The organism is Leptospira wolffii serovar Khorat str. Khorat-H2, from assembly GCF_000306115.2.
Lineage (GTDB): Bacteria > Spirochaetota > Leptospiria > Leptospirales > Leptospiraceae > Leptospira_B > Leptospira_B wolffii.
Map to the genome: position 1 here is coordinate 57,194 of NZ_AKWX02000013.1, position 56,410 is coordinate 113,603.

The window sequence follows — 56,410 nt, forward strand, 5'->3', positions numbered from 1 at the left end:
TCTTCGACTACAGTAACCGGATCGAAGATTTCCTCCATCTCCTCCGAATTTTGGGAGTCCTTCTTCTCCAATTGAAGAAGATTATCGATTAGAAAATTCAGACGGCGCACATTCTTACGAATCACGTCCGCCATTTCCTTTTGCTCGTTGTTCAGGGTCAGAATCGGATCCGCAAGCAGAAGATCGAAATACCCCTGGATATTGGTCATAGGAGAACGAAGCTCATGGGAAATATTCGAAATGAATTCGTGTTTGATCTTTTCCGATTCCAATATCAAAGCGTTGTCGCTGACTTGGATCTGATAAAATCGTTTGGTTTCGGCGCTGAACCCGGTAACGCTCAAGCCCACGGAAAAGCGGGTCCCGTCTTTCAAGATCAGAGACGCTTCCGGAATGAAGGTCATATTCTCATCCTTTCCTCCGGGAGATTTGAGTTCGGTTTGCTCCAATATATCCGGAAGAACCCGAGCCAAACGGATATTCTTGATTTCGGAAGTCTGGTATCCCGAGACCTCCCTGAATCTACGATTGGCATCGACAATCATACGAGTATCCGAATTCACTATGATCATTGCGTCTGTGGCGAATTCGAACATGTATCTGTAGCGTTCTTCCGTGGTCTGTCGCTTGAGATCGCTGATATCCAACCGGGTTTCGAGTAGATAATTATCTTCGGAGAGTCGTTTATTCTTCTCTTCAATATCTCTCATTTCTTGATTTAAATAATCTAATATTCCGTTTACCGTGGATCGGATGAATAGATACGGACTCTTGGGCAATTGAGTATCCAAGGTCACTTCTCTTCTGCCCGAAAAAAGTCCGAGGGCGAGTTCCTTCAGATCCGTTACGAGGCTACGTAGAGGAGCCGCATCCTTAACGTTTCCACTGAGCAGGGAGTTAGGCTTGGAATAGTAAGTTCTATAGCTCTTATCATTGGCTTGGGGAATGGACTGCGGAAACTTCGGAAAAGGATTGTCCGCGACGGAATGAGCCAGATTTTCTAGGATCTTATTTCCACCTTCCTTTCCCGGAAATGTTTTACCGTATATTTCCATGACGAAGCGGACGTCGTCCAGAGAAGGCATGCCCGAAAGAATCCTTCCCAATTCCGAAACGGGACGACGATAGAATCCGTCCAGTTCGCTAGGTCTCCAAGGACAGGGCCCGACCCAATCCGCGACGTAGGAGTCTCCTTCGTAGGCGACATGATTGGCGAGATCCTCCATGGCTTTTTTTAAGGCACGGGAAACCCGATTGGCTTCTTCGGGATATCTGGAAGCGAAACGTCCGGTGAAGACCAACATATTCGTAGGAAGATAAAACGGAGGAATCTCATTCTCGACGGTGAGGCAGTAACCCTTCTCCCCGAAGAATGGGAACTCTTGTAGGGAAGCCGCGACGCCTAGACATTCGGCGCGAATGAATTCATGAGTTAATAATGTAGGACGAGTCGTAAGATACGGGACAGGTTTGCGACGATGGTAATTCTCGGAACGGAAAAATTCCTCGGCCACGAATCGATCCAAGGAATAAGGATGAAGAACCGGAAGAAAACTATGATAGGAATCGCGAATCGATTCAGCTTCCATATAGGAAGCGGAATAAAACCCGTGAACTAAACAGGATAAGATGGTTCCTCGATAAAAAGTCCAGTGAGGAGAGGTCTTCCGAAGCTGTTGATCCACCCAGGCAGTAAAAGGAATCTCTCCCGCTTCCGCTCTTCCTTCCCGAAGATGAGCGAGCACAGCTTCATAACTCTTTAATACGCGGACTCTGACGAGCACGCCCTCTTCCTCGAAATAACCTCTACTGAATGCGAGGAATACCGGGAAAGCGGTGAGCCTAGGTGTTGTGACTATTTCTATTTCGATCACGGCACCCATCGTTCTCGAGATAGGGCCTTTTTTCAAGAAACCCTTTAAATCCGGTCGGAAAAGCTCGAAAAAAGACTTCAGGAGAAGCGAGCTCTTTCCGAGAGACATAATAGAGGAATTAATACTTTCGGTTTAGGAAGGAACTCCTCCGAGGAAAGATGAAGCTATCGGATCTGGACGCATTCCAAAGAATCAGTATGAGAATCGAGGAAATCCAAGGTATTACGGACAGGTTCGAGCCCAGAAATAAGGGAATTTCTGAGGTAGCCAAGAATGAGAATTCTAAGGAACTTCCGAATTTCAAAGATCAGTTGGATGCGAAATTCCAGGAGCTAACCATGGAGGAGAATATTCCGAACTCCCAGGCTCTCTCCGAAATCATACGTAAAGAATCCTCCAAAAACCATTTAGACCCGAATCTAGTAAAATCGGTCATCCGCGCGGAATCCGGCTTTAAACCCTCCGCCGTTTCCTCCAAGGGAGCAATGGGGCTTATGCAATTGATGCCGGGGACGGCCGATCTTTTAGGAGTCGATAATCCTTTCGATCCGGAGGAGAATATCGCAGGAGGAACCAAATTTTTGGGAGACCTGATGAAAAAATTCGGAGATACGAATCTTGCCCTCGCCGCCTATAATGCAGGCCCCGGAGCGGTTCAAAAATATGACGGGATCCCACCGTATAAAGAAACGCAAGATTACGTGAAAAAAGTGAACAGATTCTGGAAAGAGAATAAATGAATATTATAAATCAATAATATTTCTTTAGTTCGCCGAAAAGGCAGGACGTAAGTTCGGAACAACTGGCCATTTTCTCAGGCTGTAAGCAGACCTGCATTTTATCGAAATGCTTTCTACATCCTCTTAAACAGGCGTTTTCTATCTTATATAATTGGTCTTCCGAGGTGGAAGGTAGATCCTTCTTCGTGCATTTCGCAAGGTTATCGCAATAATCTAAACAGATTTCCTTACCTTCCCATTCCATTCCGGAACTTTCCTGAATGGAACCGCGAGAATATTTAAAAGCGATAAATGTACCAACCGCCAGTCCTAGAAGAAAGATAGGCAGATAAGGAAACAATGATTTCCAGGAAATTAACTTCATGGTTGCTCCGGAGCTCCGGAATCGAAATTCCTAATCGGCTCATAAAAATAAATCTGATCTTTACCTTTCGAAGGGCTGAGGAGTTCCTTCCCATTCAGGTTCCTCTTCCAAACAAATTGCGTTTGTATGAGACGGTATTCCTCTTTACGGGTAAAATTCGGATCGAAGACGATCAGATGCCTTCTTCCGTCTATACAATTCCGTTCCGCACCAGGAATGGAATGGGCAATATCGATTCCGGGAAGGGCATTCCGGAAAGTCCATGCTGTCCAGGGGTTCTCGGAGACCACGCAGATTTGCTTTGCGGAAAGAATAGGTCCGTGGTCTGGAACTTCGCTTAGACTCAAGCGAGGGAGAACGGAAAATTGCAAATAAACAAGAAGGAATACCGCGATCCATAAATTCCCTGAATAGATGATGGTAGGAACTCCATCCTCTTTTCGCATCCTGGAGCGGACGAAAAAGACCAGGATTACCAAAAGCAGCAAGAATACCGGTTCCATCCACGATAGTCGATCAAGGAATAGTCCAAAAGCGAACATTCCGATGCAAAGAATGAGAGCGATTGTAAAAGAAAAGATAAAATTCCAGGACAACCAATTGCGAATGCGAATTCCATCCGAAGTATTCTTCTTACCTGAAAAAGAAAGGCCGATAGCCAGGAAGGAAACTGGAATCAATGGGAGAAGATAATAGAAATCCTTTCTATTCGGAGAAATATGCACAATTGCAATCGATACAATGGCCCAGAGGAAGGAACTCCCCATCGTCGATCTGAAATTCCTAGATTTACGAAACAGGCCGGATAAAAAAGCAAAGGCCAGGGCCAAAGAAAATGGAAAACTATAAAGTAGAAATCCTACGGGAATGATCCACTCCGCTTGGTTAGCCGTTGCGGAGGAGAATTTTCCCAGGTTTTCCGTGAAGAAAAATATTCGTAGGAATTCTTTCCCCAAATTCGAAAAGGAAAGTAAAACTAGAATCCAAATTCCCGGAATGATAAGAGAGGAAATATGGAAGAGCAAATGATGCTGGAGTTCCTTCCAGATTCTCCTTCTACCTGTCCAAATACCCGATTTGGAAATCAAGAAAATGCTAAAACAGGAAAAAGAGACTAATAAGGCTCCGCTATATATCTGAAATAATGGCCCTTTAATGAGAATGGCGATTCCGGATAAAAGCCCTCCTAATCCTAACCAAACTTTTCTTCCCGATAATCTGAATTCCAAAATCAAGACGGAGATCGCGGTAATGAAGAATGCCAGCAAAGATTCCATCATCGCTAATCTCGCAAACTTAAAGACACCCAGAGTTAAGGTATAAGCCAGAGCTAATCCGAAGGCGTAAATCGGGGGCGTTTTTGCCCTCCTCAAGCCAAGATAGATTAGGAGAGAGACGCCTAGAAACAATAGAAAAGAAGGGAATCTTTCTCCGAAGAATCCGATTCCGAAAATCGAATCGGAAAGCATGCCCAGCCAAAATAATGCGGGTGGCTTATATAAATTCAAAACGCCTTCAAATTTCGGAAAAAGATAAGAAGAAGACGCAAGGCTTTCCCGAATCGTAGCGATATGCATCGTTTCGTCTCCTTGAGGGAGAAGCGCCTCATCCCCTATTCCGGGGAGAAGGAAGACTGCGTTTAACAAAATCAGTACAAAAACAAATATTCTATCGCCTTCTCTTCGAATTACAAATTGAGAAAAGCGGTTCAAAAAATTGGAAAAAGGTTCCCTTTTTTTTGGAAGAGAATCAGATGAAACGGATCCGAACGAGGTCATAAAATAAGAAAGTATAAGTAATTATTTACTTACTTATTTACCTTTTCCCGTAAACCCCATAATGGGGCAACAGGAAAGAAGTTTCTTAAAAATAAAAATCCGCTTGGCTGATTAGTCGTCGGTCGGGATACATCCAATATAGGCCAAAGGATGAGCAAAACTCCGAAAAAGAAGATCAGGAAACAGAAGACCCAAAAACGGACGACTTCTGGAACCTCCTCTAAAGATCCAAAAAAGAGGGACCGGGCGGCCACCGAACGAGCTCTAATGAAAGCCGGGATCCAGGTCTTTGCCAAAAAGGGATACGACGCCGCTACCACAAAGGATATCGCCAAGTCCGCCGGAGCAAATGAAGCCTTGATCATGAGATATTTCGGAGGGAAAAAAGGACTCTTAGAAGCTATCCTAACTCGAACCGATGACTTGGGCAAGACATCTGAAGAATCTTTGGAGAAGGAAACAAAAGATTATTCCCACCTAGACGAAGCTCTCACACAATCCATTTCCGATAAATGCTCCGATTTTAAACATTACTCAGACTTTATGAAGGTTGCGGTCAGTAGAATCATCTTAGATCCGGATGTTAGTCGGATTATCCAGACTAGAATTTACGCTAAGGCTATCCCGGAAATGATTCAGGAGTTGGAGAAATTTAAAAAGGCGGGGGAAATCGATTCGAAAGCGGATTTAAAATCCGTGGCCTTCGGAATTTCTTCTCTCACATTCGCCCTTGGATTTATGGCTCAGGTCGTTTATAAGATCCCGGAACCGGAGATAAAAGCGACCATTCGAGAAATGGTTCGACTACTTCATAAAGGCCTGAAACCGGAATCTAAGTAAGTTAGATAGCTCGGCAGAAGTCTCCTTCTACCGAGCAAATACTGTCTACTTTCTGCTTCCGATCAGATTTAAAGCGCTTCCGGCCTTAAACCATTCAATCTGCTGAGCATTATAGGTGTGATTTACCTTGAATTCGTCCTTACTTCCGTCCTTATGATTCAGGACTAAAGTCAGAGGAGTTCCTTCTTGGAAACCAGTAAGACCCAGAATATCGATTTTGTCGTCTTCTTGGATCTTATCATAATCCGCCTTATCGGAGAATGTGAGGGCAAGCATACCTTGTTTCTTCAGGTTCGTTTCGTGGATACGAGCGAAAGATTTTACGAGAACCGCTCTCACACCTAGATGTCTAGGCTCCATAGCGGCATGTTCCCGGGAAGATCCTTCTCCGTAGTTTTCATCACCCACGACTATGGACCCGATTCCTTTGGCCTTATAAGCTCGCTGGACCTTAGGCACCTCATCATAAGAAGCGTCCAGCTGATTTTTCACACTATTCGTCTTAGAGTTAAATGCATTGGTGGCTCCGATGAGGAGATTGTTAGAGATATTGTCCAAATGTCCCCGGAACTTCAACCAAGGACCAGCCATAGATATATGGTCTGTAGTACATTTTCCCTTCGCTTTGATCAGAAGGTTCAAACCTTTTAAGTCGGTTCCTTCCCATTTTGCAAATGGAGCAAGTAACTGAAGACGGTTGGAAGTCGGATTCACGACCACCTGGACTCCTGATCCATCGGCAGCCGGAGCCTGATAGCCCGGGTCTTCCACATCGAATCCTTTCTTAGGCAATTCATCTCCGTTCGGAGGATCCAATTTCACCTTCTCTCCCTTATCGTTGATCAGGGTATCGGAGTTCGGATCGAAGGTTAAGTCCCCGGCAATCGCTAAAGCGGTTACTAGTTCTGGAGATCCTACGAAAGCGTATGTATTCGGGTTTCCGTCATTTCGCGACTGGAAGTTTCGGTTGAAAGAATGGACGATCGTATTCTTCTCCTTCTTCTCTGCCCCTACCCTGGACCACATTCCGATACAAGGACCGCAAGCATTCGCGAATACCTTGGCTCCGATCTTTTCAAAAACTTTAATATATCCGTCTCTTTCGATCGTGAATCTTACCAGTTCCGATCCGGGAGTAATCGTAAATTCGGCTTTAGGAGTTAGGGATTTTTCCGCTGCTTGATTGGCCAGAGAGGCCGCGCGAGCGATGTCTTCATAAGAAGAATTTGTGCAGGATCCGATGAGCCCCACTTCTACTTTCGTAGGCCATCCATTCTTCTTAGCCTCTTCCTTCATTTTAGACAAAGGAGTCGCTAAGTCGGGAGTAAAAGGTCCGTTTAAGTGAGGCTCCAACTCCGAAAGGTTGATTTCAATGACTTGGTCGAAAAATTTATCCGGATTTGCATAGACTTCCGGATCCGCATTCAGATGCTCCTTGATTCCATTAGCCAAATCAGCGACATCCGCACGTCCGGTGGATTTCAGATATCTTTCCATCGATTCATCATAACCGAATGTGGAAGTAGTAGCTCCGATCTCCGCACCCATATTGCAGATCGTTCCTTTTCCCGTACAGGAGAGAGAGGACGCTCCCTCTCCGAAATATTCTACGATGGCTCCGGTTCCTCCCTTAACGGTCAGGATCCCGGCAACTTTAAGGATTACGTCTTTTGCAGAAGTCCAACCGTTTAATTTTCCGGTTAATTTGACTCCGATCAGTTTGGGCCATTTCAATTCCCAGGGGAGTCCGGCCATCACGTCACAGGCGTCTGCTCCGCCCACTCCGATTGCCACCATTCCTAATCCACCCGCATTTACCGTGTGAGAATCGGTTCCGATCATCATTCCACCTGGGAACGCATAATTCTCTAAAACTACTTGGTGAATGATTCCGGCCCCAGGTTTCCAAAATCCGATTCCGTATTTATTGGATACGGAGGAAAGAAAATCATAGACTTCTTTGTTTTCGCTAGATGCGGTATTTAAGTCCTTGCTGGATCCCTCTTTTGCAGTAATCAAATGGTCGCAGTGAACTGTGGAAGGAACTGCAACTTTACTTCTTCCTGCGGACATGAATTGAAGCAAGGCCATTTGGGCTGTTGCATCCTGCATCGCCACTCTATCCGGTGCAAAGTCTACGTAAGATTTTCCCCTATCGTAATTCTCCGTAGGAACTCCCTGCCATAAGTGAGAATAGAGAATTTTTTCGGTCAAGGTGAGAGGTCGGCCTACCGTCTCTCTAGCCTTCTTAACCAAGGACCCGAGTTTTTCATACCGGGCACGAATCATATCTATATCAAATGCCATCTGTGTCATCTCCGATGATGATTTCATCGTCCCCGGACCTAGGGCCTTTGTATAGGATTTTTCCGCCAAAAGGACATTTTTAGAAATACGGAATATTTGTTTACCAATTCATCCGCTTGGAAAGTTGGTAGGAAGACCATCCGACTTAGTCGAAGTAATAGGTATAGACCAAAGTGGAAAATTCCGGAATGGAATTTTCGGATTCACTTAACGATTCGGATATTAACTCTTCGATTTTTGCCGTCTTTGGAGGCCTCCGCCCCCAGCTCGGAAGAACCTTTGGCTTCCAAAACCAAGCGGTTAGGCTCGATCCCATTTCCTAGGAGATAATCTCGAACCATTTCCGCTCTTAGCTGTGAGACCCGTAGGTTCACCGGCTCGGTTCCTTCCAAAGATGCATGACCTGTCAAAACGGCCTTAAGATCCGGATGCCGTTTGAGTAAAGATGACAATTGATCCAGGACTTTTCTGGAATCGGAATGGACTGTTATATCATTCTTCGCAAAAATTAGATCCGATTGCTGGACTCTTTTTGCAATTTCCTCGTCCCTTCCGAAAAGGACGGCAGGCTCATATTTCTTCGAAAAAAGCCCGAAGATTCCTCCCTCATCCGTATCTTCCTTTTTCTTTTCGGATACGGAACTTTCTTCCTTCTTAATAGAAGGCTCCTTCTTCTCGCTTTCTCTTTGGGAATTTTCCGGTTGTTTTAGAGCTTCGTTACTTTGGGATTCCGTAACACTCCTCTTGAAGGCATAATAGATTCCTACTCCAAAACCCACCAGGATCACTAAGGAAAGGATCAACACAGGAATCGCACTATTCTTCTTAGATTTTCCCGCTGAAGGTGTAGGAATATAGCCTGAATAGCTTTTCTCACTTAAATCGGAATCGTGTGGAACTACCAAGCTGATAGCCTCGTCCTGGGTGGTATATTCTTCACTGGCACTCTTGTTTGAATGAGAAGATTTCTCTGCGGCCCATTTTCTAATTTCCGTCCGGAACCATTCATCTGCCTTATCCGTGAATTTATAATTCTCACGGATATACTCCATGGTTTTCTTTTCAATATCCGTATATGTATTGTTATCTTTAACGGCGTTTAACAGCTTTTTAGCGTCGCTAACAGAAATTCTTCCGTCTCTCTTACCGGAAGTAGAACTCTCCGCAAGTTCGATCAGGCCTCGATCGAACTTTTTCCCCTTAATAGTGACGTAATATGTCTGTTTTTTGGCCATTCTTTCCGCCCGTTATTCTAAGGTTAACTTTCTCGCCCGAACCGTCGGATGCCCGTTTTTGGTCGACAGGTCCGTAATATAAATCCGTCAACATTACATGCAACCAAAAGTTTAGCACCTTCCTTAATTATCGAACGCTGATAGATGGATTCTTAATTCAAGCCTCTCGAAAAATCTTACGATTTTTAAATCTGATTCCAATACGGACTTACTTCTTCCAGTGAATTTAAGCCTAAAATCACCATAAAGAGTCGATCCAATCCGATCGACACCCCCGTGCATTCGGGAATGCCCCTTTCCAGGGCGAACAAAAACTCCTTGTTCATGGGAAAGACTTCCTTCCCCAATTTTTGCCTTAGACGCTGCTCTTCCGAGAATCTCTTTCGCTGCTCCTCTACATCCTGCAACTCATAGAATGAATTCGAGAGTTCTATATTTCCGAAGTACAATTCAAAGCGTTTTGCACATCCATCTTCGATTTTAGACAACGCGGCCATCTCCGGTGGATAATCATATATGAAAGTAAACTCGGAAGGGAGTTTCGGTTCCACTAAGTTCAAAAAAACGAGATAAAAACAATCCTCATAAGTAAGTTCATTTAAATCCAACCCCGTCAATTTTAACTCCCTAATTTTCTTCTCTAGGGAATTTCGATTCCAATCGTCTAACCGGGCAAATTGGGTAAGGAGTTCCTTCACCTTCCAGCGGTTGATCTTAGGTTGAATAATCGGTTTACCGATCTCATATGAGACATCGGAAATGAGCTCAAATATGAGATCCATCGCACCTTCCAACCTGACATTAGATTGATAAAACTCCAGCATCAGGAATTCGGCAGTATGGTAGGAACTCCCTCTTTCTCCTGACCGGAAAGTATGAGCTATTTCATATACCTTTTTAACTCCAAGTGAGAGCGCCTGTTTTAAAGAATATTCCGGCGACGTTATCAAATATCCTTTTTCCTCCATACTAGGTGATAAGACGCCGAAGGGATCCAAATATGGCTCCATCCCACCAACTCTCTTTAAAGCAGGTGTATCTATTTCCAGGAATTCCCTTTCCGTAAAAAATTTGCGAACAGATTGGAGAAATTTCGATCGTAAGATTAGAGTTTGCAGGTTTATTAGATTCATATTTAGATTTAAAAATTATTGTCGCACTTATTTTAAACGGAATGAAAATTCAGGGGAAGGAACTCCTAATGGAACAAGTTCGCAAATACCGCCACTTTGAAATACGAAAAAAAGCAAAAGTAGTAGAAATTGAACCTACCGAAGCAGGCATAAATGATGAAATTTTAAGCGAGCTACGATCTGTCCTTGCTATGGCATTCTATGAAACGAACAGACATGTAAAATTGGAGATGGGAAAATTCGAAACTCTTCCCTTCTCGGTCATTGAAAAGTTGATGAAATTTGCATTGGATCTTCGGGAAAAGAATCGAGTTTTTATTCTGTCCAAACCATCTCTTCCGATTAGGAAATATATTCAAACTTTTTCGCTAAACGAATTAATCCTTATCCTCTAATCTGCGACCTTTCTCTGGAATCCTCCAAGCGTGAAAGCTCAAAGTAAGCCCGAGGTTCCCGATCAGTAATAAAGTCCTAGGACTCAAGGAAGTTTCCTCTAAACCACCATTATTATATTCTACTGAACAGTATAAAACGACTGAATATTTTTCGCAAATGGTTTGGAATTCCTTACGTCGAGGTGAAATTCTTTCCAGTAATTCCCAGATATGATCCTCCAAGGGCGCATTCGCTTCTTTTTTGGAATATATTTGCCATACCGGAGCAGAGATCGAAGAACCAGAAATAGAAGGAACTCCTTTACCTACCGAAAGATCCGGTCGGATACCTAATTCTCGAGTTAAAGTCTGAGTATCTAAATTCGGATGAGATATGGATATAAGGGCCCAGCATTTCGGATAAGACGACTGACTTGTTTTCATAAATTGTTGGGACCCTTCTATTGAGGTCATAAAAATACCCCTATAGGGCAAAAATACTAGAAATACAATTATTCTCGTCCAATAAAAATTTGAGGAGAAACAATAAGGGCTCCATGTTTTTTTAAGGACCTTTACATTCCTCAACCGATCAAAAATTCATTTTTTGCTATGTAATATTTTTATTACGAATAATGTGTTGTAATGAGGTTAAATTTCCCATCCAATACTCCTGAGGCACCTATGAAGAATATTCTCGTAATCGAAGACGATCCGGATATCGGCAATCTCATCCGAAAGTCCCTGGATTCGGCTCATTATAGGACGACAATTCAGACCTCAGGAGAAGAAGGCCTAAAATATTATAAGGCAAACCACCCGGATTTACTGATTTTAGACCTCTCCTTACCGGATATTGATGGAATGGATGTTTGTAGAACGGTCCGTCGATCCGATGAAAATACACCAATTTTTATCGTTACTGCAAGAAATGAAGAAATCGATCGAATCATGGGATTGGAACTCGGAGCCGACGACTATATTACCAAGCCCTTCTCCGTGAGAGAACTGAAAACGAGAGTGGACGTATTCTTTCGACGCTGGGACAAAAAGGCGGGAATTAAACCTAATATTGGAAGCGGGGGAGAAATCATCAGAGGGTCGCTAAAAATTGATCCAATCCGCAGGCGTGTAACGCTTAAAGACCAAGTAATTAATATATCCAGAAAAGAATTTGATATCCTCCAACTAATGGCTACATCTCCAGGAAAAGTATTTTCACGAGAAATGATTCTCGAGTCAGTCTGGGGAATGGAATGGGACGGATTCGAAAGAATGATAGATTCCCATATTAAGAGAATTCGCTCCAAACTTGAAAAGAATTCCGCTCAACCGGAATGGATTGAAACCATTTGGGGAATCGGCTACCGTTTTACTGATAATTTCGAAAGTATCGTTATTCCAGATTAATCTGGAATAACGATTCCTTTTCTTTTCTACAAACATAATTGTTTACGGTGCTTAGGAGTTCCTTCCTTTTCTAAAAAAGTTAAATCTCTCCAAAAAATACCCGCACAATTAGCTTTGCAGGACCCGTATACTGCATGACGAAGCTAAACTATCATAAATCTAGTTCCGATGAGATCTCCCTAAAAAGCAAATACACAAAAGATCGTAAAGTATCGACCTTAATTATTCCTCCGCGGTATCTGAAGGAGGTTCGGAAAAAGGGAGTAACCCGACTCCTCGAAAAAGCTCTAACCACTCAAAGTCACATTCTAAAAACAAGACTGCGAATTAACAAATCCTCACCGAATATAAAATACCAAACCTCTTTAGGAACAAAGACTCGAAAATACTATACTAAAATTAACTTTAGACCGAAGCCTGAGCATTGGGCGCAATTAAGAAGTTTAGCACTTTCCCACGGGGTATCCATGTGCTACTTATTCATTTTTCTATTAGAAGCTCTTTTGCTGAATTCCTCTCTTAATAAAGTAAGTACCGTTTGGCAATTAAAAGCAACATTACGGTACGGCCTGCAAAGGAACACACTCGTTCGAGACCTTTGGATAACGGAGTTTGTTAAGGAGGATGTTTATGAAAACAGGCGGCGAGAATCTTCCGACCCTAAAATCGCCTAAATTTCTTCGAAGCAGTGATTATTCTTTTAAGTGAATTTTCTCTGCTGCAATCGCAAACTGCAGGTCAAGTGCGGATATACCTTCTATAGTGTGGGTATATATTTCCACCTTAACAACTCGATACCCTAATAGAATATCGGGATGATGATCCATGGTGTCCGCTAAGCCGGCCAGTTTGATAACTAGATCTATACCAGAGGAATACTTTGTTAATTCGTACGTTTTTCTCAGTTTTTTAATGCCGGACACCTCCGCTACCTCCCATCCGAGGGGGAGTTCCTTCCTTAATTCATCATCGGTGACGGGACGCGGAGAATTGTTCATACGAAGTCAAAGTCCGGTAAAATTGCCTACAGCACCTTTTTCAAAGCCTGTTTAATTTTTTCGGCATCGTCGATCGCACCATTTGAAAGGGAACCGGCCCGAGCCATCAGGTTCACGGCGCCATCCATTCTAGCTTTCAGCTCTTCGATTTTATGTAGTTGGTCGTTCAGAAAGGCTAATTTGGATTCAATTTCCAATTCCTTTCGTTCCAAAAGAAGTTTATAATTTTCTAACTCTTGAATCTTCTTTCGAGTCTTCTTCGCCTCGGTATCAACATCTTTTCGATAATATTTCTCAAGTTCTTTCTCGGCCTGGACATGCCTGTCAGCTTCGGCCTTGAATTCCTTTTTCATATGCTTCAGAGCCTGGCGATAGGCCCTATTATAAATGCGCTGTTTTTGAGTTCTTCGTATTCTTGCAATTTTAGAGAAAAAATTCATGCCATCCCCCTGGGGAACTTAGAAATGGAAATGACTTTCGCATAGGAGAGAATAGATACGCTTTTCATAAGCAAAACGTATCTATATGCCGATTTCACCATTATTACGTTTAGACCTTTCTAAGCGACCTATTTCTCCCTTGGAGCAAAGCAAAGGAACAGCAATTTTCGATAATCCAAAGATTTTGCTTAGAAAATTCTTGAAATTGGCTGGGGTTCCTACCATAAAAGTCATTGGAGGAAACTCTTATGTCTAAAGCAGATAATTTAAGCGAAGAACTCCAAATACTAAAAGATAAGGCCAAGAAAATAACTGGCAAGGCTCGGGAGGAATACTTGGAACACGTATCAGATCTTAAAGAGAAGCTAAAACAAGTCACCGGAGAAACTAGCGAAAAAGCGAAGCAAATTATCGATCAAACCGGTACGTATATCAAGGAAAATCCTCAAAAAGCGACTCTGATTGGCTTGGGTGTTGGCGTTGGAATTGGATTAGTAATCGGCCTATTATTACGTAGAAAATAAACGGCGGACTTTTAGTGGCGAGAGACAACCATTCTCAAGAATCCTTTCAAGAGGCGAAAGAATCTCAATCTGGTTCCTCCTTCTTGAACTTCGAGCTAAAGGAGCAACTTCTCGCCTTCATCAATTCGTTTATCGAGTATTTTGAAACTCTATTCCTCTATTTTCAGAGAATAGCGGTAGAGAAAGCCATTGCAGGCGTCCAGGCTTATATATTCCTAAAAGTCGGTCTCTTTTTCATAGGGCTGAGCAGCCTATTGTTCTTAAGCGCTTTTTTTATCTATATCCAAAGGCTTTTTGGCGGAGATCCTCTACCTGCGGCCTTATCAACGGGCGCCCTATGCCTAATCCTCTCTCTCTTTTCCCTACTCCTTTCCTTCAAGAAGATACAGTCTTAAGGTTTTTTAGAAGGAACTCCTCACCATGTCCAAGGAAAAGAAACAGGGGCCCAAAGGCGTTTTCACCCTAAACCCTCTTTCCGGCGAAGATTACACGCCCTGGAAACCTATTTCCGAGATGAGCAAAGAAGAATTACTTCTTCATCTACAGATTAAAAAGCTACAAGTACGCTTAAACTTCGAAAAATTGCAATCCTCGATCAGCTATACGGGAATGCTAATAGAGGCATTTCAAAGCCTCGGCTTGAAAGAATGGCTTTTAGGACTCTTAGAGCAACAGGCTTTCCAGGACCCGGACTCCGAGTCCTAAATAGTTGCTGGAGTTCCTTCCAAAAATTGAAACCCTGACTTATTTAACTTCCCGGATTTGGATCGTCTCCACCCGGTCCGCCCCCGCAATAATATCGGACAGAATCACCACCTGATCCCCATCCTTCACTCTACCGCTCGCCTTCAAAGTCTCAATCGCCAACTTAATCGTCTTCTCCGGATCACTCGAAAAATCGATGCGATACGGAATAACGCTTCGAGTCAGCCAAAGCTTTCTTCGAACCGTTGTCATATTCGTAAAAGCGTAAATCAAAGGGTGTCTAGGATGGAAAGAAGCCACATTCAAAGCTGTCGTCCCTCTTCGAGTAATCACTATGATAGCGGGACATTTAATGGAATCCGAAAGCATGGCAGCTGATTTCGCCATTTCCTCTTTCTTATTAGAAGGAATTCTCTCCTGCACATAACCTAGACCGGGAGCATTCTCAACTCTCTCGGCGATCTTATGAAGCATATCCACGCAACGAACCGGAAATTTACCGGCAGCAGTCTCTCCGGAAAGCATGATTGCATCCGCCTCTTCGAAGACCGCGTTCGCGACATCCGTAACCTCGGCTCTAGTGGGAGAAGGATTATTGATCATCGATTCCAATAAGTGAGTGGCCACAATCACTCTCTTACCTTTGATCGCGCACTCTCTGACGATAGAGCGCTGTATGATAGGCAGTTCTTCGATAGGCAACTCAACCCCTAAATCTCCCCTAGCCACCATCACTCCATCGGAAGCTTCCACGATCTCGACCATATTTCTGACCGCTTCCTGATCCTCGATTTTCGCTACGATCGCAGAATGTCCGTTATTCTCTTCGATAATTTTCCGGAGCTGGTGAATATCTTCGGCCGAACGAACGAACGAAAGGGCGATAAAATCCACATCCTCTTCCAAACCGAAGAGAATATCCTTATGATCCTTTTGAGTAATGGAAGGAAGATTGACTCGAATACCGGGCAAGTTGATATGTTTTCTTGAACCTAACTTACCTCCATCCACGACCTTGCATTTCAAAGCCGTCTCCTGAATCTCTTCCACGACGAGATTGATAAGGCCGTTATCGACGGTTACCCGGTCTCCGATTTTTAAATCCTTAACTATATCCCTATAATTTACGAATACGGATTGTTCTTCCGATTCTTCTCCGGGAATAATATGAAAGGTAAAAGACTCTCCCACTTTCAGGTCCAGGTGGTCCACTTGCAGGTCCCCCGTCCTAATTTCAGGACCTTGGGTATCCAGAAGAATGGCGATCGGATGCTTGAGAACGTCTTTATTCAAAGATTTAATCGCTCGAATCACGGAGCGATGAAATTCATGATTTCCGTGCGACATGTTCAATCTGGCGATATTCATTCCTGCTTCCGCCAAAGCCTGAATCATTTTTTTGTCCGCAGTCGCGGGCCCGATCGTACAAATGATTTTAGTTTTTCTGAAATTAACTAACTCGTTCTTCATCAATGTCGTTCTTCTGTATCGAGTCCGACCTGAGAGATCGAACTTATATTTTAGGAAGGGTTCTGTTCAAAAAATCTTCAAAGGAGATATAAAAGTCGAACTTGTCCTGTTCGGGCATATCCGCCGCCTTCTGATCGTCCACGATCCTTTTCGCCTTTTCCTGCAAGGCCCGACCGTTCTTTTTCAGAAACCTTCTGGTGACCAATACCGGAAAAGAATATTGCTCTTCCTGATTTCTTACCATAAAGGAATGGATTTCCTTTTTTGCATTCTTTTTCAGAAAGTTGATCAGGGTATTTTCGTCGATGTCCCCTCCCAGCGCCTGAAGAAGATAGTTTCTATCCGGAAATTCGTCCCTCGACCAGGCATGATCCAAAATTTCCAGAACGCTCGAAAGCATCTTCTTAACTTCGGCATCGTGTTCCGGATTGGCAGCCGTACCAGGGGCCTTATCGTCGCTCGAGGCCGCAACGGCCGCAGCAGCTCGAGCCTTAACGGTGGCTTCCACATTCTCCCGGTCCTTGATCCTTTTCTCGGCAATTCGGACCTTTTCCTCCTGGGCGGCTCTCGTTTTAGCCTCCAGGACTTTTTTATTCTGCTCCGCCGCCAAACGAGCTCGAATCTCTTCGGCCTCGAAGCGGTGTACAGCCATATTTCCGAAAATCGAGCGAAAGAACCGCGTAATAAACGGCAAATACTTAAAAAGAGAAGAATATTCTAATTTTTCAAATTGGCTGGAAGCCTCTCTGGTTTCCAGAAAATCCCGGATATTCATCTTACCCAAAACCCGGATTTCGCTATCGTTGCCCGTTGCGTTGAATACTCTCTTGGCGGTTTCCACCGCACCTGCGATACATTCCTTATGAAGGACGAAGTTGTATAAATTCTTCTTATCCGCGAACTCCGAATGCAGAATCTGATCGTGATTCATGATCAGATTCCGAATTTCCTCTTCTATCGGCTCCCCTCGAAAGCGCAGATAATTCAAATCGACCAAACGATTCGCGGATCTTACATAGTCGAGAAGCTCGGAAAGCTTCGCTTTCTTTTCTTCCTTGTCCTTCTTCTCTTTTTCTTCTTCTTCGAAATGGATCAAAGAAAGTAGCTCTTCGACTGCGGTTTTCTGGTCTCCGTAGGCGGGGCTCAAAAATGGAAGCACTTGAGAAGCAATAGATCTAGTATTTTCCAGATCCTTATCGGAGAAGTTCCCGAGTACTCCGATCCTTTGTAGTTCGGGTATGATTCGCTCGATTAAATATCTTTTATAAGCATCTAACCTGGCTATGATCTCGTCGTGAACGTTGAAGTAGAATACCGAACGGTTTCCGGGACTCAATGCGTTCTCGTTCCTGTAAAAATACAAGGTTTTGGCTTCAACGAGCTTCTTCAATACCGGCTTCAGATGAATATTGATGGTAGTCTGTTTTAACGTAGGAGTGACGTCGAAAGTATCCTGGAATAAATTCCCTATTTCAGAGGAAGCGTATGTCTCGCTCAACTTATTCGCATCGATAGAATCGAAAATCCACTTCTGGAAACTCTCTTTTCCCGGAAACTGGCGCTTCTCCTTGACCCATCTTTGGATGGAGCTGAACGAAGTCTGATTGACCCCGTCGACATAACGATGACTGGATCCTGCATCCGTCTGCGAGGGTCTTGCAAAAACGGTGATCAAACGCAGGAAAGAAGTAATCCTACCGTCGGAGGAGTCCCCGGTAGGATTATAATCCACCATACAGATCTTCTTTACCAATGGGGGATTATGGCGAGCCGTCATCTCTTTCAGATACGCGGCTACCCTTTCCTTATCCAAGGTTAACTCGCGAGAAAGCTGCTCCACGCTTGGAAGGATTTTGTTAGCGATATATTTTTCGGTCCAATCTCCTATGATCAGAACGAGTTTGTGAACCCCTTTGTATTGAAAATCCCCACGAGCTTCCAAGGCCTGGGTCAACTGTAAAGTCGAGTTATAATCCGCGACCTTAAGCTCCGGTGATTGGGGATCCAGCATTCATCATCCTCTCTTAGAGAAGGTTTTTCCGATACATCAACTCGGCGTTCAGCAGGGCGGCTCCGGCCGCTCCACGGACCGTATTATGACTTAGCACTACGTACTTCCAATCCAAAATCGGATCCGGCCGAAGGCGTCCGATTACGGTTGTCATACTTTTTCCGGTTTCCAAGTCCAGTCTAGGCTGAGGCCGATCTTCTTCCTTGCGATACAAGATCGTAGGATTCGGAGCCGAAGGCAATTGTAGATCCTGAGGCTCTCCTTTAAAAGACGACCAAGCATCCAAAATTTCCGACTCGGAAGCCTTCTTTTTGAATTTTATGGAAACACAAACCGTATGTCCGTCGAAAACCGGAACCCGGTTACAATGCGCGGAAATAGGGAAATCCGCATGGACGATTTTGCCGCCCTCTACCTTACCCAGGCATTTCAGAGGTTCGATTTCAGCCTTCTCCTCTTCTCCGCCTATGAAAGGGACTACGTTGCCTATGATATCCATGCTAGGAACCCCTGGATACCCGGCACCGGATATCGCCTGCATGGAGAATAGCATGACCGAATCGATTCCGAATCTGTCGAAGAGAGGTTTCAGTGAGATCGTCACTCCCATAATAGTGCAATTCGAATTAGTCACGATCTTGCCCGGAGTCTTTTGAGAAGAAAGAACCTCCAAGTGGGAAGAATTGACTTCGGCGGAAAGCAAAGGAACATTTTCCTCCATTCTATGGTTCTTAGAATTGGAGATGATATGTATTCCCGCATTCGCGTAGGCGAGTTCCACATCTCCGGCAATCGAAGCGTCCAATCCGGAGAATGCCAACTTAACTCCCGTTGTCTTTTGCGGATCCGGCAAGCTCACGATTATGTCTCGGGCATAAGAAGGTATATCCGAAGAAATCTTCCATCTCTTCTTCATCACTTCCGCATATGTTTTGCCCGCGCTATTCTCCGAAGCACAAAGATGAGTGACCTGAAAATACGGATGGTTTTCCAAAAGTTGGATGAATCTTTGCCCGACCGAGCCGGTGGCTCCCAAAACTGCGACGTTAATTTTGCTCATAGAACTTATTCGACCGTTGCGAACTCTTTGGAAGGAGTCCGTTTTTTCTCGTTTTTTTTCTATCTTTTTCCGCGACCGGGGGCTGTCATTCGACAAATTTCAGAATAGCATTCGCGTAAGTAGAATTCATTTTTTCCATCGCTTGATAAGTGAAATGGTGGTAATCCCAAAAATCGTTGGGGCGAAGAGAATCCTTAAGATCCAGGAAACATTCTTCGCGAATGGAAATCTCTCTCAAGTAACGTAAGTGTTCCCTATACCAATCGGATTCTTGGTACCAGGAAAGACTGATCGGATTCTCCGGATTATTGACCAAAAGAACCGGCACTCGATTGCTATTCATGAAGGTTAAAAGCTCCTTCATATAACGGAAATGCAGCACAGGACGAAACTTTTCTTCGGCGATCCTACGCTTAGAATCGGCCAGCACCCTTAAATATTGTATGCCCGGTCTCTTCCCGGGCTCGGAGAGAAGACGAAAATTGAAATATTCCTCGTATTCCTCTTTAGACATCCCCTCGTAACGAAGATCTTCCGTTCGTTCTTCCCGGATCAAAAATCGATCCCTTCTAGGAATCTCGTTCCCGAAAGTCTGCTGTAGCCTGACGCCCAGAAGATCCCTGGACCAATCCTTATTCTCCCCGGACGCCTCATAAGGAACCCAAGTCGCGGACAATTCCGCTCGAATCGGATTGTTTTCTCCCTTGTTTAAAAATTCCGGTCGAAGTTTCACATTCTTCCAACCGGGAGAATCGAAATAGAGAACTTGAATCCGCCCGAAAGAATCGCTCATCTCTAAGCGCAAGGGTCCGGGTCTCAGAATCTCTTCCACAACCTGAATATAAAATCCGGAGCGAACCATGTATTCCCTGGGAGCGAAGGAAAAGCTCTTTCCGGTCCAACCTCTGGAAGTCACTCTCTCCGGGATCTGAACTCCGTTGTATTCTTGGTAACTAGTGTTTCTTCCGAAACGATGCTCGTAGAAGGTTTTGATTTGTTTCCAATAAATATCCTTATAGCGATAAAAGGAGAATAGTCCCGCCGCCGAATATTCAGCCGCTTTCTCGGGACCAATAATATTCCAGAACTCGGAGAAGGTTTCCCAAGGGAAAATATATTTGGATTGGGGAGCATCCTGAAAATCTAATGCATCTAAGAGAAGGCGATCCTCGGAAATCGTTTCGTTTTTTCCAGTCTTGGGTTCCAATACATAGGCTCTATGCAATCTCCAGTCGATGAAATTCACCGGATAGACGATCAGATCCGGCCGCAAAGAAAGGATTTTATCCTTAAGCAGATACGCATCCAGGGGAGCCATGCCCGCGTAGGTGAGAAATTCCACCTCCACCTGTTTACCCGATTTTCTTAGAATTTCCTCCTCCAATAATCTTCTGTCCAGGGAGTAATGCGCGATGCTCGATCCCAAGAGAAGAATACGAAATCCCTTCTTGGGTTTGGAATCCAAGGATCGAAACTCGTAAATGAAATTGTAAAAATAATTAGATCCCCATGAGGATTCGTTAGGCAAAATCCAAAGACCGATTCGAAAAAAAAGAAAATCCGCGAGAAAGATCAGGACTAAACCGGAAACAATGATTCGAATTTTGGATACCGAGATTGAGGGGGTCCGCATTTGGCTTATTTCTCTCCAGAATGGGATAGAAAGAGCCTTTGTCCAGAATTAGTTTCCATTTTCTTCTTTACCCTAGATGGGGCCTTGGCCAGGATTCCAAGAGTGATTTGGCTCTGGGCGTCTTTCGTAATTTTTCTGATCTCCCTAGCCGTTTCCCTGATAGGAGCTCCTAAGGAAATTTTCTGGAGTTCCGAAGCCCTTTATCTTCCTTCCATTCTGATCGACATAGTGAGAGAAGGCGGCTCTCTTCGAGGTTGGTCGTTTGCTCCTACTCCTTATTTTTTTCCGGATCTTCCTCTCGTCTTTCTATTCGGATCCGTCACCGGAAACGCGTTCGGAGCGATCTTAACATATGCGATCTTTCAATCTCTCGTATTTGGCGGACTTTTAGGAAGATTCATCCATAGTATAGAGCCGAAAATGCGTAGATCCGGCTCGTATTCTCTCGGGTTACTATCCGCCTCCTTCCTATTCGTTCTCGCCGAAAAATTTCCGACTCTCTATTATCTATATCTGCCTTCCTCACATACTAGCGCCTTTCTAATCACCCTTTGGATCTGGCCCTACTTGCGAAAAGAAAGGGTCCAAAAATATCTGATGTTCCCGATACTCATACTCTCCGTATTCTCGGATAGGATCCTAGTATTTACATTATTCTTACCAGCAGGACTCGCCTGGGCGAGAAGATACGGTCGCTGGGGAGTGTCATTTCCTTTGATTTCCGTCCGGTTTTTCGCCTCCGGAGCCTTGGGATTCGGACTCTATTCTCTCTCACGTGTCATCCTGACCATCCAGAGTCCGAATAAGATCGCAACGGGAGAATCCTTCACTCTCTGGTGGAGTGATTGGATCGATTCCATCTTAAATCTGGAATTACAAGGAATCTTCCTAATTTTAGCTTTGGTAACCGCATTCTGGAGCCTGGCTAAAAGCAGAGAATGGGGGCATAGTCTTGCCTTCGCAGGATACTTTCAGATCATTCTGATCTTTTTACCTCCGTTAGCAGGGTTGTATTCCGGACCGAGCGGAATCAAACTGAGCCTTCCTGCCTTCGCGCTTGTGCCCGTGCTTTTCGGAGTTTTGGTCTCGCTACCTCGTCCGGAATTCGGAACGAACGCAAGAAATATCGCGTTACTGGGAGCGATCCTTGGGCTTGCATTCTTCTCCGTATTCCATAGAAATCCGGACACTCTTTGGGGCCTCCAGGGTTTTCCGAAACCGAACGAGGCCTCCTGCATAGACGATCTGAAGGAAGCCGATTCCTTCGTATTCGTCATTTCCGAACCCCAGAAGGCGCGGAGAATATACGCATATTCCGACAAAAGGGCCCTGGCATATCCGGTCGATTTTAGTACATTAGAAGGTCTGCATGCGATTTCCAACCGGGAATGGTTCCTCTTTCCGCCGGAAGGCCCCATCGGAGTCATACCCGAAGGATTGGGAGAACATAGGATCCGATCCTTTTACGGAGAACCGTCCAGAATCCTGACCTGTCCCAAAGGAAAAGATTCCCTTTGGATCTACGAGAATACGGACAAGATACGGGAGTTCCTACAAAGACCGTTTCAAAAAACGAAATAGAGAAACGGTTGAGAATCCGCCGAAAAAAGCACCGCTATCAGTAAGCCCGAGCTAACAAGGATCCCAAAAAGAACGGGATTCAGTCCTAAATACCAGTTCTTAAATCGCCCTTTAGATTCTTCTCTACTTCCTATCCAAGTGGAAAGGGAGAAAATAAAAAAGACCGATACGAATATTCTCGTCCAAAATGGGTTAGGTTCCAAGCCCTGAGACCAAAGGAATAATTTGGAAAAGACCCGAATGGTAATCTCCCAATTGGGGGAGCGAAAAAAAATCCAAACCAGAACGATCGAAAGAATGACGAACACCCGGTATACGATTGATAAAAAAACCTCGAGCCTTTCTCGTTCCCCTTTCTTTCTCGGTTTTAAAAATGAAAAATCGAAAAAACGCTCCATTGCAAGCAAGGCACCATGGATTCCCCCCCAGACGACAAAATTCCAACTCGCGCCATGCCAAAGCCCTCCTAGGAGCATCGTTATCATCAGATTCGAATATGTGCGGAGATCTCCCTTCCGACTCCCCCCCAGCGGAATATACAAATAATTACGTAGCCAGGACGAAAGTGAGATATGCCAGCGCCTCCAAAAATCCGAGAAACTCGAAGCCAAATAAGGCATTCTGAAATTCTCCACTAGCCGGAAACCCAAAAGGAGGGCCGAACCTAGAGCAATATCCGTGTACCCGCTGAAATCGAAATAGATCTGCAAGGCGTATGCAAAAACACCCATCCAAGCATGAAAAGAAGATACTGAATCGGGAGCTCGAAAGACAAGATCGGAGATCTCTGCAATCGTATCCGCAAGCACCGCTTTTTTCCAAACTCCGATTAAGATCAAAACGAGACCCTCTCGAATATCCAAGCTCGCCCAATTCTTCCATTCGGCTAATTGAGGCAAAAACGCTCGAGCAGGAACAATCGGTCCGGCAACCAGCTGAGGAAAGAAGGAAAGAAAAAGCGCGTAATTCCAGAAATTTTTTTCCGGCGGAATTTCTCCTCGGTAGACATCAATGGTGTAACTAAGGGACTGAAATGTATAAAAAGAGATCCCTACGGGCAATACAATATGCCATACAGGAAAAGGCAAAAATAGCCCAAATGCCGAAAAAAGGGCACTTCCACTCTCTATAAAGAAATTGAAATATTTAAAGAAGGCCAAAGCCGAAAGATTTGCCCCTACGGATAAAGCGAGTAGAAGTCGATTGTGCTTCGCTCCCGCAGGGCCCATATTCTTCCCGATACAAAAATCCAAAAGGGAGGTAGCAAAAAGAAGAAATCCGAATTTGGGATTCCAAGAAAGATAAAAGCAATAACTACCTATAAGCAAGAAGGGCTTAGGGATCCAAGCTGGGAAAAACCGGAAAAACGGTAAAATCCAGCGGAGCAAAAAAATTAGAAGGAAAAAAAAGAAGTATAGAGGGGTAGTAAAATTCAATTTGCTTATTTTTAATCAATATAGAGATTAAATAAAATCATTTTTCAGGTCAAAATAAATCAGAGCATAATAAATCCAATAACTGCTCATTTTTAATCATACAGTCCATTTACATTTTACCCCACAATTCGGGCAAATGGCTGTGATCTCCGCCTTTACCCGCCTTCCCTTCGGCGTGTCCACCTTTCCAATAGCTACAAATTCGAAATCTACCCCCTCCGGGACGTAATGACCCGCTCCATACCGAGCAGATCCTTCGATTAAATTTGAGCAGGCGTGGCATTTTACTCTTAATTTGATGACTTCGGCCATACCGAAAGGCTCCTAAATTCTCCGGATTTGGCAAGAATAAAGCCTCCTTCCTTCTGACAATTTCGCATACGGGTGTTTTTCGGATACACATGACATATTGGCATTATTATTCGAGGATCAGGACTCCCCCGGCCTCTTCCCAATAGGTAGATTCCCCCGTCTTCTCCGGCTTAAGGATGCAGTCCATATTTACTCCAAAAGCCCACTCAAGGGCATTCGGACGGAATATCTGATGATCCCGTGTATTTCATTAGTGGACTTGTCCTGCAGGAAGAAGCCTGAGAAACTTCCCCTTCTCGCCCCATCCTCCTGGCCGATTTGCCTCAATGAGGCTCTTGCCCTAATTCTTGGGCGGATAGCGCCCCCCTACAAATGCAGAAAATAGGCCACTCTGCGGTTGCCTATTTTTAGGCAGAGTATTATTTCCTGACGGTATCCTATCGCCATCAGTTCCGAGCGCTTACCAAGTTCTCCGTGAAACAGAATACCTGGCCCCTCATGGCGGATGATTTCACTGAGCAGAGGCTTCTTTCGAGACAATCGGCCGGGAGGCATAGATTGGCAGATGCATTCTCTCCGAGGCGAACAGACGGCGCTTATCTATTTGCCCACCACAGGACGCTCATTGCCCAAAATTAGTCAGCCCTTGCCCTTTTGGTCGCCTATCTGTCCACGAGCGGGCACTTAGTGGAGGCTTTTGCCGATTTTTGGTTTTTGAGAAATCCCCCTGTGGGCAGCACAGGAAGATTTGATAGATTTAGGCTCTTTTGCGAGCGGGGGCTGTTTTCTTAGGAGAGGCGCTCTTCTTAGGGGCGGTAGATTTCTTTTTTTCTTTCTTTGAGTCCATTCCGGACGAATCGAAGCTAATATCCAACCCCATCTTCTTATTCCTCTTTACCATATATACGAAATGTCGGACGTATTGCGCATATGGTTCCGGAACGGATTTTGGATCGAAATCCAACGGATTCTCAAGAAGAGATCTTACGACTGCTTGGTTGAGATCCTCTTTGCTCGTGGCCATCAGAGTTTCCAATCTCCTCAGGATTTCATGGTCGTTTACTTCGCTGATGAGTTTTTTCATCGCGTTTAAGAGCCTCTGGAATGAGGTTCGTTTCGTTTTTGCAGCCATAGATGGATTAGAATTTAGAAGCTCGGAGAAAGCACAAGAAAATATATTACGTGAGGAAGGATCTGCTCGCTGCCTCTTCTACCGCCTGCCATGAGATTGAAACCCCTCGGAACACCTGACCTTCGTATTGAGAACGAGATCGGCCTTGGCTCTTTTGGCCGGAAGAAGGAACTCCTCCTAACACCGGCAGGCAGAATCGCAACTCCCCCGTTCCCCAGGGAAAAGACGGCTTACTGGAAACCGGCCCCCAACCCTTGGCCCGGATTTCTTGCGTTTCCGTAGCGCCCGCATAGAACCCCAAAGCACCGCTCAGGCCAACGTCGGGATGTCCAGCAAGGTGCTTCAGGTGAGGACTTCCTACCAGATTGAGCCCCTCGCCCACCGTCGAAATAGAGCCTGAAAGGAGATCGCTACAACTTAGGCCATTCTTCCCAAGAGCAAGCCAGCCAGAATTGCAAGAGTTCTCGGCCGGAGCAGAACCTCCCAGGCCGAAATATTGGTTCGATAATAGAATCCCCGAGATTAGGCCGGCCCTATCCAAAGATAATAAGCCGATTGATCCTATAACCGGAAGAGACCCTCGTTCGGGAAAGCCCGCCGGCTTACTCGAAAATTCGAGTAAAATAGATCCGCAAGAATCTATCCCAAAATTTTGGAAGAAAGGGAACTCCTTCGAGGTTGTTCCCGGACGGGAGGCGAGGGACAGGTGCGAATCGTTTCCTGAATTTTTAAAATGCTCTTTCGACTTTGCTTCCGCCTCTTTAGATCCAAGGCCGGAAATTTCTTTCTTCGAAGATTTTGTTTCCGCAAGTAAGGAATCCAATTCGGGAAAATCCGAAGACCTTTCTTCGGAAGAATATTCCACCCCTTCGGATAAGACGATTTCCACTTCGTCCTGATGAACCGATTGCAATTCTTGAGACAAAGATTTTTCGACAGAGAAAAGCTCCTCCGGATCCGAAATTGACTCGGAGGCAAAAACGGAAGCACTGCTAATCGCCACCCCGGCAATAAGCAAGAACCGTGCCAAAAAATTATGTCTCCTTGAGAAAAACATGCGATTATAAGCAGTTTTAGCCGGATTTTGAGGAAAAAGGAAGCTTTTTTTCGGAGCTTTCCGGGTTTTTAGGCAATTTTCCTGAGGAGGCGCTTTGCCCTGAGCTTCCATTCCCAGAGCACAATTTCTTGTTCTTTGGAACTTGCTCGGTCCTGCTCCTTTTCCAGAAGAGCGTAAACCATGCTAGCAATCTCCTTGGAAAAACCCTTGTCCAGTTCTGCCTCGAACTCTTCTTCTTTGTGTTCCAAGATCAGGCCCGCCAGACGAAATCCTTCATCTAGATTTTTTAATTTACTAGTCCAAGATTTCAGTTCTTCCTTATCGTCCTCGTTTCGGATCATCACATCCAGAAAAGTCCGGATAAAGGAAACCTCCTCCGCCTTCAAAACGAACTCGAGCAAGAGCTGCTTTACCTTTTCCAACTCCATTTTCCTAAGGTGGACCCTAGCTAAGAAAACTGGATTTTTGGAATGCATATTGAGGTTGCCCTTCTCCAATAAATCCGTAGCCCGGACCTTGTTGAAATCAACAATGCTCGCATCCGCTCTTAGGCTTTTTTCAAGCTCCTCTTTAGGAGGAGAAGTCGCCGGCCCCCCGATTTTTTGGGCGACCTTTCTCTTGATAATCAGCATGTTTAAGGAAGGGAATCGGATCTTCAGGGCGACTAAATCCTGGCGAGGAAATTCCTCATCCAGGACCAGGTGATGCATCTCCACCCCCTCTTCCCTTGCTCCCAGGAGATCTTCTACTTTGGAATAATGATAGATCATGACGGGCAGAATATCGCATTCGCTCCCGCTGTTTAAAAAAATTGTACGTACCTCGTTTCCGGAACTGGAATGTTGGTAAGGAATGACTAGCTTCCCTTGTTTTACGTTTACGAAGCTAAGCTCCCCCAGCCTAAAATGGGATAGGTCGAATTCTTCACCCAAAAACACGATCCTCGGGACTGGAACCACAATGGATTGGTTCCTGGCCCCCTTAGGGACTTCGGGTCCCTTAGAGGTAAAAACCACATAGGTCATTTTGGCCAAACGGACTTTTACTAGATAGCCGTTCGGCGTTTTTCTTTCTTCGTATAAGGAATCTAATTCCAAAATTTTAACCCAACCCCAGGTTTCTCAATTTATACTGCAAAGATCCCCTGGAAATTCCCAGAGCCTTTGCCATCCGGATTTGATTGCCGCCAAATAATTTATCGGCCAATAAGATCTTTTGCCTCTCCATTGCTTCCACAGCTTTTCTCAAGTCCAGATCCTCCGGATCCGGAAGGGAAACGCCAAGAGGGCCCTCTTTTTTCAACTCAGAAGTATGGATCTCTCCCGTTCCGGAATTTAGGACCGCTTCTTCGATTGCGTTCCGAACATCTTCCAGATTTCGGTAGGAACTCCCTCCACTCAGGGACTCGATCGCCTCGGACGAAAGTCTCAAATCCGGTCTCCCGTGAACTTCTCTTACCTCTTGGAATACCGAAAGAATTAAAGAACGACGATCCTCCGAATTCCAGAATTTCCAGGCGGGTAATTCTATACTATTCCCTGCCAAAAGCGATCGAAAATAAACGAATTCTTCCTTCGGTTTTTGGTCCCGATTTTCTAAGAATATAAGACGACATTTCGAAGTTTTTCTTTGAGAATACTCGTATAAAATCCTCTGCTGGTTCAGAGAATAATCCTCTACCTTTTCCAAAACCAAGCTTCCTGTCTGAGCCATTTTTTCCCAATCCGCCAATGCCTTTTCCAGTTTAGGAATTTGCTCGGGTAGGACGGAAACGGTTACTAAAGGTTTTTCCAGGAGATCTAATTTATGAATCCATTTTGCCAAAGTTTTTCTTCCGGAAGCAGGGGGTCCAAAGATTCTTAGAATTTGCTTTTTCCGAAATTCTTCTAGCAAAGAAGAATTTCCTCCTGCTAACCTGAATAGAATTTCTCCGATCCCGGATTCGATCGGGGAAGGTTTTTCTGCGGCTACCCTTCTTTCTCCCAAAGCCCAGGAGATTTTTTGGCACAAAAGGCCTAAGAGAAAAATATCCCTATCTCTCGGTTCTCCGGAAACTTCCACTAAAATAAACCCTGACAATTTTTTGCCGATTCGAATAGGCCCTAAAAGGCAACCGCGGGCTTCCTGGTCATAAAATTCGAATCCGGGAGCCTGTTCCAAAAAGAAGGGAAGATTGCTTAATTCTAGTCGATTCCGAACCCGGGATCCCTTGGCCAAGAAGGAATAGAAAAAGCCATCCTCTCCATATCCCCAGGAACAAATTTCTTCCAGCGCATCCGGGTCAGCAACGGAAGAAAGAGTGGCCAAACCCGCCAGTCCATTTAGATATTCTAACCATTCCGGAAAAGACGAGGGAAGAATATCTCGGATTTCTTCCGGACTCGGGTCCTCCCAAAAAATGTCCTCTGGCAATGGCGGCATGGAGGGAAAATGTTTAAATTTAAGCATGGTGTCAACCATGTACCTGGGGTTTTTACCGGACATGTCGGACGTCCGACACTTTCCGTCTCTTGTTCTCGCATTTTCTATAAAAATCCGGATTTCGTTTGAAGCCTACCTCCCCTCTCGTTGAATGGAAAAACCATCGGCTCGCATCTTCGCCTGGCCAAAATCCTATCCTTATTTTTTCAAGAATCCTTACGGATTCATCCGGATTCTTGGCGCGCAATTTAAGGACTGGATGTCGGACATCCGACAATTGAAATACAAGGGAAAAGAATGATTGTAGTATCCATCGCAAACCAAAAAGGAGGGGAAGGTAAGACCACTACCTCCCTGAATCTTGCCTGGGGGCTAGCCCGTCGCGGGAAGAAAACTCTTCTTATCGATATAGATCCGCAAGCGAATTCAACCGGCATTTTTCTCAACCCGGAAGGATTGGAAAAGTCCATGCATAATATCTTCCAGTCCAAGGCAAAGATCCGAGAGGTCATGGTTCCTACCCATGTAGAAAATCTTACGATCGCCCCCTCTCGCCTGACCCTTGCAGAAGCGGAGACCATCGCGGCTATCGTTGACGCGCCCTATATTTTGAGGGACGCTCTTGCAGACCTGGAAAAGGAAATCGACTTTTGTGTTATCGATTGCCCTCCTAGCCTTTCCATTTTCACCATCAACGCCTTGGTCGCATCTAATTATGTAATCATCCCCTTGCAGGCGGAAAAATTTTCCGTAGACGGAATCCTAGGATTGCAACAGACCATTACTAGTATCAAAAAAAGAATTAACCCTGGACTGGAAATCATGGGTGCCCTTGTGACCCAGTTAAAGCCTCAGACCCTCCTCACCAAAACGATCATTCCGGTACTCACGAAATACTTTAAAATTTTCGAGAATAGTATCTCGGACGGGGTCGCCGTCGGCGAATCCCATCTCGCGAGAAAGTCAGTATTCGATTATAATAAGTCCAGTCGCCAGGCCCAAGAATACGAAGGCTTCATTGAGGAATTTTTGAATGAGCTCAAAAAGTAAGAGATTAGGCTCCTTAGCGGACGTATTCCAAGCGGAAAAATTAGAAGGCACGATCCGCAAAATCCGATTAGAGAAAATCCGCCCTTCGGAAAGCCAGCCTAGGCAAGAAAGAAAAAAGGGAGTCGAAGAGCTCGCCGAGAGTTTGGACAAAGACGGACTCTTACAACCGATTTTGGTGACCAAGCAATCCGATGAAGAATTTTATACGATCATTGCCGGAGAGAGAAGATTCCATGCGGCGAGTCTCTTAAAATGGCCAGAAATAGAATGTAAAATTCTAGATAGAGACGCAAAGGAAACATTCCGCCTAGCCATCATCGAAAACCTGCAAAGAGAGAACCTTTCTCCTTATGAAGAAATCGAGGCAATGTCCCATCTCAAGACATCCTTTTCCTACACGGATTTAGAGTTGGGAAATCTTTTCGGTAAAAGCAGAAGCTACATGACCGAACTCCTTGGAATCTCTTCTCTCTCTAAAGAGGATCTGCAAGTCTGTAAAGATGCGGGAATCGAAAGTAAAAACCTTCTAGTACAGGCAGCATCCGCGGCAAAGAAAGGAGCACTTAAAGATTTTATCGATAAATTCAGCTCTGGAGAACTTCGGACTGTCAAAGACGCAAAAACATTCAACAGAGCCGACGACTCCCTTTTCCCGGAAACCAAGCATTCAGGAGAAAATAAATCATTCTCCCCTTCTTCGGCTTATAAGATCACGAAAAAAGGAAACTCGGTAATCATCAGCACGGACGATGAGGAGTTTCTTTCCGAGTTACATCGTTTCGTAAAAAAAGAGATTTCCAAAAAATTCGGGAAGTAAATCCGAATCCACTTAACGTGTATTGTTAAGCGACCTAAAAAAGACGCTAACAAGTACTTAGCAAAAGTTTTTACAGTACGGGCTCGTGAAAAAACGGCAATGAGTTGACGTACCCGGAAAAAACCGAATGATGTGACATAATATTGTAAACGGAAATGTAGTACTTTCTCCCAAACCTGGAAGAGAGAGGGGTCCTGCGTGTCCGGTCCGGAATAAAAAAACTCCCCCGGTGGAACCAGGGGCCGGATCTTCCCGAAGGAATGTTGTTGGATGAGACATAAGTATCCTTATGTCGGATAAAAGTCAACTACCTTCGAAATATTTGCTTAAAATTAATTTTTTTGCCTCCAGGAGCAAAAGAGGGTTCGAGGTATGGGCGAGCATTATCCATATATCAAGTTCCTGGCAGATGTGATAGAATCCGGGACTTGGGCCAATTTATCCGCAGCAGCCAAGACTCTCTATTTGGTCCTGCTTAAATTTAGTGACCACACTTTTAAGCCAGTGTGGCCTAGCAATGAGAGCCTTTTACGCTTAACCGGTCTTAAAACTAAGAAATCCATCAATGAAGGCAAAAAAGACCTCGTAAAAGCAGGTCTCCTTCAGTTTATACCCGGGACAGGCCACAAGAACTCAATGTATTACTTCTGCTTCAATTACCCCGGGTCTAAAATTCCACCCCAGGGGGTTATTTTTGGAAACCCCGGAGGGGGGGAAGGATCGCCCCCAGGGGATTCTCGTTCGATGTCCGAGGGGGCTACTGGAGGATCCCCAAACAATATCAATATAACCATCCATAATACCCAGAACCAAAAACCTAGTTCAGAAAAAGGAAAAAAAGAATTATCTCTTAGCTCCTTAGCCTCGGATTACGGTGACGATATACTGGAAGAAGCTCTTCTGATTGCGAAGAATCAAGGACAGTCGGAAAATTTACATTATATCCGAGGGATTTGCAGGAACCTATCGGAAGATCGAAAGCCGAATTTTGAGCAGAATACGAAAGTCTATTCTAACCGCCCCACCCCTTCGGATCGGGAAGCTTCCTGGAGAGGTTTTTTAGATTGGTGCCGTGGGAACTTATCTAAAAGTAGCGCCGAGGCCTTGGAAAAATTAAGGGTAGAACCGGACGGCAAGACCTTGTTGGTTTTGGATCCGGTATCCGACGCTCTTAGGATGATCATTGCAAAGTACTTCACAGACAAAATCCACCCATCGATACTGGTTATATTTTCAGCGAAGGCCGAAGAAAACCGGGTACAAATATAAAAGGACTACTCCAATCATATGAATGAAGAATCCATTCGGATCAGCCATCCCCGACAAGTTAAAGTGAATGAAATCAAGACGAAAGGAATGTTCGATTTAAAGGACGGCGGCCTTCGTTCTTATAGCGAACAGCTGGACCATGCCGGCGTCGGAGTCGTTACTCTCGTCTTGAATCCCGGATCCAGTTTTAATCAGATTCGCTTGCACCAATCCGAGCCCCAGGGCCAATTCTTCCCGGACGCTTTTAAATTTGAGATTTCTTTAGATGGGAAAGTTTGGGAACCCATTCTTCAGGAAACCGGATTTAGGCGTTTAAATAAAAGAGTAGGACAATGGAATTTCTCTCTAGTCCGGGCTAACTATCTAAAGTTAGTCAGCAAGGTCTCTGAGAAGGAAGGCTCTAAATTCAAAGTCTCTATTGCCGGGTTAGAAGTGGGCATTTCCGGGGTCGTAAAATTAGAGGTGAGTTCCGAGAAGGATCGGCTTTGGGTGAAAGAGAACTTAATCGACGAGAGGCCGGATTACGGATGGGCTTCCGTCGAATCTGCCCAACCCAAGGAAGAGCATTTCTTAATCGATTTAGGTTCTATCAGTCGAGTAAACGAACTCAGACTCCTTTCGCCGAAGGATGGGCATCTACCTTTCCCGGAAACTTTCACAGTCTATTATAGCGAGGACGATCTGACCTGGAACCAACTTCTGGAGGAGAATCAATTCTTATCCGAACCAGGAGTCTGGTACCAATGGAGATTCTTGCCAGCGAATATTCGTTTTTTGAAATTCGTATCCCGTCCCAGAAAAGCACAGCATCGGGAAAAATATTCCGCTAATATTGCCGAAGTAGAACTCTATGCGGCGCCTTATTTGAGTGATTTGACTCATAAACCCACTGCGGAGCCCCTTCCCTACGCGACGGTTCTGCGTTCCGGATTGGTTCGACTTGCCGTGGATGGAGAAACTTCCGAAGGTGCCGCGGTTCAGGCAAACGATCGCCGATTGCGAGATGCAAGCACCGAGTATAAGGGAATTGCCGAACTTGCTTCCGATGGAGAGGACAAGGAAGGCGTAGTCGTTCAAGGGAACGATCGCCGATTGAAACATTCTACCGAGGCTTCTTACGGCTTAGTACGTCTTGCTTCGAATGGCGAAAATCGGGCGGATAGAGTCGTTCAAGGGAATGATGAAAGACTGAAGCCTGCGACCTCTCAGAGCTTAGGGATCGTGGAACTGGCTGAAAATGGAGAAACCAAGGAAGGTGCAGTCGTTCAGGGAAATGACGATCGACTCAAACATGCTTCTGGAACCCGCTTCGGGCTCGTGCAATTAGCGGCAGCTGGAGAAGCGGTGCCCGGAAAAGTGGTCACCTCAGACGATCCAAGGCTTAGGAATGCGACCACGCAAACTACCGGGATTTTAAGATTCGCATCCAATGGCGAAGAATCGGCGGATGCCGCAGTGCAAGGAAACGACAAGCGACTAAAGCTCGCTACTACGGAATCTTTCGGTATAGTGAAGTTAGGACGTTCGGGGGAATCCAAAGAAGGAACCGTAGTTCAAAGCAGCGACGAAAGGTTGCGTAACGCTAGTACGGATTATCCGGGTATCGTAACCGTTGCACCTAAGGGGAAATCCATTCCCGGGCATGTGGTGTCGTCCGACGATCCTAGGCTATCCGATTCCAGGGAGCCCAAGCCTCATACTCACGATTACGCTCCTAAGGAGCACGATTTTAATTCGCATACCGGATTCTTAAGATTGAAAGGATCCGTCGAGGCGCCTTACGCTAACATCTCCCCTCCTCCGGAAAATACCGGAGTGATTTATGCGCGGAATGAAAGCGAGAAAGGATCCGGCTTGGTGGGCTCGGGAAGATTTTCCGGAATTCTCGCTTTCGGAGAAAAATTCGGAGCCAGAGGAGATAGCTCCTCCGGAGAAAAAGAATCGGCGGGAATTTTAGGTTTAGCGAAGCGAGGCTTTGGTGGTTGGTTCCATTCCCGTTCCGGCCATGCGGTTTACGCGAGTGGTCGAGGCATTCCTTCCTTAAACGAAACGGGATCCGGCAAGGCGATTCTTGCGGAAGGCGATTCTGATTTTCATGGTACGATCTATTTGCAAACCGGAAAGAATACGGATTGCATCGCCAGATTCTTCCCTGTCCAGTCTTCCGATGTGATTTCGGAGGGAGATTTATTGGCAATGGGAGAAGACGGCAAATTACATAAATCCCGTCAACCGAACGCTACCAATATCGTGGGCGTGGCCGTGAAATCGGCGGCTCTTGTTTTGGGAGAAAAGCCCGAGGCGGAAGGTCAATGGCTTGTGGCGATTGCGGGAGTTGCGATGGCGAATGTGGAGGCCCAGTCTTATCCTGTTCAGCCGGGAGATCTTCTTTGTTCCGGTTTAACGGGCGGCCATGCGGTTCGCATCGCTCCCGAGAATCTGAAAGCGGGAAGTCTCGTTGCCAAATCTCTCGGTCTACAGAGAAACGGACGCGGGCAGATCCCCGTTCTTTTGAGTCATAGTTAAAATATATTTTCCCGGCGGGATTTGTCGGGGAAGGTTAGAATGAAAAAAATATTAGAGATTTATAAAGAGGCCCGGGGCCCGGTATACTCTTTCGAATTCTTTCCCCCGAAAACGGAAGAGGGAGAAGAAAAACTTTTCGAAGCAGTCGGAGAATTGTCCAAGGTCGATCCGGGATTCATCACGGTGACGTACGGAGCGGGCGGTTCCACTCGAGACAAAACCATCAGACTTACTTCCGAATTGGCGAAGAAATACTCTTTGCCTGCTGCGGCCCATTTTACCTGCGTTGGAGGAAATCGGGACGAGATTCGAACCATTCTCGCGCAAATCTACGATTCCGGGATCCGCAATCTCATGGCCTTAAGGGGAGATCCTCCTAAGGGAGAGGGCCAGTTTCGAAAGGTGGAAGGGGGCTTCGGTCATGCGAACGAACTCATCTCCTTTATCCGAGAAGAAGGTTTCGATTTTTGCATAGGTGGAGCATGCTATCCGGAAAAACATCCGGAGGCTTCCAGTCTGGAGGCGGACGTGGATCGTTTGAAGGACAAGGTGGAGGCAGGCGCTTCTTATCTAGTTTCCCAATTATTCTTTTTGAATTCTTCTTTCGGTGCTTTTTTGGATTTGGTCCATAAGAAAGGGATTCATGTGCCGGTGATACCGGGGATCATGCCCATCACTTCTTTTTCTCAGATTGAAAGATTTAAGAGTATGGCGGCCTGCGAATTCCCTCCTCGATTGATTTCGGATCTGGAAGCCGTAAAAGATAACCCGTCCGAATTTTACAAAAGAAGCGTAGATTTTTCCGTGGCTCAGTGCCGAGAATTGGTCGAAACCTATCGGGTTCCGGGGGTCCATCTCTATACTCTGAACCAATCTCCTGCGAGTTCGGATATCGTGCGCAAGTTGAAATCCTCGTAAGATTATATTCTCAGACAAAAAGCTCCTGCTCTTTTTCTTTGGGCAGGAGCCCGGTGGACAATGCTTTTTCTTGGAGGAGTCGGATGGCCCTTCTCCCCTCTTGTCCCAGGCTTTTGGAGAAATCGTTCACATACAGATCTATATGCGCATCCGCCACTTCTCTCGTGGTATCCTGGGAGTGCGTGAGAATATAATCGTACATGTCTTCCCTATGCAGATATGCGAGCTCCAGGCTTTCCTTAATTGCCGAATCTAGGGCTGTCTTTTTTTCGGGATCGAGATGTCTTTGGATAGCAATGCATCCTAGGGGGATGGGGGCGCCCGTGGTTTCTTCCCACCATTCTCCTAAGTCCCGTACTTTTTCCAGGCCTCTCTTTTCGTAGGTGAATCTTTCTTCGTGGATCACGAGCCCGAAATCGGCTTCTCCGTTTTTTACCTTATCCAATATGAAATCGTAGCGAGTAGGTACCGGTTCGAAGTCACCTTCCAGATATAGGTGTGCGAGCAGATTGGCAGTAGTCCATAATCCGGGAACAAGAATCTTTTTGCCCTTAGGAGTTCCTACAGAGGCTCCTTTCCTCTTTACGATGAGCGGTCCGCAATTTCTGCCCAGAGCGGAACCGCTATCGAGTAAGGAGTAACGGTCTGCTACTTGGAATAAGGCTGCGAAAGAAAGTTTCGTGGCCTGGAATTTCCCTTCTTTTGCGAATCGATTCAGTTGCTCCACATCATGGAGTTCCTCTTTTACGGAAAAGGGCGCTTTCGTTTTTCCGGCGATTAAATGATAGAAGATGAATGTATCGTTGGGACAAGGAGAATAAGCCAGACTAAGTTCCATTCTTCCAGGCAATCAGTTTCCGTACTTTTGGAAACGAAAAAAGAAGGTAGGAACTCCCGCCCGGCTTTAATTTGGAGATCTATATAGAATTTGGAGTCCGTCTTTTGAGTTTCTTGCCGCATAAATTTCCCAGAACCGGCGCCCTATCCGGAATTCATACCATCGCCATGGATCTGGACGGGACTCTTCTGGATTCTCGCGCTTCGATTTCTAGTTTAAATCATTATGTCCTACAGTCTGCTCTGGATTCCGGTTTGCGTTTGATCCTCGCGACCGGGAGAAGATTCTCTTCGGCTTTTCCTTACGCTTGCGAGTTTAAGGGGGATGTCGCCGTGATCGCAAACAACGGGCAAGTCACCAGGCGGTCTCCGAGCGGAGAGAGGGTCTCGGAAGTATATCTTTCTACTCGGGGGGCTCGGGCGGCATTGGCACTCGGAAAATCCAAAGGGTTCTCTCCCCTTCTGCATGTGGATCGTTTCGAAGAGGGAGTGGATATTTTGATGGAGGCTCCCATCACTTCTCCCGCTTTTCATAATTACTCCGGAGGAGATACGGAGAGAACCCGAGTGGTCGCGGACTGTGTGGAGCACGGAGAAGATCGCGTATTGGTTGTCTGTTTTCTTTCGCAAAATCGGGAAGAGCTTTTCGATTTGGAGAAGAGTTTATTGCGATTGCCCGAAGCCTCCGAATACAGGACTGTTCTAACGAAAGTTCCGGGTGTAGCTTTTTGTTTAGAAGTATTGGAGAAAGGCGCCTCTAAATGGGCAGCAATCCGAAGTTTTCTGCAAGCCTCCGAGCTGGATACGGAAGGCGTCATCTCCTTCGGGGACGAATCGAACGATACGGAGATGATCGCTCATTCAGGATTCGGATTTGCGATGAAAAATGCCGTTCCCGGTTTGAAAGAGAAGGCGAATTTCGTGACCAAATATTCGAATAACGAGGATGGGATCGCTATGACTCTTCTGGAATTAGCCGCGCTTCGTTTTCCGTAAGGGTTGAAAAGGGATTGAGAAAGGTATCTGGAGCGTTAATCAACATACTCGTTATTTCGAGAATGAGGTGCTTAGAAAACGTCCAGAGATTCGTGTAGATTGGGTTAAAGAAGTAATTGGCTATTCGGACAAAAGGGAAGTCCAAGAAGATGGGCGAATCCGGTTTTGGAAATGGATTGACGAGGCCCAAAAATACATGCGAGTAATTACCTTGGAGGACGGAGAGACGGTCCATAACTCTTTCTTTGATCGGAGCTTTAAAAAATGAGAATTACACATTATCCTGAAACGGACTCCATTTATATCGACCTATCCGACCGCCCGTCTGTCCAGACCCGAGAAATAAATTCGGACTTAAATGTGGATTTGGATGAGAATGGAAAGCCCGTCGGTATCGATATCCACGGGAATGCTTCTAAATACGTGGACCTTTCAAAAGTCCTCTTTGAAACGATTCAAAATTAGCCGCGCTTCGTTTTTCGTAAGGGTTGACTTTTCTCAACTATCACTGTGCAGGAGGAGCAAGCGTCCTCATAACAACCGAATCTTAATTCTTTGCGGGTCGATTTTCCGAAGAGGCTCTTGATCGTAGAAAGCAAAGGAAACGCAAGATACACAGCCGTAGCGGCAACTATCAAATAAACGATTTTATCCTGAGTCTCTATGTCCCAAAGCATAAAGTCATTTTGAAAATGGGTCTCAATACTCGCAAGAGGAATATTTTCCGAATCGCTGACAGTATTTTGACAAATGGGCCGCTTGAAAAGGTATGCTCTTAGGTAGATGTGGTCCACACTTCAAGTTTTTCATTCCGAATCTAACGACAGAGATTTCTTCTCCGTCCCGGACGCTTTCGCTTGGAAAACATGCATGCGTACCGTTTGGATTTCCGATTCTAGGATTCACCAAGATCCAGATCGTCTCCCGGCAAATTGGGAAATGAAATCCGGATACGAAGCATACGGTTTGCTTTTGGAAATCATCTCCGGTTTGAAATCTAAATTATTCGGAGAGACCGAAGTTCTTGCTCAGTTTCGTCAAAGGTTCCAAGAGGTTCCAAACTCCGCATTCGGAGAATATTTGGCGCGTCTAAGAGATAAATTGATCGAAGATTGCAGAACTCTTCGCTCCGGTTACCTGCAAAATTTAGGAGAACAATCTTACGGCGGTCTTGCGGATAAATACCTATCCGAAGCGAAACCTTCTCCGAATAGAGTCGCACTCTTGGGGACCGGCCAATTGGCGGAAAAAATTCTGCCCTGGCTTTCCAAGTCCGGTAAGGATGTGAAAATCGTAGGACGTAATCCGAATCGCTTGGAGTATCTTTCCGCCGTTTCAAAAACTTCTCATCATCTGATCGAAGATTGGAATCCCGAGGGAGAAGCTTGGGTCATAGCCGCTCCTATGAATCTTTCTCCTTGGTTGGAAAAATTGAATCCCGGAGATTTGGTTTTAGATTTTAGAGAGGAACCGTTGGAATCTTCTTGGCCTGAGGGAGTAGTTTACATATCCTTTGCGGAGATGCTCTCCTCTCTGAAGGAAACCGAAGAAAGAACCCGGAAAGTCCGGGAAGAATTGGTTACCGTTCTGGACGAACTCCTGGAAGAAAGAGAATTGGAATCGCATCAATTTGTATTCGGTTGGGATGACCTACCTTGTCCGACATTTTAAGAATCGGTTCTCGTAAAAGCTCTCTCGCTAAACTCCAAGCCTGCTTAGTACAAGACTCCCTCAGAAAAATTCATTCTAAGTTGGAGGTCCAACTTGTATTTCGCGAAGCCAGTGGAGATCAGGATCTCACTACTCCCCTTTGGAAAATGGGAGGCAAAGGAGTCTTTACCCAGGATTTGACCAAGGATCTAGTAGAAGGCTCTGTGGACGCGGTAGTTCATTCTTATAAAGATCTGGATTTGGAAGGTCATGTAGGCACCGAGATTTTCATGGTCCTGCCTAGGGCCGATCAGAGAGACGTGCTGCTTTGGAAGAGAAGCGCTTTCGAGACTCCTCCTGCAGAATTGAAAATCCATTCTTCCAGCCCTAGAAGAGAATATAATCTTACCGCATTTTTGCCTAAGGCCCTCCCCTCTCGTCTCCAAGGAAAACCGATCAGCTTTCATCCCGTAAGAGGAAACGTTCAAACTAGAATCCGCAAATGGAAAGAGGATGATTCCGTTTCCGGTCTTATCGTGGCCAAGGCCGCATTGGATCGATTACTTTCCGAAAATTTCTCCTTCTCCGTTGAAAAGGAATACGAAGATCTCAGATCCGTAATCCGCAGTACTATTCTTTCCGAATTGTTCATGGTCCTGCCTTTATCCAAGAATCCGAACGCTCCCGCGCAAGGAGCCTTGGCTGTGGAGATCCGTAAGGGGGATGAAAGAGTGAAGAATCTACTCTCCGTATTAAGAAATCAAAAAGAAGAAGATGCCGTTTCGGAAGAGAGAAGGATTCTTTCTTTCTTCGGAGGAGGGTGTCACCAGAAGATCGGAGTCAGCATCTTCTCCGCGGATTCCGCGGATTTTCTTTTCTTGAGAGGAAAGACGGATGCAGGTATAGAGTTGGATCGTTTTCATAGATGGAAAGGAAAGGATTTCCCTACTCCCGATTCTTGGGATTCGATTTTTCCCAAACCTAAAGAAGGTTTCGGTATGAAAAGAATACCTACTCAGGCAAATTCTCCTTCGGAAAAATTCTGGTTCGTATCTAGAGCGGATTCTCTTCCTTCCGAATGGAATTCTCCCGAACCCGATACGATACTCGTCGTTGCCGGCGCTAAGACCTGGGAAAAATTGGCCGCCCGGGATATTTGGGTTCACGGATCCACGGACGGTTTGGGAGAAGAGGATGCTGCGAAAATCGTAAGTCTTCTGGATCCTTCTCCGCAATTCCTAAAATTGACTCATGAAGAAAGCGATCTTATCGAAGGAGTCTGGAAGAGGTTCGTCACCTATAAGGTGGAATTCGATCCGGTCCAGCCGGACCTTTCGGGGTATTCTCATTTTTTCTGGATGAGCGCTTCCCAATTCGATCGCGCTTTAAAACGGGATCCTTCGATTGCGGATAAAGTGCATTCCTGCGGAACCGGAGCGACTTACAGATATATTCTAAAAACGTTAGGTTCGGACGCGAAGCTTTTCGTATTTCCGAATTATGAATCCTGGGTTAAGGCCTGCAAGGGAGAATCTAAGGATCCCCTTTTAGATAGAGGTGCTATATGAAAGAGATGGGCGGAATGGGACTCAGAAGGAGCCGGTTGAACGCGCCTATGCGCAATTTGACTTCTTCGGAATCCTTGAATTATAAAAAGTTAATACAACCTCTTTTTGTGGCGGAGTCCTTGGCTTCCGCAGAGAGGATGTCCTCCCTTCCCGGGGTATTTAGGGATAATTCCGAAACGGTTCTCTCTCAAGTCGAGTCGGACTTAAAGGCCGGAGTGGAACATTTTCTTTTATTTCTCGTCCCCGGCCAAAAGTCGGACGATTCCATTCCCCGACACTTCTACGAAAAAGCGATCGGTGCGATCAAGGCTCGGTTTCCCGAAGCCTTCCTTTGGGTGGATACTTGTCTTTGCTCCCTGACCACTCACGGTCATTGCGGTCTCTTGGATTCCAAGGGAAGAATAGAGAATGTAAGCTCCGTAAAACGTCTTTCCGAGCTCGCTCTATGCTATGCCGAGTCCGGTGCGGACGGTATTTCTCCTTCGGATATGATGGACGGAAGAATCGCAAGTCACAGAAATATTCTGGATAAAAACGGACTCGAGCATGTACCGATCATGAGCTATTCCACTAAATTCAAGAGTCATTTTTACGGACCTTTTAGGGAAGCGGCGGAATCCACTCCGGGGCACGGGGATCGTTCTTCCTATCAGATAGATGTTCGGAACAGAGAAGATTCCCTTCTCTCTTCCGTAAGGGACGCGGAAGAAGGAGCGGATCTTTTGATGGTTAAGCCGGGCATAACGTCTGCGGATCTCATTCTTCCCATACGAGAAAAGACAGGATTGCCCGTAGGGGCTTATCAAGTGAGCGGAGAATACGCTTCCTTGTCCCTTCTGGCCGAAAACGGTTTTTGTAAATTCGAGGACGCTCTCAGGGAGACCTGGCAAGTATTCTCCCGTGCGGGCGCGTCTTATTTGATCACATATGCTGCAAGAAGAGGAAAGGAGATCTTATCCTAAATGAGCGTTAGTTCTAAGGAATTATTCGAAAGAGCGAAGAAGGTCGCCCCCGGTGGAGTACATTCTCCCGTCCGTTCCTTTAAATCCGTCGGCGGGGACCCCGTATTCTTCAAATCCGCAAAAGGGGCCTACCTCACGGATGTATCAGAAAAAGATTATATAGATTATTGCCTTAGCTTCGGGCCCTTGATTCTAGGACACCGGGATCCCGAAGTCCATGAAGTGGTTTCTCAAACCGCGGAATTGGCTTGGAGTTTCGGGGCTGCGGAGCCTTATTCTTTGGAGTTGGCCGAGTGGATCGTCTCCAGAATCCCTTGGGTGGAAAAAATCCGTTTCGTAAATAGCGGGACGGAAGCCGTCATGAGTGCTCTTCGTGTCGCGAGAGCGGCCACCGGAAGGGACAAGATCCTGAAATTCGACGGATGCTATCACGGGCATTTGGACGCGCTTCTCGTTAAAGCAGGGTCCGGTCTTGCGGGGGTTTCCTCTTCCGATAGCGCAGGGATCGGTTCCGAGCTTATCAAAAATACTCTCGTTCTTCCTCTGGACGACGAGAAAGCGGTGGAAGATTTGTTTGCGAAGGAAGGCAAGAATATCGCCGCCGTTGTGATTGAGCCTCTTCCTGCTAATTACGGTTTATTAATGCAGAGAAAGGAATTCCTTTCTAAAATCGCTGAGATCGCCAGAAAAAACGGAACCTTGGTCTTCTTCGACGAGGTGATCAGCGGGTTTCGGGTCGGTCTAAAGGGTATGAGCGGAGAATTGGGGATCCATCCGGACCTGGTAACTTACGGAAAAATCATAGGCGGAGGATTTCCCGTAGGAGCCTATGCGGGCAGGGCCGATCTATTGGATCTTGTGGCTCCCCAAGGTCCTGTCTACCAGGCGGGAACCTTAAGCGCGAGTCCCTTCGGAATGAGGGCGGGTCTTGCCACTCTGCAAAAATGCGAGAGAGAGAACGTATACGATACTTTACAAAAACGTACGGAGAAACTGGTCCAAGGTCTTGTTTCCATTTTTAGGGAGAAGGATCCGGGTTCCGATTGGACGAGTACGTCCCATTCTTCCCTGTTTTGGTTTCATAAGAAGACGGCCTCTCCTATACGAACGGTGGATGCGATCCCGACCGGGCATAAGGAGGCGTTTGCCAAAGTATTTCATTCTCTCTTGGACGAGGGAGTGTATCTCGCGCCTTCCGGATACGAGGTAGGATTTATGAGTCTTGCTCACACCGACCAAGTGATCGATAAGACTCTCGAGCTCGCAAAGACCGCATTAGGAAAATTGAAAGTATAGAGTCATGTTCGAGGCTAGGTCCAGAAAAGTCTTTTTGCCGGTGCTCTGGGTGATCGTGACGATTTCCCTGGGGGTCTGGTGGCTGTTTTTGGGGCTTAAGCAGAATCGTATGGCCACGGAGCTCGCCTTTAAATTGGGTGAGAACGCAGAAAAGGAAGTTTTGGACAAGTTGGAGCGCCAAAGTTCTATGATCAAGATGGAAGGTACTTTTTTCCTTTTCCTTCTTGCTAGTGGAGGGATCACTCTCGTCTGGCTCACCTTTCGCGAAGATAAAAGAAATAAACTGATTCACGATTTCTTCTCCACTGTCACTCACGAGATGAAGACTCCTTTGGCCAGTTTAAGATTGCAGGCGGAGAGCCTTTTGGAAGAGGGAGTCGACGCCACGAAGGATCGATTGCTGCATCGACTCATGAAGGATTCCACTCGGATAGAGTCGCAGATGAACAAGGCCTTGTATCTGGCCAGCCTCATGAGATCCGAAGGTCTTTATCTGGAAGTCTTGGACTTGAAGAGTTTGGAGAATTATTTAAGGGAAGATTGGCCCGAGTTGAAATTGGAAACGGATTGGAAGGCGCCTAAAGTGCTCGCAGATCGCAGGGCCTTGGAAAGCGTATTTAGAAATCTTCTCGAAAACTCGGTGCAACATGGCGGTGCGGACAGCGTTCGAATTCTTTCGGAACCTCTTTCCGGAAATAAGGTTAAATTTTCCTTTTTGGATAACGGTAAAGGATTCTCCGGAGATCCCAAATCTTTGGGCCGTTTGTTTTTGAGACACACAAGCACGAGTGGTACGGGAGTAGGTCTCTATATTGCGAAGAAGTTGATCGGAAGAATGGGGGGAAGTTTCTCCGTCCGAAATTCTCAAGACGGGGGATTTCTGGCAGAATGGACTCTCCCCTCCCCCGGAGACGTCTCATGAAAGCGAAATTGCTTTTAGTGGAAGACGATCGTTCTTTAGGGGAAACCTTAAAAGAGAGACTCGAGAAAGAAGGTTACGAGATGGTTTGGACGGTCTCCGCCCAGTCAGCTCGCGTATTGGCAGTGGAAACCAGGCCGGATTTGATCCTACTAGATGTGCGCCTCCCGGACGGGGACGGATTCGAGCTCGCCCAAGAATTGAAGACACGCAAGGACTGCCCTCCCTTTCTGTTTCTCACGGCTCATTCCGGCGCTCCGGAAAGACTTCGCGGTTTTGAATTGGGAGCGGAAGAATTCATACCTAAACCGTTTCATTTGAAGGAACTGTTGATTCGAGTGAAGCACGTGTTGGAGTCGCATAAACACTCCATTCGACAAACAAAATATTCTTACGAAGGATACGTCCTGGATTTTCACGGGTATCGTATTTCCACTCCTTTGGGAGAAGAGATTCATCTTTCCAAGAGGGATTGCGCCTTACTGAATTTCCTCGTAGAAGAGAGAGATAGAACGATTAGCCGGGACGAGATCCTGGATCGCCTTTGGGGAGAGGAAAAATTCCCCACAAATAGAACTATAGATAACTCCATTGTGAGACTCAGACAAGCCTTCGGAGACAGAGGCGAGGACGCAATCCGTTCCGTAAGAGGAGTCGGTTACCAATGGATCGGAGAGCTGAAGGATGCCTAACCATAGATTCCAAGCCGCTTTAAAGCGGGAGCCCCAGGCCACCCCTCCCGTTTGGATGATGCGCCAGGCGGGGAGATATCATTCGCATTACCAAAATCTAAGAAAGAAACATTCTTTCGAAGAATTATGCAAAGTTCCGGAACTTGCCGCCGAAGTCGCATTCGGTCCTGTAAACGATTTCGATTTCGATACAGCGATTCTATTCTCGGATATTCTTTTCCCTCTGGAAGCCTTGGGCATGGGACTCAGATTCGGAGACGAGGGTCCCAAACTAGGATGGAATTTAGCCAAAAAGGAAGATTTGGATCGCTTCTTTCCTTTGGAGCAAGCGGTCGAGTTTATGGGATTCCAAAAGGAAGCGGTGAAGATCACCAGAAATCGGATTCCTAAGGATAAATCCTTGATCGGATTCATCGGAGGTCCTTGGACTCTGTTCTGTTATGCAACGTTAGGAAAACATGATGGAAATCTGATCCTTCCTAAGGTTTCTCCTCTTTTGAGACAGGGCTTTTACGATAAGATTCTGCCGTTGCTTCGGGAGAATATCCGTTTGCAGCTCGAAGGCGGAGCCGAGATCGTGATGATTTTCGATACGGCCGCAGGAGACGCGTCTCCCGCATTTTTCCAAGAGGGAATTTTACCCGCAGTGCGTAATCTTGTGGAAGCCTTTCCGGGAAGAATCGGTTATTATGCGAAGAGTTTAGCCCCGGCTTCCTTGCAGGCGATACGTTCTCTTTCCGGGTTGGTAGGATTCGGTATGGACCATAGAACGGATATCGCTCCTCTGCTTGGTAACGGCTCTCATTTCGTACAAGGAAATTTCGATCAGGCGCTTCTCTTCTTGGAGCCGGGAGAATTTTCCAAGTATCTATCCGAGTGGATCCGACCCTTTGCCGGTATGAGTCCGGAAGAAAGAGCCGGATGGGTTTGCGGCTTAGGACACGGAGTTCTTCCGAAAACCCCCGAAGCGAATGTCAGAACCTTTGTGAATACGATCCGTGAGGCGTTAGCATGAGCTCTAAGACCGATTTAATCCGAAAATACGACGTTCCCGCACCTAGATATACGAGTTATCCTACGGTTCCATACTGGGAAGATAATCCGACTAGGGAAGAATGGGTGGCCGCTATCCGCAGACGACTCGTCCCGGAAGACGCTTCCGTTGCGCTTTACCTGCATATCCCATTCTGCGAAACCTTATGCTCCTTCTGCGGATGTAATACTTCGATCACCAAAAACCATTCTGTGGAAGATCCTTACGTATTGACTCTTTTGAAAGAGTTCGAACAGTATAAGGCTGACGTTCCGGAGCTGACCAAGAGAGAACTGCGAGAATTGCATTTGGGCGGAGGATCTCCTACATATTTATCCGAAGCAAATCTGGAGGCGATTCTCAAACCAATATTAGAATCTTGGAATGTAGCCGAGAATCCCGAATTCTCTCTGGAAGTGGATCCTAGAAGGACCCGTCTGACACAGTTGGAAGTTTTGCGCAAATACGGATTTTCCCGTATCAGTCTCGGGGTCCAGGATTTCGATCCTGAAGTACAAAGACTGGTGAATCGTAATCAACCCTATGAGTTGACCGCGGGAATCACGGAAGGAGCGAGAAAACTCGGCTATCACTCCGTGAATTTCGATTTGATCTACGGACTTCCCCGCCAAACGGGAGAGAGCATTCGAGAAACCATACGTAAGACCCTGGATCTACGCCCGGATAGGATCGCATTTTATAGTTACGCGCATGTTCCCTGGATCAAGGCGGCTCAGAGGCTTTTTACGGAGGCAGACCTTCCTAAGAGCGAAGAGAAAAGGGAATTGTACGAGATCGGGAGAGAAATGTTTTTGGATGCGGGATATAAGGAAATCGGAATGGACCACTTTGCATTGGAAACCGATTCCCTCTACACCGCCTCGCTGGACGGAAGTCTTCATAGAAATTTTATGGGATATACCACGAAGCCTACGGATCTGCTTCTGGGAATGGGAGTCTCTGCGATCTCGGATAGTTGGGATTGCTTCCATCAAAACGAGAAGATTCTGAAGAAGTTCCAAAGAAGAATCGACGAGAGCGGTCATGCACTCCTCAGGGGACATAAATTGTCCGCCGAAGACTTAGTACAAAGAGACTTGATCCTGAAGCTCTCTACCATGGGAAGAGTCACCCTACCCTCCGGGATTTTTGAAGAGGTGCGGCTCTATTTGAAGACCATGGAGGACGATAATCTAATAGAGTGGCAGGGAAACACTTTGGTCCTGACGGAAGCCGGAAAGCCTTTCTTAAGGAATGCATGCACCGGTCTGGATCTCCGATTGAGAAGAAAAAGTCCGGAAACCAAGGTCTTTTCCCAGTCGATTTAGACTTTCTCCTGAAAGTTCGGGGGGTTTGAGCTGTTTTGTCTTTAAGGGATAGGGTGATTAGGAAATTTATTTCTTTTCGTCCAATTCGAGGAGACTTAATTGGTCCGAAAAAGGTCAGATTTGCTATATAATTCAGGACGACGTTCGGCTTTTATCATGTTTTCATTTCGTAGATTCATTTCCATCTTGATGATTCTTTTCCTGATACCGACGGGAATTTTTCCCGTGACCGTCCTATTGCGTGAAGGCGGAAAAGTAAGAGGGGAGATCATCACTCAAAATCAACATTCTATTCTTCTCCAAACCGAAGCTGGCAAAAGAAAGATCGATAAGGATCTGGTGCTGAAAGTTCTCTTCCAAGACGTGGACGACGAGGAAGAGGAAAAGATTCGCAAAGACGAAGAAAACAAGATCTCCACCGAAAAAAGGGAGATAGAGGAAAAGGAAGAACAGGCCAAGGCGCAAGAGGAAAAGCTAAAGAGGGAACAGGAAGAAAAAGAGAAGGAAGCCTCCCTCGAAGAAGCCCGTAGACAAGACGAACTTCTAAGATCCCAAAGAAGTCGTCCGTTAAAGGCGGCCATGCGTTCCGCCGTAATTCCCGGTTGGGGACAATTCTACTCTAATCGTAAATTTCAAGGTGCTATCTATCCTACCCTATTCGCTTTTGCGGCATTTTTAGCTTACGATAAATTCAGAGTATATCGTAATTCCGTAACGGATTACGGGAACTTGGGCAATCCGTATACGAAAGAGAATTTATTTTTAGCGTCTATGGGGCAGCAAATCACTACTACTCCGGTTTATACCGATCCTCTTACCGCATTTATCGCCGACCAATACCAGAATCCTTTTCGTATCAAAAGAGAAGAAGCCGATCGTAATTTCAACGAGTACCAAGGCGTACTATGGGTTGCGGGAGGTATCTATCTCATTAACGTTTTGGATGCGTATCTGTTTGCTAACTCCGGTGTAAGTCTTAGTTCCGAATCCGACGGAAAAAAGCAAGGCGTGATTTTATCCGCAGTTCCTTCTCCTGTAGGGTCCTCGCTTGGATCCAGCCAAGGCGGTTCCGCATTCGGATTGGAAACCAAATACACTCTCGGATATCGTTTCGAATTCTAAGCCTTCCGTTTGATAAAAAACTACGGCCAACATTCTCTTTCGACCCGGGATTTAATTGCCAAGTCCGGAAGCTAGTCTAGTATGTAACCGTGGCAAAGCTTGTTCCCGATCGAATTATAGTCGGCGCCGGATTCACCGGATTATTGCATGCGTTTCTCGCCGTAGAAAAAGGCGAGTCCGTATTGGTTTTGGAAAAAAAAGGAAACTCCGGAGGATTGATTCGATCCGTTCAGACGGAATACGGAATCGTAGAGACAGCCGCTAACGCCATTATAAATTGTTGGGAGTTGGAGAATTTATCCTCTCGGTTGGGTCTGGATATACTCGTTGCAAACGCCTCCGCAAAGAAAAGATTCATTTTCGCGAACGGAAGACCTAGAAGATTTCCATTAAGCTTAACCGAAACGATTCGGCTTCTATTTTCGGCAGCCACTGTCCCTTCTCGTCCGATTCCGGGAGAGTCCATCTACCAATGGGGAAGAAGAGTGTTGGGGGATCCCGCTCTTTCCAAAATCGTCGAACCGGCATTAGGCGGGATATATGCCGGAGATCTGGATGTGATGTCCGCGGAATTCGTCCTTGGAAAATTTCTCCCCGAAGATGTTCCTCTCTGGAAGAATATTCGCATCTATGCTTCGAAGGGGAAAGATAAACCCAAATTACAGCCGGGCAGAAGAGGGACTGTTAGTTTTAAAGGAGGACTTAGTTCCTTACTCGGTGCATTGGAAGCTAGGGTCTCGCAAAAAGGAAAGATTCGATTCAAACAGGAAATCGCGAGTTTGAAAGAATTGAGAAAATCTTATCCTAAGTCCGCAATTACGATCACTACCGGCTTGAACGCCACTTTAAAGATTTTAAAATCCGATTTTCCGGAACTAAGAGCTTACCAAGGTATGCTCGATACCCTTCCGATAGTTTCTGTCACTCGATTCGGGACGGATTCGGTTCTGAGCGGCAAAAAAGGTTTCGGGATCCTATTTCCCAAGGATCACAAGAGCTTTTCCTCCGAAATGGGGTTTAGGGTGCGCGGAATTTTGATGAACGATTTTATATTTCCTAGCAGAACTTCGGCAGGCATTCATTCCGAAACGTATATTTTCGGAGGAGCGGGAGATAGGGAGATAGCTTCGAAGTCGGAAGAGGAAATTATCCGAATCGTAGAAGACGATAGAAAAAAATTATTTCCAGAAAGCGGAACCCCTCTAAATCATTATGTGACCGTTTGGAAAGGAGTCCTCCCCGTTTACGGACCTCAGCTTTTGGCGTTTAATCGGGATCTGGATAGAATCCTTCCTCCTGAAATCAGAGTGGAGGGAAATTTCAGAAGCGGAATCGGCCTGAAGTCCATTTTGGAAAGGGCTTATGCCTACGATAAGTAGGCCCGGATTTAATCGGAAAATTTCTTCTCTAGTAGTTTTTTCAATTCTTCCAAATCTTTTCGAACCCAGGCCTCGTCTTCCTTGAATTTTTCTTCGGACATATCCACTGTCTGAAAAAGAGTAAAAACGATTTCGCATCCTTCTTCGTTTTCTAATATTCTCATCGGGTTGTATACGATCTTGCCCGGTTCCAACTCCACATAATGATCTATAATTCCGAACGGATTGGATTCGGTAAATTTCACTTTTACCTTTCCCATGGGAGAATCGACCATCCACTCGTTTCCGGACAGATGCGTGATGGATTTGCATAATCCGGAGGCCCATTCGTGAAAATTGCCGGGATCCGAAAGGTATTTATATGCGGACGAGAATGCCGCGGAGATCGTTACTCCGATATGTTTGGCTTTTAAAGTTCGTTTCATCTGATCTTTCCTCTAAACTCCATGGCAGACCTTGCCTTCTTTCTCTGGTCTAAATCCTCCGGAGCTCCTACAGATACAAGGTCCGGAGTCTCCTTGGCTTAAGGAATGTCTGGCTTCGAATACGAATTTTGCCAAGGCCTCTAAAAATGTCGGATAACAACCAGGCGCCGGTATTCTATAATAGTCTCGGATCCCGTAGGAGTAAGCGTGATCGCGGATCTGAACTCCGATTTCTTCCAGAGTTTCTAGATGGTCGCTTACGAAACTGATAGGATAGATAGCTACGCGTTTTGTTCCGGTCTCGCCCAGCTCTTTGATTTTGTCTAAAGTGTTGGGAGAAGTCCATTTGCTCGGCCCTACCCTACTCTGGTAAGACAAATGGATTTTTCCTTGAAATCCTTTTCCTCTCAATAATTGAGCGAGAGCCTCCACGTTTTTTTCCACTTCTTCGGTATAAACATCGCCTTTTCGGATCAGTCTCAAGGGGATACCGTGAGCGCTAAAAACCAAGTCCAGATTTTGCCAGTCAGGTATGGTGGCGGGCTCATAGTGCAAAAACCCGTTTTTCCTTAGAGAGCCATTAAAGAAATCTAATATTAGGTCCCGAATGGAATGTAGGTATTCCTGTCTATCCGAAAAAGGTCGGACCCATCCGCGGGAAGAGGCGGGACAGAATCCGAGGTTCTTCTCCATAAGCATGGCTGTGGAGAGTACGGTAGATCTGGAAAAATGAGGAAACAAAGGAAGAATGACGACTCCTAAATTAGGATCCGTCCATTCCTTGGGCAATTCTCGGAGGTCAGGATATCCGCAGCACATTGCGGTCTTGACTTCCCAACGTTCTCCGGATTCTTCCAGTAGCTTGCGTAGCTCTTCCGCTTGTTTCTCCGTCTCTTCCACCAGAGGAGAGCCTCCTCCGAAGCCCATGGATGCGTAAGTCTCGGCGACTTTCTTTGCGCGACTTTCCGCAATTTTGCGAGCTAAACGTATTCTTAAGAATTCAGGTAAGGGAAGATCGAATACCAAGGGGTCTTCGAATAGGTCCTTTAGGAATTTAGGGATTTCCTCGGTACTTCGAGGTCCGCCGAGATTGAGAAGAAGGAGTCTATTTTTCAAACGCCAGAGTCCGTTATCTATTTTTACTAGAAGAAGCAAGCACTCCTTCTGTTGCTGAGATTAGACAGGGTAACGGCGCGGACAAGCTAAAAGATAGGACATCTTATCTGGAAAGCCAGTCCAAAAAGCTAGTGGCCTGTAGCTCCACGGAAAATTGTTTCGTGCTCAGATAATTTCGGAAGGATCCTGAGTAATTGGATTTTATATCCTCGAAATCGATTCCTCCCTTGGTCGTGAAAGTCCCCGAGCCGTAGAGTCGATTTTCAGTGAGTTTCAGGAAGAATAGCCAAGACTCCAGGATATAGCCCGCACCTAAATGAGTTTCCACACCATATCCGGAGGAATCCCCTATAAAGTTTAGATTTCTATGATAGTGATAATCCCTGATATGGGAATACCATACGTTCCCTAAGAACGCTCCCTCTAAAATCCATTTGCCGTCCGAGTATCTGTATCCTACTCCTAAGGGAAATTCCCAGGTCGAGTTGGAATAACTGAGGCCGATTCCTATGTTTCCGTAAGTGACCGGAGAAGTTGCGATCCATTGGTCCACGTCGTAGAGATAATATTTAAAGAACGAGTAATGAGCTCCTGCCGAGAGAAACATTCCGCTTCCTTGTTTTCTGGAATCCGGTCCGGATGATCCCAGATATTTTCGGACGCTGAGGCTGATTTTGTCCTCCTTCATTTTGAGCTTACCTCTTCCGTCCGCGAAATTTTGGGACCCGATAAAAGTATAAGGAGAATCGCGAAAGCTCCAATTCGCGAAGTCTATCTTAGTACCCTGTTCTTTGCTTAAATTATAGAGGGAGAAATCTTCGTCCCTCCCCTCTCCCGTTCTCACATATCTTCCCGTGGTCCTATATCCCAATCCGAATTCCCAGCTATCCCACCAATGTTTGGCTTCGAATCCCATGTATTGGAATTCCCGATTATATGTGATCCGTGAACCCGCTTTGATTCCGGAAAGATTCGGGTATTTGATCCCGGATTCGAAGATATGTTGGCCTCCGTTTTCTCCGTAGAGTAGGGACAAAGAACTTCTAGAGAGAATTTTTTTGTACCAGGCGGAGGGCTCGGGATTTTTGGATGCGGCATATTCTTCCGGCCTAGTCGGGGATAAGGGGATCTGGGGTTCTTTTTTTTCCTGGGAATGGATTCGGGTATAGGATACGACTAAGAGGAAGAGGAATATTGAAAGTATGTTTCTTTTCATTCGATCTTTGCAATTGGACAGAGGGTGAAACGATTTCACCCTCGAAGGCGTTTTGGCCTTTCTGACAAGAACGTCCCAGATTCCTCCCCTCCCCTATCGCCGCAATTCGGTTTTTTGCCTCTTCTAATAGAATGAGACATAGGTTTTCTTGACAAATTCCTCAAATCATGGAAACAAGAAACTGTGGCCGGATCTTTGAAAGCTAGGGTTTTAAGTATAGATGAAGTCGTGAGCGAATACGCATTCGACTCCGAAGCCGAGTTCTTGGAAAAAGCGGAAGCCTGGTCTTTACCCAAGGATTCCAAAGGAAAATACAAGAAGGAAGTTCTGGATAAGTATTTCCAAAAGAGAAAGAAGCACTCCTTCGAATCGGTCATTATTGCGGTCTCCAACCAAAAAGGCGGAGAAGGTAAAACCACAGTCTCCATTTGCTTAGCCGAGGCCTTAGCGAGATCGGGAAAGAAAGTGCTGTTAATAGATTGGGATGCTCAGGCCAATATCACCCAATTGTATGTAGGACAGACCGACAAATCCGTTTTTCATACTCTAGGATACCGCGGAGAGCCCAAGCTGCCCGTCTCCGAGATCGTAGTGAGTCTCGCTCCGGATCTGGACCTGGTTCCTTCTTCCATACATCTGGCGAATTTTACGACTCCTTACGAGAGGGACGATTTCGAATTATTGAAAGACGCATTATTGCCGATCCGTTCCGCTTATGAGTATATCATCATAGATTGTCCTCCTTCTTTGGGTCTGATTCTGGAGAATGCTTTGATCGCTGCGGACTTGGTTCTCGTTCCCATACAGACCCGCGCGTTCAGCGTGCAGGGTCTTAAGGATCTTCACGGCACGATAGAGAAGATCAAAAAGAAGGCGAATCCCGAACTAGGTCTCTTGGGCGCTGTCTTGAATCAGTATGAGGACTCAAGAGCTCTCTCCGGGCTTGCCGATGCGATCCGTAAATATTTCCCTGTATTCGAGTCCGTAGTTTACAGAAGAGAAGCTATTCCTCAATCCCAAGCGAAGAGGAAATTATTGTCGGAATACGATCCGAAAGCGATGCAGATGTTTTCCACTCTGGCGGAAGAAGTGGTGAGGAGAGCCAATGGCGAAAAGGGCTGATTTTGCGGGATTGGATTTACTCACCGCATTCGGAGGAGAGGAAACTTCCAAGAAGGAAATACAAGTTTCCGATATCGTAACGAATCCGGACCAACCTAGAATCTTCGGAAAAGAGGAAGTCGGAGATCTTGTGGAGTCCATGAAGCGCTTGGGCCTTATCGAGCCCATCGTTGTGCGCAAAGTGGGTAAAAAATTCCAGATTGTTGCGGGAGAGCGAAGATTCCAGGCGGCCAAGGTATTGGGTTGGAAATCTATACCGACCGTGGAGACGGACGCTTCCGAGGATAGATGTTACGAGATGGCTCTCGCGGAAAACGAGAAGAGAAAAAGTCTGAACCCTTGGGAGATCGGTAGAGCGATTCAGTTCCTTAGAAAGGAAAGGAAGAAAACCGCGGAAGAAGTGGGTAAAATCCTGGGATATACGGAAAGATACGTAAAGCAACTCAGCTCGATTGCGCGTCTGGACCAGAAATCTGTCTCCGAATTGATTAAGAGCGGGTCGGATCCGTCCGTGAAAAATCTGGAAACCCTTCTCAAGAAAAAAGAAGGACGAGGGGGTGAAACGATTTCACCCCGGAAGCCTGCGGAAAGAGTCGTCTTGGATTTGAGGGTTTTAAGCTCTAAGAATAGGGAATCCTTTCTGAGAGACTTGTCTTCCCTGAAGAAAAAATACGGATTGAGTTAGCCGATCTTTTTTCTGATTGGAGAAAACGCCGTTTCTTCGAATCTGTTCGTAACAGTCTATTTATTCCTAACATAGATCGTTAGAACTCTTATTCTTTAAGGAACTCAATGAAAATCGGCGTTATCGTTTCCTCGCTTAGAACTAAATCCGAATCTTCCAAGGTCGGAGAATTCTTATCCTCCAAATTGAAGGAAATGTCCGTGGACGTGTGGACCCTGGACTTGGGAAAGAATCCGCTTCCTCTTTGGGAAGAGACTCCTTCTTCCAAGGAAGTTTGGGAGGGAGTTTGGAAGCCGATAGACGAAAATCTAAAGAATTCGGAAGGATTCGTGATCATCACTCCCGAGTATAACGGAATGGCAAGCCCCGCGATTAAGAATTTTTTCCTGCATGCTGGGCTTGCACAGATGGGACACAAGCCGGCATTATTGGCTTCCGTTTCCTCCGGACGAGGAGGAGCTTTTCCGATCCAGGAGCTAAGAGGAAGCAGTTACAAGAATAGTAAGATATGCTATATTCCGGAACATTTGATTTTCCGAGATGCGGAGCATTTGCTTCTCGGGGCAGAGCCGGCTTCCGATGAGGATAGATACATCCGGGAAAGGAGCACATTCGCTCTCCGGATCCTTTTGGCGTATGCGACCGCTCTTTCGGAAATCCGTGAATCCGGAGTGGTGGTTGATCCTAAATTCAGAAACGGAATGTCCTAAGCAGGAAGGAACTCCTCACAAGGAAGGAGTTCCTTCTTCTAAAATGAGACATAATTCTTTCGAAGGCGGGGTGTTTTGTGGGTTATAGGAGTAGGGGAGGGAGTTCCTTCCTCCTTCGGGCTCGAGATTCGCAACTCGTTTCCCGATCTTTAAAGAAGGACGGGGCTTTTCTTTTCCCTCTAGGATTTTTTCGGGAATCGCAGTCAGATAGTCTGGAGCTTTCCGTTAGGAAAGGCTTTAGGTTAAGCAAACGGAATTGGAAATCGCGCAATCATGAATAAAATCAGCATCCAGGCAGGACAGATCATCTTTAGGGAAGGAGAAACGAATAATTCCATGTATATTATTCTCTCCGGAACCGTCGAAATATTCTTCACTCATAAGAACTCCGCGACTCGCCTTGCCTTGATGAAGAAGGGAGACTTTTTCGGAGAGATGGCTTTGTTCCGGTCTAAGCCCAGAACTGCGACTGCGAGGGCGGTCTTGGATACGGAGATGGTCGCGGTGGAATCCAAACAACAATTGGAGAGATATCTGATCGCTAATCCGGAATTCGCTGCAAAGATGGTCAGAATCCTTGCAGATAGGCTTGCGAATACCAACGAATTATTGATTTCTAAACTGAACGAGATCACTACCAAGGAAATCGAATACCAGATCCAAGACGCAGAATAATCGATTCTAGTAGGAAATCCTATCCTTTCCTGCGGCCTTGGCTTCGTACAATCTGGAATCTGAAACGGAGTAGAGACGGCTTCCGTCTTCCGAATCCGAAGGATATTCCGAAACCCCTCCCGAGACGGTGACTTCTATTCCGAAATCGTTCTTGGAAGAATTTCTCAAATAAGTTCTGAAACGATCTATGGCGATCTTAGCGTTGGCCTTTGTGGTTTCCGGAAGAATGACGGCGAATTCTTCTCCTCCGACTCTACAACTGATATCCTCAGTCCGGAAAGCGTACATCAGGGTCCCTGCGACCAATTTTAGGATATCGTCTCCGAATTCATGCCCCTTGGTATCGTTGATTCTCTTGAAATTGTCCAAATCGAAAAGGAATAAGCAGAAGCTTCTTTTGTAACGTTTGCTTCTGGTGATTTCTTTATTGAGTACCAGGTTGAAGTATCGGCGATTGTAAATGCCCGTGCCTTCGTCTATAACCGCATTCAGAATGATTTCCTCGAAGGAATACATATCCACGATCTTGGGATTTTCGATCAATCGGTTCTTGAGATAAATGAAGTCGAGCAGGGCCACCACGAAGTTCATGCTTCTGCCTAGTTGCTTGCTTAAGCCTTCCGCGTGAGTATAGATTTCCTTCCAAAGGGATCTGGCTTCCGATTCGGGGAGGTCTAGGTTGGCTACGATTCTAAAAAAGTCCGAATAGAAATAATCGTCTTTTTTCCCCATCTCCTCGAACTTGCTTGCGAGGCTGGGTAAAGGGGCCTGTTTATCGTTTACGATTTCTAGGATCGCGTTCTTTCGTTCCGTATCTACTTGGCCGATCCCTTTGAAGCGGTCCCTCATTTCTATGAGTTCGCTTCTTGCAAGATTGGCCGTGGTTTCTTGTGCGTTTAGGGTAAGTTCGGCAGCAAGAAGTTCTTCTTCTCCTAATTTGGAGACTCTCTCGTATAGACCGATGATTTCCCGGAGCTTTTGGATTTCTTCTTCTTTAGATTTTAGCTCTTGTTCCAAATTTCGCATCTCTTACCGCCCGGAAGGGGAGGAAATATCCGACAAAACGCGGTCGCTTCGCCGAAGCTTATAACTCCGGGTATACTTGCAGGTAAAATATTTCCTTTCCCGGCTATGGGGTAAACTAATTTAATGAATAACGTGGCGGTTAATTCTAATGTCTATAAGCCCAAATAAGAAGAAAGTCATCATCACCGGAGCAAGTTCCGGAATAGGAATGGAATTGGCGAAATTATACGCCAAAGCA

General features: G+C 45.8%; 56 protein-coding genes (2 of these 56 cut by a window edge). 32 read left to right on the forward strand and 24 right to left on the reverse strand.

Features of this window, described 5'->3' with window-relative positions; all coding sequences use genetic code 11:
• A protein-coding gene (locus LEP1GSC061_RS10815) for a sensor histidine kinase (RefSeq protein WP_040508607.1) crosses the window boundary here: on the reverse strand, positions 1-1,874 show its 5' portion. The gene continues 427 nt to the left of window position 1, outside the view; the window shows 1,874 of its 2,301 coding nt (coding positions 1-1,874); it begins with the start codon at positions 1,872-1,874; its stop codon lies off the left edge, out of view.
• Between the two features lie 158 nt (positions 1,875-2,032).
• On the opposite strand from LEP1GSC061_RS10815, the gene LEP1GSC061_RS10820 reads away from it, so the two are divergent.
• Positions 2,033-2,614: a lytic transglycosylase domain-containing protein gene (locus tag LEP1GSC061_RS10820; RefSeq protein WP_016545517.1), complete on the forward strand. Its 582-nt coding sequence runs from the start codon at positions 2,033-2,035 to the stop codon at positions 2,612-2,614.
• A 10-nt stretch (positions 2,615-2,624) separates the two neighbouring features.
• Here LEP1GSC061_RS10820 and LEP1GSC061_RS10825 read toward each other — a convergent pair whose 3' ends face one another.
• On the reverse strand, positions 2,625-2,978 hold the full coding sequence (locus LEP1GSC061_RS10825; protein ID WP_016545587.1) for a Cys-rich protein: 354 nt from the start codon (positions 2,976-2,978) through the stop codon (positions 2,625-2,627).
• Positions 2,975-4,555 (reverse strand): ArnT family glycosyltransferase, encoded by a 1,581-nt coding sequence (locus tag LEP1GSC061_RS10830; protein WP_232218432.1) that lies wholly within the window; start codon positions 4,553-4,555, stop codon positions 2,975-2,977. The genes LEP1GSC061_RS10825 and LEP1GSC061_RS10830 overlap by 4 nt, the downstream gene beginning before the upstream one ends.
• A 351-nt stretch (positions 4,556-4,906) precedes the next feature.
• Here LEP1GSC061_RS10830 and LEP1GSC061_RS10835 point away from each other — a divergent pair, with 351 nt between their 5' ends.
• Entirely contained in the window at positions 4,907-5,596 is a 690-nt protein-coding gene (locus LEP1GSC061_RS10835) for a TetR/AcrR family transcriptional regulator (RefSeq protein WP_016545641.1), read from the forward strand.
• 45 nt (positions 5,597-5,641) lie between these two features.
• Here the strand turns inward: LEP1GSC061_RS10835 and LEP1GSC061_RS10840 are convergent, their stop codons facing one another.
• The 3 genes from LEP1GSC061_RS10840 to LEP1GSC061_RS10850 form a co-directional block, all read right to left on the reverse strand.
• Positions 5,642-7,903 (reverse strand): aconitate hydratase, encoded by a 2,262-nt coding sequence (locus tag LEP1GSC061_RS10840; protein WP_016545446.1) that lies wholly within the window; start codon positions 7,901-7,903, stop codon positions 5,642-5,644.
• Positions 7,904-8,106: 203 nt separating this feature from the next.
• Positions 8,107-9,138 carry an OmpA family protein gene (locus LEP1GSC061_RS10845; protein ID WP_016545520.1) on the reverse strand — a complete coding sequence of 344 codons (1,032 nt, stop codon included), beginning with the start codon at positions 9,136-9,138 and terminating at the stop codon, positions 8,107-8,109.
• A gap of 185 nt (positions 9,139-9,323) precedes the next feature.
• Positions 9,324-10,271, reverse strand: a complete 948-nt coding sequence (locus LEP1GSC061_RS10850; RefSeq protein ID WP_040508548.1) for an amino acid--tRNA ligase-related protein — start codon at positions 10,269-10,271, stop codon at positions 9,324-9,326.
• Between the two features lie 68 nt (positions 10,272-10,339).
• Here LEP1GSC061_RS10850 and LEP1GSC061_RS10855 point away from each other — a divergent pair, with 68 nt between their 5' ends.
• On the forward strand, positions 10,340-10,666 hold the full coding sequence (locus LEP1GSC061_RS10855; RefSeq protein ID WP_040508549.1) for a hypothetical protein: 327 nt from the start codon (positions 10,340-10,342) through the stop codon (positions 10,664-10,666).
• Here LEP1GSC061_RS10855 and LEP1GSC061_RS10860 read toward each other — a convergent pair.
• Positions 10,649-11,089: a DUF4279 domain-containing protein gene (locus LEP1GSC061_RS10860; protein ID WP_016545725.1), complete on the reverse strand. Its 441-nt coding sequence runs from the start codon at positions 11,087-11,089 to the stop codon at positions 10,649-10,651. The genes LEP1GSC061_RS10855 and LEP1GSC061_RS10860 overlap by 18 nt on opposite strands.
• A gap of 240 nt (positions 11,090-11,329) precedes the next feature.
• On the opposite strand from LEP1GSC061_RS10860, the gene LEP1GSC061_RS10865 reads away from it, so the two are divergent.
• Together LEP1GSC061_RS10865 and LEP1GSC061_RS10870 are read left to right on the forward strand one after the other, a co-directional pair.
• Positions 11,330-12,055, forward strand: a complete 726-nt coding sequence (locus LEP1GSC061_RS10865; RefSeq protein WP_016545487.1) for a response regulator transcription factor — start codon at positions 11,330-11,332, stop codon at positions 12,053-12,055.
• Positions 12,056-12,189: 134 nt separating this feature from the next.
• Positions 12,190-12,729 (forward strand): DUF1564 family protein, encoded by a 540-nt coding sequence (locus LEP1GSC061_RS10870; RefSeq protein ID WP_016545734.1) that lies wholly within the window; start codon positions 12,190-12,192, stop codon positions 12,727-12,729.
• Between the two features lie 18 nt (positions 12,730-12,747).
• Here LEP1GSC061_RS10870 and LEP1GSC061_RS10875 read toward each other — a convergent pair whose 3' ends face one another.
• A complete protein-coding gene (locus LEP1GSC061_RS10875; protein WP_040508550.1) occupies positions 12,748-13,053 on the reverse strand; it encodes a 4a-hydroxytetrahydrobiopterin dehydratase in 306 nt (101 codons plus the stop codon).
• Between the two features lie 26 nt (positions 13,054-13,079).
• Complete coding sequence (locus LEP1GSC061_RS10880) at positions 13,080-13,493, reverse strand: TraB/GumN family protein (RefSeq protein WP_040508551.1); 414 nt, start codon at positions 13,491-13,493, stop codon at positions 13,080-13,082.
• Positions 13,494-13,741: 248 nt separating this feature from the next.
• Here LEP1GSC061_RS10880 and LEP1GSC061_RS10885 point away from each other — a divergent pair, with 248 nt between their 5' ends.
• The 3 genes from LEP1GSC061_RS10885 to LEP1GSC061_RS10895 are packed head-to-tail and all read left to right on the forward strand — an operon-like array spanning position 13,742 to position 14,722.
• Positions 13,742-14,017, forward strand: coding sequence for a DUF883 family protein (locus LEP1GSC061_RS10885; RefSeq protein WP_016545485.1), 276 nt, complete (start codon positions 13,742-13,744; stop codon positions 14,015-14,017).
• A 14-nt stretch (positions 14,018-14,031) separates the two neighbouring features.
• On the forward strand, positions 14,032-14,412 hold the full coding sequence (locus LEP1GSC061_RS10890; RefSeq protein WP_016545614.1) for an LBF_4227 family protein: 381 nt from the start codon (positions 14,032-14,034) through the stop codon (positions 14,410-14,412).
• Positions 14,413-14,437: 25 nt separating this feature from the next.
• Positions 14,438-14,722, forward strand: coding sequence for a hypothetical protein (locus LEP1GSC061_RS10895; protein ID WP_016545534.1), 285 nt, complete (start codon positions 14,438-14,440; stop codon positions 14,720-14,722).
• Positions 14,723-14,761: 39 nt separating this feature from the next.
• On the opposite strand, the gene pyk is transcribed toward LEP1GSC061_RS10895, so the two are convergent.
• From pyk to LEP1GSC061_RS10915, 4 genes are all read right to left on the reverse strand, one after another.
• Entirely contained in the window at positions 14,762-16,192 is a 1,431-nt protein-coding gene (gene pyk, locus LEP1GSC061_RS10900) for a pyruvate kinase (protein ID WP_016545515.1), read from the reverse strand.
• A 43-nt stretch (positions 16,193-16,235) separates the two neighbouring features.
• Positions 16,236-18,203: a hypothetical protein gene (locus tag LEP1GSC061_RS10905; RefSeq protein WP_016545702.1), complete on the reverse strand. Its 1,968-nt coding sequence runs from the start codon at positions 18,201-18,203 to the stop codon at positions 16,236-16,238.
• 13 nt (positions 18,204-18,216) lie between these two features.
• Entirely contained in the window at positions 18,217-19,263 is a 1,047-nt protein-coding gene (gene asd, locus LEP1GSC061_RS10910) for an aspartate-semialdehyde dehydrogenase (RefSeq protein WP_016545436.1), read from the reverse strand.
• Between the two features lie 85 nt (positions 19,264-19,348).
• Positions 19,349-20,896 carry a hypothetical protein gene (locus LEP1GSC061_RS10915; protein ID WP_016545685.1) on the reverse strand — a complete coding sequence of 516 codons (1,548 nt, stop codon included), beginning with the start codon at positions 20,894-20,896 and terminating at the stop codon, positions 19,349-19,351.
• On the opposite strand from LEP1GSC061_RS10915, the gene LEP1GSC061_RS10920 reads away from it, so the two are divergent.
• A complete protein-coding gene (locus tag LEP1GSC061_RS10920; RefSeq protein ID WP_016545631.1) occupies positions 20,897-22,477 on the forward strand; it encodes a hypothetical protein in 1,581 nt (526 codons plus the stop codon). It abuts the gene before it with no gap.
• Here LEP1GSC061_RS10920 and LEP1GSC061_RS10925 read toward each other — a convergent pair.
• From LEP1GSC061_RS10925 to LEP1GSC061_RS10955, 6 genes are all read right to left on the reverse strand, one after another.
• On the reverse strand, positions 22,462-23,913 hold the full coding sequence (locus LEP1GSC061_RS10925) for an MBOAT family O-acyltransferase (protein WP_040508552.1): 1,452 nt from the start codon (positions 23,911-23,913) through the stop codon (positions 22,462-22,464). The genes LEP1GSC061_RS10920 and LEP1GSC061_RS10925 overlap by 16 nt on opposite strands.
• 96 nt (positions 23,914-24,009) lie before the next feature.
• On the reverse strand, positions 24,010-24,225 hold the full coding sequence (locus LEP1GSC061_RS10930; RefSeq protein ID WP_040508553.1) for a hypothetical protein: 216 nt from the start codon (positions 24,223-24,225) through the stop codon (positions 24,010-24,012).
• A gap of 757 nt (positions 24,226-24,982) precedes the next feature.
• Positions 24,983-25,357 carry a phosphatidylinositol phospholipase gene (locus LEP1GSC061_RS10940; RefSeq protein WP_040508555.1) on the reverse strand — a complete coding sequence of 125 codons (375 nt, stop codon included), beginning with the start codon at positions 25,355-25,357 and terminating at the stop codon, positions 24,983-24,985.
• A gap of 46 nt (positions 25,358-25,403) precedes the next feature.
• Positions 25,404-25,739 carry a hypothetical protein gene (locus LEP1GSC061_RS21500; protein ID WP_156844546.1) on the reverse strand — a complete coding sequence of 112 codons (336 nt, stop codon included), beginning with the start codon at positions 25,737-25,739 and terminating at the stop codon, positions 25,404-25,406.
• A 743-nt stretch (positions 25,740-26,482) separates the two neighbouring features.
• The gene (locus tag LEP1GSC061_RS10950) at positions 26,483-27,511 is read right to left on the reverse strand and encodes a hypothetical protein (RefSeq protein ID WP_016545576.1); all 1,029 of its coding nucleotides are present in this window, start codon (positions 27,509-27,511) and stop codon (positions 26,483-26,485) included.
• 4 nt (positions 27,512-27,515) lie between these two features.
• Positions 27,516-28,862: a helix-turn-helix domain-containing protein gene (locus LEP1GSC061_RS10955; RefSeq protein WP_016545718.1), complete on the reverse strand. Its 1,347-nt coding sequence runs from the start codon at positions 28,860-28,862 to the stop codon at positions 27,516-27,518.
• Positions 28,863-29,132: 270 nt separating this feature from the next.
• Here LEP1GSC061_RS10955 and LEP1GSC061_RS10960 point away from each other — a divergent pair, with 270 nt between their 5' ends.
• The 5 genes from LEP1GSC061_RS10960 (at position 29,133) to metF (ending at position 35,415) form a co-directional block, all read left to right on the forward strand.
• A complete protein-coding gene (locus tag LEP1GSC061_RS10960) occupies positions 29,133-29,885 on the forward strand; it encodes a ParA family protein (protein WP_016545562.1) in 753 nt (250 codons plus the stop codon).
• Positions 29,869-30,702, forward strand: coding sequence for a ParB/RepB/Spo0J family partition protein (locus LEP1GSC061_RS10965; RefSeq protein WP_016545467.1), 834 nt, complete (start codon positions 29,869-29,871; stop codon positions 30,700-30,702). The genes LEP1GSC061_RS10960 and LEP1GSC061_RS10965 overlap by 17 nt, the downstream gene beginning before the upstream one ends.
• Before the next feature lie 372 nt (positions 30,703-31,074).
• Positions 31,075-31,971 (forward strand): helix-turn-helix domain-containing protein, encoded by an 897-nt coding sequence (locus LEP1GSC061_RS10970; RefSeq protein WP_040508557.1) that lies wholly within the window; start codon positions 31,075-31,077, stop codon positions 31,969-31,971.
• Positions 31,972-31,989: 18 nt separating this feature from the next.
• Positions 31,990-34,497, forward strand: a complete 2,508-nt coding sequence (locus LEP1GSC061_RS10975; protein WP_016545591.1) for a discoidin domain-containing protein — start codon at positions 31,990-31,992, stop codon at positions 34,495-34,497.
• Between the two features lie 39 nt (positions 34,498-34,536).
• Entirely contained in the window at positions 34,537-35,415 is an 879-nt protein-coding gene (gene metF / locus LEP1GSC061_RS10980; protein ID WP_016545510.1) for a methylenetetrahydrofolate reductase [NAD(P)H], read from the forward strand.
• A gap of 10 nt (positions 35,416-35,425) precedes the next feature.
• On the opposite strand, the gene LEP1GSC061_RS10985 is transcribed toward metF, so the two are convergent.
• Positions 35,426-36,253: a 1,4-dihydroxy-6-naphthoate synthase gene (locus tag LEP1GSC061_RS10985; protein ID WP_040508558.1), complete on the reverse strand. Its 828-nt coding sequence runs from the start codon at positions 36,251-36,253 to the stop codon at positions 35,426-35,428.
• A 167-nt stretch (positions 36,254-36,420) separates the two neighbouring features.
• Here LEP1GSC061_RS10985 and LEP1GSC061_RS10990 point away from each other — a divergent pair, with 167 nt between their 5' ends.
• The 13 genes from LEP1GSC061_RS10990 to LEP1GSC061_RS11055 all read left to right on the forward strand — a co-directional run bounded on the left by LEP1GSC061_RS10990 (position 36,421) and on the right by LEP1GSC061_RS11055 (position 49,197).
• Complete coding sequence (locus LEP1GSC061_RS10990; RefSeq protein WP_156844552.1) at positions 36,421-37,248, forward strand: HAD hydrolase family protein; 828 nt, start codon at positions 36,421-36,423, stop codon at positions 37,246-37,248.
• A 67-nt stretch (positions 37,249-37,315) separates the two neighbouring features.
• Positions 37,316-37,516: a hypothetical protein gene (locus LEP1GSC061_RS22130; protein WP_016545526.1), complete on the forward strand. Its 201-nt coding sequence runs from the start codon at positions 37,316-37,318 to the stop codon at positions 37,514-37,516.
• Positions 37,513-37,713 (forward strand): DUF2283 domain-containing protein, encoded by a 201-nt coding sequence (locus LEP1GSC061_RS11000; protein ID WP_016545635.1) that lies wholly within the window; start codon positions 37,513-37,515, stop codon positions 37,711-37,713. Before LEP1GSC061_RS22130 ends, LEP1GSC061_RS11000 begins: the two co-directional genes overlap by 4 nt.
• A 318-nt stretch (positions 37,714-38,031) precedes the next feature.
• Entirely contained in the window at positions 38,032-38,919 is an 888-nt protein-coding gene (locus LEP1GSC061_RS11010) for a Rossmann-fold NAD(P)-binding domain-containing protein (protein WP_040508560.1), read from the forward strand.
• Positions 38,904-40,466 carry a hydroxymethylbilane synthase gene (gene hemC / locus LEP1GSC061_RS11015; protein WP_016545695.1) on the forward strand — a complete coding sequence of 521 codons (1,563 nt, stop codon included), beginning with the start codon at positions 38,904-38,906 and terminating at the stop codon, positions 40,464-40,466. Before LEP1GSC061_RS11010 ends, hemC begins: the two co-directional genes overlap by 16 nt.
• A 14-nt stretch (positions 40,467-40,480) precedes the next feature.
• Positions 40,481-41,428 (forward strand): porphobilinogen synthase, encoded by a 948-nt coding sequence (hemB, locus tag LEP1GSC061_RS11020; protein ID WP_040508616.1) that lies wholly within the window; start codon positions 40,481-40,483, stop codon positions 41,426-41,428.
• Positions 41,429-42,724, forward strand: a complete 1,296-nt coding sequence (gene hemL / locus LEP1GSC061_RS11025; RefSeq protein WP_016545622.1) for a glutamate-1-semialdehyde 2,1-aminomutase — start codon at positions 41,429-41,431, stop codon at positions 42,722-42,724.
• A gap of 4 nt (positions 42,725-42,728) precedes the next feature.
• Positions 42,729-43,646 carry a sensor histidine kinase gene (locus LEP1GSC061_RS11030; protein ID WP_016545666.1) on the forward strand — a complete coding sequence of 306 codons (918 nt, stop codon included), beginning with the start codon at positions 42,729-42,731 and terminating at the stop codon, positions 43,644-43,646.
• Positions 43,643-44,335 carry a response regulator transcription factor gene (locus tag LEP1GSC061_RS11035; RefSeq protein WP_016545480.1) on the forward strand — a complete coding sequence of 231 codons (693 nt, stop codon included), beginning with the start codon at positions 43,643-43,645 and terminating at the stop codon, positions 44,333-44,335. The genes LEP1GSC061_RS11030 and LEP1GSC061_RS11035 overlap by 4 nt, the downstream gene beginning before the upstream one ends.
• A complete protein-coding gene (locus LEP1GSC061_RS11040) occupies positions 44,328-45,350 on the forward strand; it encodes a uroporphyrinogen decarboxylase family protein (protein ID WP_016545567.1) in 1,023 nt (340 codons plus the stop codon). The genes LEP1GSC061_RS11035 and LEP1GSC061_RS11040 overlap by 8 nt, the downstream gene beginning before the upstream one ends.
• Entirely contained in the window at positions 45,347-46,696 is a 1,350-nt protein-coding gene (gene hemN / locus LEP1GSC061_RS11045; RefSeq protein ID WP_016545636.1) for an oxygen-independent coproporphyrinogen III oxidase, read from the forward strand. The genes LEP1GSC061_RS11040 and hemN overlap by 4 nt, the downstream gene beginning before the upstream one ends.
• Positions 46,697-46,852: 156 nt before the next feature.
• Positions 46,853-47,818, forward strand: a complete 966-nt coding sequence (locus LEP1GSC061_RS11050) for an LA_0442/LA_0875 N-terminal domain-containing protein (RefSeq protein WP_016545630.1) — start codon at positions 46,853-46,855, stop codon at positions 47,816-47,818.
• A gap of 89 nt (positions 47,819-47,907) precedes the next feature.
• Positions 47,908-49,197, forward strand: coding sequence for a protoporphyrinogen/coproporphyrinogen oxidase (locus LEP1GSC061_RS11055; protein ID WP_016545569.1), 1,290 nt, complete (start codon positions 47,908-47,910; stop codon positions 49,195-49,197).
• Positions 49,198-49,205: 8 nt separating this feature from the next.
• On the opposite strand, the gene LEP1GSC061_RS11060 is transcribed toward LEP1GSC061_RS11055, so the two are convergent.
• The 3 genes from LEP1GSC061_RS11060 to LEP1GSC061_RS11070 all read right to left on the reverse strand — a co-directional run bounded on the left by LEP1GSC061_RS11060 (position 49,206) and on the right by LEP1GSC061_RS11070 (position 51,954).
• Positions 49,206-49,622 carry a polyketide cyclase / dehydrase and lipid transport gene (locus LEP1GSC061_RS11060; protein WP_016545472.1) on the reverse strand — a complete coding sequence of 139 codons (417 nt, stop codon included), beginning with the start codon at positions 49,620-49,622 and terminating at the stop codon, positions 49,206-49,208.
• A 12-nt stretch (positions 49,623-49,634) separates the two neighbouring features.
• Positions 49,635-50,738 carry a ferrochelatase gene (hemH, locus tag LEP1GSC061_RS11065; protein ID WP_040508617.1) on the reverse strand — a complete coding sequence of 368 codons (1,104 nt, stop codon included), beginning with the start codon at positions 50,736-50,738 and terminating at the stop codon, positions 49,635-49,637.
• A 103-nt stretch (positions 50,739-50,841) separates the two neighbouring features.
• The gene (locus LEP1GSC061_RS11070; RefSeq protein WP_016545733.1) at positions 50,842-51,954 is read right to left on the reverse strand and encodes a putative porin; all 1,113 of its coding nucleotides are present in this window, start codon (positions 51,952-51,954) and stop codon (positions 50,842-50,844) included.
• A gap of 195 nt (positions 51,955-52,149) precedes the next feature.
• Between LEP1GSC061_RS11070 and LEP1GSC061_RS11075 the strand changes: the two genes are divergently transcribed.
• The 4 genes from LEP1GSC061_RS11075 (at position 52,150) to LEP1GSC061_RS11095 (ending at position 55,146) form a co-directional block, all read left to right on the forward strand.
• Complete coding sequence (locus tag LEP1GSC061_RS11075; protein WP_040508618.1) at positions 52,150-53,076, forward strand: ParA family protein; 927 nt, start codon at positions 52,150-52,152, stop codon at positions 53,074-53,076.
• A complete protein-coding gene (locus LEP1GSC061_RS11080; RefSeq protein WP_016545481.1) occupies positions 53,060-53,761 on the forward strand; it encodes a ParB/RepB/Spo0J family partition protein in 702 nt (233 codons plus the stop codon). Before LEP1GSC061_RS11075 ends, LEP1GSC061_RS11080 begins: the two co-directional genes overlap by 17 nt.
• Positions 53,762-53,868: 107 nt before the next feature.
• Positions 53,869-54,471: an NADPH-dependent FMN reductase gene (locus LEP1GSC061_RS11085; protein ID WP_016545766.1), complete on the forward strand. Its 603-nt coding sequence runs from the start codon at positions 53,869-53,871 to the stop codon at positions 54,469-54,471.
• Between the two features lie 273 nt (positions 54,472-54,744).
• The gene (locus tag LEP1GSC061_RS11095) at positions 54,745-55,146 is read left to right on the forward strand and encodes a cyclic nucleotide-binding domain-containing protein (RefSeq protein WP_016545543.1); all 402 of its coding nucleotides are present in this window, start codon (positions 54,745-54,747) and stop codon (positions 55,144-55,146) included.
• A gap of 6 nt (positions 55,147-55,152) precedes the next feature.
• Here the strand turns inward: LEP1GSC061_RS11095 and LEP1GSC061_RS11100 are convergent, their stop codons facing one another.
• Positions 55,153-56,172, reverse strand: a complete 1,020-nt coding sequence (locus tag LEP1GSC061_RS11100; protein WP_016545451.1) for a GGDEF domain-containing protein — start codon at positions 56,170-56,172, stop codon at positions 55,153-55,155.
• A 148-nt stretch (positions 56,173-56,320) separates the two neighbouring features.
• Between LEP1GSC061_RS11100 and LEP1GSC061_RS11105 the strand changes: the two genes are divergently transcribed.
• Positions 56,321-56,410: the 5' portion of an SDR family NAD(P)-dependent oxidoreductase gene (locus LEP1GSC061_RS11105; protein ID WP_016545647.1), read on the forward strand. It continues 675 nt past the right edge of the window; only the first 90 of its 765 coding nucleotides appear in the window; the start codon lies at positions 56,321-56,323; its stop codon lies beyond the right edge, outside the window.

What these genes read in the sequence shown, in the direction of transcription:
- LEP1GSC061_RS11040 (WP_016545567.1), top strand. Translation starts at nt 44,328, where the DNA reads ATGCCTAACCATAGATTCCAAGCCGCTTTAAAGCGGGAGCCCCAGGCC.
- LEP1GSC061_RS11085 (WP_016545766.1), top strand. Translation starts at nt 53,869, where the DNA reads ATGAAAATCGGCGTTATCGTTTCCTCGCTTAGAACTAAATCCGAATCT.
- LEP1GSC061_RS11000 (WP_016545635.1), top strand. Translation starts at nt 37,513, where the DNA reads ATGAGAATTACACATTATCCTGAAACGGACTCCATTTATATCGACCTA.
- LEP1GSC061_RS10845 (WP_016545520.1), bottom strand. Translation starts at nt 9,138, where the DNA reads ATGGCCAAAAAACAGACATATTACGTCACTATTAAGGGGAAAAAGTTC.
- LEP1GSC061_RS11070 (WP_016545733.1), bottom strand. Translation starts at nt 51,954, where the DNA reads ATGAAAAGAAACATACTTTCAATATTCCTCTTCCTCTTAGTCGTATCC.
- pyk (WP_016545515.1), bottom strand. Translation starts at nt 16,192, where the DNA reads ATGAAGAACGAGTTAGTTAATTTCAGAAAAACTAAAATCATTTGTACG.
- LEP1GSC061_RS10985 (WP_040508558.1), bottom strand. Translation starts at nt 36,253, where the DNA reads ATGGAACTTAGTCTGGCTTATTCTCCTTGTCCCAACGATACATTCATC.
- LEP1GSC061_RS10820 (WP_016545517.1), top strand. Translation starts at nt 2,033, where the DNA reads ATGAAGCTATCGGATCTGGACGCATTCCAAAGAATCAGTATGAGAATC.
- LEP1GSC061_RS11100 (WP_016545451.1), bottom strand. Translation starts at nt 56,172, where the DNA reads ATGCGAAATTTGGAACAAGAGCTAAAATCTAAAGAAGAAGAAATCCAA.
- LEP1GSC061_RS11095 (WP_016545543.1), top strand. Translation starts at nt 54,745, where the DNA reads ATGAATAAAATCAGCATCCAGGCAGGACAGATCATCTTTAGGGAAGGA.
- LEP1GSC061_RS10880 (WP_040508551.1), bottom strand. Translation starts at nt 13,493, where the DNA reads ATGAATTTTTTCTCTAAAATTGCAAGAATACGAAGAACTCAAAAACAG.
- LEP1GSC061_RS10960 (WP_016545562.1), top strand. Translation starts at nt 29,133, where the DNA reads ATGATTGTAGTATCCATCGCAAACCAAAAAGGAGGGGAAGGTAAGACC.
- LEP1GSC061_RS10975 (WP_016545591.1), top strand. Translation starts at nt 31,990, where the DNA reads ATGAATGAAGAATCCATTCGGATCAGCCATCCCCGACAAGTTAAAGTG.
- LEP1GSC061_RS10970 (WP_040508557.1), top strand. Translation starts at nt 31,075, where the DNA reads ATGGGCGAGCATTATCCATATATCAAGTTCCTGGCAGATGTGATAGAA.
- LEP1GSC061_RS10990 (WP_156844552.1), top strand. Translation starts at nt 36,421, where the DNA reads ATGGATCTGGACGGGACTCTTCTGGATTCTCGCGCTTCGATTTCTAGT.
- LEP1GSC061_RS10875 (WP_040508550.1), bottom strand. Translation starts at nt 13,053, where the DNA reads ATGAACAATTCTCCGCGTCCCGTCACCGATGATGAATTAAGGAAGGAA.
- LEP1GSC061_RS10835 (WP_016545641.1), top strand. Translation starts at nt 4,907, where the DNA reads ATGAGCAAAACTCCGAAAAAGAAGATCAGGAAACAGAAGACCCAAAAA.
- LEP1GSC061_RS11080 (WP_016545481.1), top strand. Translation starts at nt 53,060, where the DNA reads ATGGCGAAAAGGGCTGATTTTGCGGGATTGGATTTACTCACCGCATTC.
- LEP1GSC061_RS10885 (WP_016545485.1), top strand. Translation starts at nt 13,742, where the DNA reads ATGTCTAAAGCAGATAATTTAAGCGAAGAACTCCAAATACTAAAAGAT.
- hemL (WP_016545622.1), top strand. Translation starts at nt 41,429, where the DNA reads ATGAGCGTTAGTTCTAAGGAATTATTCGAAAGAGCGAAGAAGGTCGCC.
- LEP1GSC061_RS10855 (WP_040508549.1), top strand. Translation starts at nt 10,340, where the DNA reads ATGGAACAAGTTCGCAAATACCGCCACTTTGAAATACGAAAAAAAGCA.
- LEP1GSC061_RS11010 (WP_040508560.1), top strand. Translation starts at nt 38,032, where the DNA reads ATGTGGTCCACACTTCAAGTTTTTCATTCCGAATCTAACGACAGAGAT.
- LEP1GSC061_RS10860 (WP_016545725.1), bottom strand. Translation starts at nt 11,089, where the DNA reads ATGAAAACAAGTCAGTCGTCTTATCCGAAATGCTGGGCCCTTATATCC.
- LEP1GSC061_RS10850 (WP_040508548.1), bottom strand. Translation starts at nt 10,271, where the DNA reads ATGAATCTAATAAACCTGCAAACTCTAATCTTACGATCGAAATTTCTC.
- LEP1GSC061_RS10940 (WP_040508555.1), bottom strand. Translation starts at nt 25,357, where the DNA reads ATGGCTGCAAAAACGAAACGAACCTCATTCCAGAGGCTCTTAAACGCG.
- asd (WP_016545436.1), bottom strand. Translation starts at nt 19,263, where the DNA reads ATGAGCAAAATTAACGTCGCAGTTTTGGGAGCCACCGGCTCGGTCGGG.
- LEP1GSC061_RS10840 (WP_016545446.1), bottom strand. Translation starts at nt 7,903, where the DNA reads ATGGCATTTGATATAGATATGATTCGTGCCCGGTATGAAAAACTCGGG.
- LEP1GSC061_RS10865 (WP_016545487.1), top strand. Translation starts at nt 11,330, where the DNA reads ATGAAGAATATTCTCGTAATCGAAGACGATCCGGATATCGGCAATCTC.
- LEP1GSC061_RS10955 (WP_016545718.1), bottom strand. Translation starts at nt 28,862, where the DNA reads ATGCTTAAATTTAAACATTTTCCCTCCATGCCGCCATTGCCAGAGGAC.
- LEP1GSC061_RS11030 (WP_016545666.1), top strand. Translation starts at nt 42,729, where the DNA reads ATGTTCGAGGCTAGGTCCAGAAAAGTCTTTTTGCCGGTGCTCTGGGTG.
- LEP1GSC061_RS11035 (WP_016545480.1), top strand. Translation starts at nt 43,643, where the DNA reads ATGAAAGCGAAATTGCTTTTAGTGGAAGACGATCGTTCTTTAGGGGAA.
- LEP1GSC061_RS10965 (WP_016545467.1), top strand. Translation starts at nt 29,869, where the DNA reads ATGAGCTCAAAAAGTAAGAGATTAGGCTCCTTAGCGGACGTATTCCAA.
- LEP1GSC061_RS10905 (WP_016545702.1), bottom strand. Translation starts at nt 18,203, where the DNA reads ATGCTGGATCCCCAATCACCGGAGCTTAAGGTCGCGGATTATAACTCG.
- LEP1GSC061_RS10915 (WP_016545685.1), bottom strand. Translation starts at nt 20,896, where the DNA reads ATGCGGACCCCCTCAATCTCGGTATCCAAAATTCGAATCATTGTTTCC.
- LEP1GSC061_RS10870 (WP_016545734.1), top strand. Translation starts at nt 12,190, where the DNA reads ATGACGAAGCTAAACTATCATAAATCTAGTTCCGATGAGATCTCCCTA.
- hemB (WP_040508616.1), top strand. Translation starts at nt 40,481, where the DNA reads ATGGGACTCAGAAGGAGCCGGTTGAACGCGCCTATGCGCAATTTGACT.
- metF (WP_016545510.1), top strand. Translation starts at nt 34,537, where the DNA reads ATGAAAAAAATATTAGAGATTTATAAAGAGGCCCGGGGCCCGGTATAC.
- LEP1GSC061_RS10830 (WP_232218432.1), bottom strand. Translation starts at nt 4,555, where the DNA reads ATGCATATCGCTACGATTCGGGAAAGCCTTGCGTCTTCTTCTTATCTT.
- hemN (WP_016545636.1), top strand. Translation starts at nt 45,347, where the DNA reads ATGAGCTCTAAGACCGATTTAATCCGAAAATACGACGTTCCCGCACCT.
- LEP1GSC061_RS10930 (WP_040508553.1), bottom strand. Translation starts at nt 24,225, where the DNA reads ATGGCCGAAGTCATCAAATTAAGAGTAAAATGCCACGCCTGCTCAAAT.
- LEP1GSC061_RS10895 (WP_016545534.1), top strand. Translation starts at nt 14,438, where the DNA reads ATGTCCAAGGAAAAGAAACAGGGGCCCAAAGGCGTTTTCACCCTAAAC.
- LEP1GSC061_RS11060 (WP_016545472.1), bottom strand. Translation starts at nt 49,622, where the DNA reads ATGAAACGAACTTTAAAAGCCAAACATATCGGAGTAACGATCTCCGCG.
- LEP1GSC061_RS10825 (WP_016545587.1), bottom strand. Translation starts at nt 2,978, where the DNA reads ATGAAGTTAATTTCCTGGAAATCATTGTTTCCTTATCTGCCTATCTTT.
- LEP1GSC061_RS11050 (WP_016545630.1), top strand. Translation starts at nt 46,853, where the DNA reads ATGTTTTCATTTCGTAGATTCATTTCCATCTTGATGATTCTTTTCCTG.